This is a genomic window from Kribbella caucasensis (assembly GCF_004361855.1).
Lineage (GTDB): Bacteria > Actinomycetota > Actinomycetes > Propionibacteriales > Kribbellaceae > Kribbella > Kribbella caucasensis.
Genome location: NZ_SNWQ01000007.1, coordinates 346,030 through 393,030, shown reverse-complemented (window position 1 = coordinate 393,030; position 47,001 = coordinate 346,030). Strand labels below are relative to the sequence as shown.

Sequence of the window (47,001 nt, the reverse complement as noted above, 5' to 3'; positions counted from 1 at the left end):
GCGCAGCCTGCGGACACCAGGCGAACGCGGACGTGAACGCGGCAGTCAACATCGCGGCCGGACGGGCCGTCAGCGCACGCCGAGAGACGCCGCCACCGGTCTCGCCGAAGCGTGAACCTCAACACGCTACCTCCACGTAGTCGTTGGAATCCCCGTCCCTGACGACGGGGAGGACGTCAAGAGCCTCACCTTCTGTGTGCGCACCCCATAACGTCGGGGACTCCGGTCAGGTGAGGGGCGGAGACAACCGGAGAACCAGGGCGCGTGGTCATTCCTACCCAGGATTCTCCGGATCTATGTAAATTTTCTACCGAACCGCGTGGCGCAGGCCCGGGACGGAGGTGGCCGGCCTTGGATGACTTCGGTCAGAGCCAGGCGGGTAGGGCCGGGACCGCTGCTCCCGCGGTCGTACTGAGCTGCTCGGAACCACGGCCGGCGAGGTACGCCGCGACTCCGGCCAGCGGGCCGGTCACTGTCGTCGGATCGCCCTGACCGGCCACCGTCCAACTGTTGTCACCGGCCTGTACTACGAGCGCCGGGCCGTCGCCGGCCGCGGTCCGCTTGGCGGTGATGTCGTCGCAGAGTGCGATGAGGAAGTCGTCGGGCAGATCGTCGAAAGTCACCCCGGTGCCGAGGTCGACGGCATGGATCATCACCTCGCGGGCCCGGAGCCACGGGATCGTCGTGGCCGGGACCGGTCGGCCCTGGGCGGTGAGCACCTCGGTGTGCCACTGCTCGTCGGTGAGTTGATCCATCGCCGCCGTGAGGGTCGCCGCTGAGCGGCCGTACCAGTCGTACAGCTCGGCGGCCGACAGTCGGCTGCCAGTTTCGATGTCGGCTGCGCGCTGTTCGGGTGAGGCGTACATCAGCGTGCGCTCGCCGGTGGCGGCCCAGTGCACGAGGTTGCCCAGGGCAACGGCGTTCGCGCTGAGGTGGGCGAGGAGGTGCTTGCAGGTCCAGCCAGGCAACAGGCTCGGCCCGTCGTACTCCGGCTCTGTCAACCCACCGATGGTCTCATCGAGGAGCTTCGTGCCGGCCTCCAGCCAGCGCCGGGAGTCCACCAAGGTCATACAGTCACGCCCTCCTTGACCACGCGGTTCTCGAGCCGGCCCACACCGTCGATCTCGGTGACCACGGTCTCGCCGCCGACCAGGTACTGCGGGGGCTTGCGAGCGTGACCGACTCCACCGGGAGTACCGGTGGCGATGAGGTCGCCAGGGTTGAGCCGGACCATCGTCGACACATACTCCACCAGGGCGACGGGGTCGAACAACAGGTCGGCCGTGGTGTCCTCCTGCATGACCTTGCCGTCCACGAGCAGCCGTACGCCGACCTCGGGCCGGACGCCGCCGGGGAGCTCGTCCGGGGTGACCAGATACGGGCCGACCGGGGTGGTGGAGTCCCAGTTCTTGCCCTGCAACCATTCGCGGGTACGGAACTGCCAGTCGCGACAGGTGATGTCGTTGAACACGGTGAACCCGGCGATCGCGGCCTCGGCCTGGTCCGTCGTGGCGCGACGGACCTGCCGTCCGACCACGACCGCCAGTTCCACCTCCCAGTCGAACTCGTCGGTCTCGCCAGGACGCACGATGTCGTCGTAGGCGCCCACCAGGGTGTCGGCGAACTTCGAGAACAAGGTCGGGTACCGCGGCAGCTCGCGACCCATCTCCTGGATGTGGTTGCGGTAGTTCAGGCCGACGCAGACCACCTTCGACGGTTGCGGCACGAGCGGCGCGAAGTCGGCGGTAGCCGCGTCGTACGTCGGACCGTCGACTGATCCGGCCAGCTCCTGCCAATTGCCCAAGGCAAGGAATGCGCCGACGTCACTGGCGCCCAGATCGACCAGTCGGTCACCGTCGACCTTGACGGCGCGGGTGCCGACCGCGGTACGGATGGTGGCGAGTTTCATCGGTTTCCTCCCTCGACCTGGACCCGGTCGAGCCGCAGAGCCTCGAACACGGGGGCGTCGGAGAACCGGAACAGGTCCAGCGCACCCGAGTCCGAGTCGCTGCTGCCCGCCTCGGACCGGACCGAGAACGGCGCCCACGACGGCACCACGAACAGGTCGCCGCGGGTGACTGTCCACTGGTCAGTGCCGACCGTGACTGTGCCCGAGCCGTCGAACACCTGGTAGACCGACGAACCCGTCTCCTGACGCGGAGCGGTCTCGGCGCCGGAGCGGATCCGGTGGAATTCGGCCCGGATGGTCGGCAACACATCGGCGCCGGTCACCGGGTTCGTGAAGCGGATCGCCGCATGCCCCGGCTCGACCACACCCCGGAAGCCCTCCGCCTCAAGTTCCAGCTGGTCGGTGAGTGCCCGATCGGTGTGCTCCCAGCGGTACGCGAGCAGCGGACTGCCGGCTCCCGCCGCCTCGACGCCCAGCGGACGAACGCCGGGATGCCCCCACAACCGCTCGGCTCGGGACCGATCGGGAGTGATGCGCTCGGCCTCGCCGATTTCCTCCCGGCCGAACTCGAAGAACTGTGCCTCGGTGCCGTACTGGAACGGGATGTCGAGCCCGTCGATCCAGGCCATCGGCTGGTCGGTCGCGTTGTGGTGTGCGTGCCAGTTCCAGCCCGCTTGCGGCAGGAAGTCGCCGCGACGCATCGCCACCGGGTCGCGGCCGACCACGGTCCACACACCCTCGCCCTCGACGACGAAGCGGAACGCGTTCTGGGTATGCCGGTGCTCGGGCGCGTCCTCGCCGGGCATCAGGTACTGGATCGCGGCCCACAGCGTCGGAGTCGCGAACGGCCGGCCGCCCAGACTCGGATTGGCGAGCGCGATCGCCCGCCGTTCACCGCCACGGCCGACCGGGACGAGCTGTCCCGACCGCTCGGCCAGCGGAAGCAGTTCGTTCCACCGCCACAGATGCGGTGCCGCCTTGGACTGCGGGTGGAACGGCATCAGGTCGCCGATCTCGGTCCACAACGGAACCAGCAGCGCCTGCTCGAATCCCCGGTAGAGCTCCTCGAGCGCCGGACTCGGCTTCGGCTGCCCAGGCCCCGCGACCGCCTTCAGTTGAACAGGGTTCCCGATCAGCTCAGTCATACCGGGATCTTCCGCCGAATCCGGTCGGTAGAACAGTCGTGTTCTGGAGTGCAGAACTTTGGGGTCCAGAAGAGTAGGATTCCTCTGTGCGGGCCAGCGACTCGATGCGGAACGGCGACTACACAGTCGAGTCGGTGGACAACGCACTGCGCCTGCTGCTGATGTTGCAGTCCGAAGGGTCGGTGCGGTTGTCCGACGCGGCCGCCGAGCTCGGGGTGGCCCGGTCCACCGTGCACCGGCTGTTGAGCACCATGGTCGGCCGAGGCTTCGCAGTACAGGATGAGCGGCGCCGGTATGTGCCGGGGCCGGCCTTCCTCGCATCGTCCAGCCCCGCGGCCGACGCCCGGTGGCTTCGCTCGGTCGCTCGTCCGCATCTCACCAAGCTGAGCGAGCAGGTGCAGGAGACCACTCACCTGTTGGTCCGGGACGGATCGGCGGTGCGTTTTGTCGACAGCGTGGAGGGGTCGCAGGCGCTGCGGGTCGGCGGCCGGGTCGGCGTCACCTTGCCGGCCTACCTGACCTCCGGCGGCAAGGCACTGCTGGCCGAACTCGATCGCAAACAGCTCGACCAGCTGTACGCCGACGACCCGCTTGCCCCGGCGCCCTCGGCCCTGATCCGGACCCTCGCCGCCGTGCGCCGACGGGGATACGGCACGAACGTCGGCGAGACCGAGCGCGGCCTGTCGGCGGTCGGCGTCTGTGTGCGTACGCCGGACGGAGCAGCAGTAGCCGCCATGACGATCTCGGCCCCGTCCCTGCGGTTGACCAGGGCCCGGATGCCCGAAATGGCCACCGCGATCCGCGACGCGGTCCAGCGAGTGGAGCTGGACCTGAGCCGGCCCCGGCCGTGACCACAACCAGGAGAGGAACAGTCGTGAGACTTGCCAGTCGGATGGACCGCCTCGGCACCGAGTCGGCGTTCGAGGTGCTGGCCAAGGCCAAGGCGCTGGAGCGCAGCGGTCGCGAGATCGTGCACCTGGAGATCGGCGAGCCCGACTTCGGCACGCCGGCGCACATCGTCGCCGCTGCCCAGGCCGCCCTGGACAAGGGACACACCCATTACGTACCGGCTCCAGGCATTCCGGAGCTGCGCACCGCGGTGGCCGACTTCCTCGAGCGCACCGACCGGATGAGTACGACGCCCGACCGGGTCGTGGTGACACCCGGCGCCAAACCGATCATGTTCTTCACGATCATGGCGTTGTGCGAAGAGGGCGACGAGGTGCTGTACCCGGACCCCGGCTTCCCGATGTACGCCTCCATCGCCGCGTTCGCCGGTGCCACCCCGGTCCCGGTACCGCTGCGCGAGGAGAACGGCTTCGCCATCGATCCGGCCGAACTGGCGTCGCTCGTCACCGACCGCACCAAGCTGCTGATCCTCAACTCCCCGCACAACCCGTGCGGCGGCGTCTCGAAGCCGGAACAACTCGAAGCGATCGCCCGCATCGCCATCGAGCACGACCTGGTGGTGCTCACCGACGAGGTCTACTGGGCCCTCCAGTACGGCGGCACCCACCACAGCGTCCTCGACCTCGACGGTATGGCGGACCGGACCGTTCTCCTCGACGGCTGGTCGAAGACGTTCGCGATGACCGGCTGGCGACTGGGCTTCGGGGTCTTCCCACCAGCCCTGGTCGAGCCGATCAACCGACTGGTGATCAACTCGGTCTCCTGTACGTCGGCCTTCAGCCAGTACGCCGCGATCGCGGCACTGGAGGGACCGTGGGACGAGATTGACCGGATGGCCGCGGCCTTCACCGAACGACGCGACGTGATCGTCTCCGGCCTCGACGCCATCCCAGGCGTCTCCTGCATCCAGCCCGGCGGAGCCTTCTACGCCTTCCCCAACGTGAGCGACCTCGGCCTCTCCTCCGCGGCCTTGGCCGACCTCCTGCTGGAACGTGCCGGCGTGGCCTGCCTCCCAGGCACCGCGTTCGGCTCCCACGGCGAGGGCTACCTCCGCTTCTCCTACGCCAACTCCGTCGACAACATCCGAGCCGCCCTGTCGGCCTTCGAAAAACTCGTCAGCGAGCTGCCCGACAGCTGAGGGGGTTACTTCCAGTCGACGATGTCGTCCATCCGGGCCGGGTAGCGGAGCTCGCAGAAGTCCTGGTACGCGCGCATGTGTTCGCGCATCAGGCGTTCGGCCCGCTTCGCGTCATGTTTCTCGATGGCGCGGGTGATCTGCTCGTGCTGGACCGAGACCTGCTGCCGCTCCTGTGGCGGATAGAGCACGGCCGTGACCCGGACCGACCAGATCGCGTAGATCGATTCAGCGGCCAGCGCGATCACCGGGTTGCCAGACGCCAGGCCGACCGCCTGGTGGAAGCCGCTGGTGGCCTGGGCGTACTGCTGGTCCTCGGTCGACTGGTGCCCTTCCGCGTCCATCGCCTCGCGGACGGTCTGGCCGGCCAGGTCGCCTTCCTGCTCGGCGGCCTTGCGGGCCAGGATGACCTCGTACTCCACCCGGGCGTCGAGCAGCTGGCGGTAGTTCGCGCCGATGGACTGCAGGTGCAGGGTCGTCATCTGGCCGAAGTTCCGTGGGTCGTGAGCGGCGACGACCGGCCCGCCGCCCGGCCCGGGCTTCAGCGTGACCAGCCCGTTGACCTCCAGGATGCGCAGCGCCTCGCGCAGGGAGCCCCGCCCGATACCGAAGCGCTCGAGCATCGCGCCCTCCGGCGGCAGGGTCGCGCCGGCCGGAAGCCGCTTGTCCTTGATGTCCCGCAGAATCTGGCGCGCGACGGATTCCGCGATCTTCTCGGTACGCTGCGCCACTTGATGCCTCCTCGACCACCACGATGATGCCGGTCACCCACCGATGACCTGGACAGTCGCATAGTAGTCATCATTGTGGCCACTGGTCGCCAGGCGTGCCGTGCACCTCGGTGAACCTGGTCCGGGGCGATGTGTTCATGCGCGCTGGTCGAACTTGCGGCCGAGCAGCTCCGAGACGATCCGGACCTTCTGCATCGTCGGCGTGCCGCCCGCGATCGCCCATCCGTGCGCGTCCCGATGCAGCCGTTCGATGCCGTATTCCTCGCTGTACCCGTTTCCGCCGTGCAAGCCGATCGCCTTGTCCGAGGCGCTTTTGCCCGCCTCGTTCGCCGCCCGCTTCGCGATCGACACCTGGAGCGGATCGGGCAGACCGTGGCCGGCCTCGATCGCGGCCCGGTACACGAGCAGGCGGGCCGCCTCGACCTCGACGACCATGTCCGCGAGCTCGGTCTGCACCGCCTGGAACTCGATCAGCGGTTTGCCGAACTGCTCCCGGGTGGTGATGTAGTCGATCGTCCGATCCACCGCGGCCTGCGCGATCGACAGGCTGACGGTGGAGTTGCCGAGCCGCTCGATCGAGAACGCGTTGAACAGCTTGCGAAACCCGCCGGCGTCGACCAGCAGGTTCTCGGCCGGCACCATCACATCGTCGAAATAGATGTCGCGGGACGGGATGCCGCGGAACCCCATCAGCTTCTCCGGCGCCCCGAAGGACACGCCGTCGAAGTCCTTCTCGACGATCAACGCGCCGATCCCCCGGGCACCCGGTTCGTCGGTGAGCCGGACATAGAGCAGGTACAGATCCGCGTGCCCCGCGTTGGAGACCCAGCGCTTCATCCCGTTGACCCGGAAGTGCTCACCCTCGCGAACCGCCTTGGTGGTCATGTCCGTCGCGGCGGACCCGGCATCCGGTTCCGAGATCGCGACCGCCATCGACGAGTCGCCGCGGATGATCGCGGGGAGGTACTTCGCCTTCTGCCGCTCCGTCCCGAGCTGGGCGACCACCTGGGCCGGACCGGTGTTCGCCTCGAACACCTGGAAACCTGCCGGCCGGCAGACCTTCGCCAGTTCCTCGATCACGATCAGCGCGTCGAGGATGGGCGCACCACCACCGCCGTACTGCTCCGGCAGGGCGATGCCGAGGAAGCCGAGCTCACCGAGCCGGCGGCGATCGTCGAGCGGAAACGGGACCCGCCCTTCGTCCCACTCCAGGGCCCGGTGTTCGAACAGGTCGTGCGCCACCTTGTGCGCCAGCGTGCGGAGCTCGAGCTGGTCGTCGGAGAGGTCAAGGCCCGGCATGGAAGCTCCTTCGCATAGTTGCCTAATGATTAGCATGGTTTATCGGACAGAGGGTGTCAACGCGTTCCACTGCCAGGGGTGCTGACCCTTGACGCTATTGATGCATATTATTAGCATCTGAATGTGTCCACTTCCACCGATCGGGTCCAGGTCCGCGACCGCGAGGAATCGCGGTGGATCACGCTCGACAACCCCAGCGCCCGCAACGCCTATGACGAGCACATGGCGGCTGCGGTCGCGGAGGCGCTGGACTCCTGCAACGACGTCCGGTCGGTGGTCATCACCGGCGCCCCGGGCGCGTTCTGCGCCGGCGGCATGCTGGCCGGGATGAGTACGCCGACCACCCGCGGCATGCGTCATCTGTATCGCGCCTCGCTCCGGATGTTCGACGCGGTCAGGTCCTGTCCGCGCCCGGTCATCGCCGCTGTGAACGGGGCGGCGGCCGGCGGCGGCAACGAACTCGTGGTCGCCTGCGATCTCGCCGTCGCGGCGGCCTCGGCGACGTTCGGGCAGACCGGGCCGCGAGTCGGCTCCGCACCCGTCACCGGCGCGACCAACGTGATGGGCGTCCAGATCGGCGAGAAACGCGCCAAGGAGCTGGCGATGCTGTGCCGCCGGTACGACGCGGCCGCGGCCGAGCGGATCGGCCTGGTGAACCGGGTCGTCCCGGACGACCGGCTGGACGACGAGGTGATGGCGTGGTGCCGCGAACTCGCGAACCTCAGTCCGCGGTACCTGGAGATCACCAAGGTGAGCTCGAACATCTGGTGGAACGCGGCGCGGGACTCGTTCGCGAACGGCGTCGGCATGCTCGTCCAGGCGATCGGCAGCGACGACATGCGCGAGGGCGCGAACGCCTTCCTGGCCAAGCGACCGCCGAAGTTCGCCCTTGACGACGGGGAGTTCGCCGACGACGGGGACTTCGGACCCTGACCGGCGACCACCGCCGGCCGCAGCGAATCACAGAAACGGGAGTGAGCACGTGGACTTCAGCGCCAACCCTCTGCACGAGGACATCCGGTCCGCGGTCCGGGAGATGATGGAGCCGTTCGACGACCAGTACTGGATGGAGCGCGACGTCGCCAAGGAATTCCCGTGGGAGTTCTACAACGCCGTCGCCAAGGCCGGCTGGCTGGGCATCACCATCCCCGAGGCGTACGGCGGTGGGGGCCTGGGGGTGACCGAGGCGGCGATCGTGGAGCAGGAGATCTCCGCGTCCGGCGGTGGGATGAACGCGTGTAGCGCCGTGCACATCGGGATCTTCGGTTTCGACCCGATCATCCGGCACGGCACCGACGACCTGAAGCAGCGGTTCCTCCCCCGCGTCCCGACCGGCGACCTGCACATCTGCTTCGCGGTCACCGAACCGGACGCCGGCACGGACACCACCGGGATCACCACGTTCGCCACCAAGGTGCCGGGCGGCTTCCGGGTCAGCGGCAAGAAGGTCTGGATCACCAAGGCCCAGCAGGCCGAGCGGATGCTGCTGTTGTGCCGTACGACGAAGCGGTCGGAGGTCACCAAGAAGACGGACGGGATGACCCTGCTGTTCGCCGAGATGGACCCCGACCACGTGCAGATCCGGGAGATCCCGAAGCTGGGCCGGAACGCGGTCAACACCAACGAGCTGTTCATCGACAACCTCTTCGTCGCCGACGAGGACGTGGTCGGCGAGGTGGGCAAGGGCTTCAAGGCGATCCTGGCCGGGCTCAACGCAGAGCGCATCATCGCCTCCAACGCCGCCCTCGGGATCGGCCGGGCCGCCATCCGCCGGGCCACGGCGTACGCGAACGAGCGCGAGGTGTTCGGCCGCAAGATCGGCCAGAACCAGGGTGTCGCGTTCCCGATCGCCGAAGCGCTGATGCGTCTCGACGCCGCCGAGCTGATGGTGAACAAGGCGGCCTGGCTGCTCGACAACGGTCTGCCCTGCGGCCGGGAGGCGAACATGGGCAAGTTCCTCAGCGCCGACGCCGCGTTCAAGGCCGCCGACGTCGCTGTCCAGGTGCACGGCGGCTACGGCTACGGCAAGGAGTTCCACGTCGAGCGGTACTTCCGCGAGGCGCGGCTGAAGCGGATCGCGCCGATCAGCCAGGAGATGGTCCTCAACTACATCAGCGAGCACGTCCTCGGTCTCCCCCGCAGCTACTGATCCGGAGCAGCCTCACCATGAAGCCCTATCGCACCGTCCTGTTCGTCCCCGCGCACAAGACCTCGTGGTACGACAAGGCCGCGGAGTCCGGCGCCGACGCCGTCTGCTTCGATCTCGAGGACTCGGTGCCCGAACACCTCAAGGCGTCCGCCCGCAAGGAGGTCGCCGACGGAGTCGCCGAGCTGGCGCGGAGCCATCCGAGCATGGGGCTGTTCGTCCGGACCAACTCGCTGGCCACCCGGCTGACCGGGCTCGACCTGGAAGCCACGGTCGTCCCTGGCCTGACCGGGATCTTCGCACCCAAGGTCGACGAAGCCACCGACGTGATCCGGTACGACACCCTGCTGGATCACTTCGAGGCGCGGGCCGAGGTGACCGGGCTGGAGTACATCATTCCGGTCGAGACGATCCAGGGCATCCAGCACTGCGAGGAGATCGCCGCCGCCTCGCCCCGGGTCGGCGCGATGATCGGCCCGACCGCCGAGCACGCCGACATCGCCAAGGCCGTCGGCTACGAGTGGTCACCCGAGGGCCTCGAATCGCTGCACCATCGGACCCGGATCCTGCTGGCCACCCGGGCCGCGGACCGGCATCCGCTGACCGCGTTGTGGGAGCGGATCCGCGATCTCGACGGGCTGCGCGAGTTCGCCACCCAGGGCCGGAAGATGGGGTTCCGCGGTCAGGTGGTGCTGCACCCCACCCACGTCCCGGTCGTCAACGAGGTCTACACCCCCGACCGGGAGACGATCGAGTTCTACCACGGCCTGCAGGCGACGTACTCCGAAGCCGAGGCCCGGGGTGACGGCGCCGTCATGTACGGCGACATCCATGTCGACAAGGCGCACGCCGACAAGGCGGCGGAGTGGCTCGCCCGGGTCGACCGGCTCGCCGAGCTCAACGGCGGCATCTAGAGGAGCGGACCAACCATGGCAGGCTTGTACTTCGAGGACTTCGTGATCGGCAAGGAATACCGGCACGAGTGGTCCCGCACGGTCACCGAGACCGACACGATCCTCTACACGTCGATCACGATGAACCCGGCCCCGATCCACCTGGACGAGCACTACATGAAGACCACGATCCACGGCCAGAGGCTGGTGCCGAGTCTCTACACCGCCGGCCTGATCGGCGGGATGATCGTGCACGACCTCACGCTCGGGACGACGCTGGGCAATCTCGGCTACACCAAGTTCGACTTCCCTAAGCCGGTCTTCCACGGCGACACGCTGCGGGCCGAGTCGACCATCCTGGAAAAGCGCGAGTCGAAGAGCCGGACGGACTCCGGCATCGTGTTCTTCGAGCATCGCGGGATCAACCAGCGCGGCGAGATCGTGCACCTCGCGCACCGGGCCGGCCTGATGCTCAAGAGACCTGCCTGACAACGGCCTCACTGCCAGCTGATCAGCCGTTCCATGCTGGCCGGGAACTTCTTGTTGACGTAGGTGAGGTACTCGCCGATGTGGTCGCGCATCGCCGACTCGGCCAGCTCGCCGTCGCGCGCCTGGATCGCGTCGTAGATGCTGCGATGGGCCTTGAGCACCGCGAGCCGGCGACGTACCGGGTATTGGATCCCGTGCGCCGCGCCGCTGAGATCCATGCTGCCCACCATCACGTCGACGAGCAGGCCGAACAACGGGTTGTCACTGGCCCACGCGATCGTGTCGTGGAAGCGCTCGTTCGTGTCCAGGTAGACCTCGTCATCCTCGATCCCGGCCTCCATCTCGTCCAGGCTCTGCTCCAGTACGGCGAGCCGGTCGGCTGTGATCCGTTCGGCGGCCAGCCGGGCCATCACCGGCTCGAACGCGACCCGCGCCTCGGCGATCGACCGGTACCGCGCGTTCTCGAACTCGAGCAGCAACGCCAACGTCGCGGCGAGCGTGTCCGCACCGGGCTTCTCCACCACCGGTCCACCACCGGGACCAGGCTTGAACGACAGCACACCCTGCAGTTCCAGGAAGCGAAGGGATTCCCGCAACGTCCCGCGGCCGGCCTCGTACTCGGCCATCATCAGCCGCTCGGGCGGCAGCTTCTCACCTGGCGCCAACCCGCGCCGATGGATGTCCCGGACGATCCGCTGGGCCAGCAGCAACGCCGTCTTCTGGGGCCTGGGAGTTACCGCCATCGTGGTCTCCTCGTCGCCGTCATCGACCCGACCAGACCGGGTCGCGCCGTTCCTTGAAGGCTCTCGCCCCTTCCTTCGCGTCGGCCGAGGACCGCACCGGCTCGGTCAACGCGGCCTGGCGCCCGAAGAACTCGTCCGTCGGCCAGTCCCGTGCCTGTCGCAGGATCTGCTTGGTCGCACGCAGCGCGAGCGGCCCGTTCCTGCTGATACTCGCGGCCAGCTCGACCGCCACCTGCCGTGCCTGCCCCGGCTCGGTCAGCCGGTTGACCAGGCCCAGCTCAGCGCCCCGTACGGCGTCGATGCGGTCGCCGGTCAGAGCGAGCTCCATCGCAAGCTGGTAAGGAATTCGTTGCGGCAAGCGGAGCAGCCCACCACCGGCGGCGACCAGTCCGCGCTTCACCTCCGGCAGGCCGAACGACGCGGCCCGAGACGCAACCACCAGGTCGCACGCGAGCACGATCTCGAAGCCGCCTGCCACCGCGGCACCGTCGACGGCAGCGATCAGTGGTTTGTCCGAGGAACGCTCGACAAGTCCGGCGAAGCCTCGCCCCGGAACGGTTGGTCGCTCGCCCGCCAGGAACGCCTTCAGGTCCATCCCCGCGCAGAAGCTCGGACCGGCACCCGCCAGTACGCCGGCGCTGAGCGACTCGTCGGCGTCCAACCGGTCCAAGGCGGAACCGATGCCGTGGGCAACGGAAGTGTTGACGGCGTTTCGCACCGACGGCCGATTGATGGTGATCACCAGGACGCGGTCGAGGGTCTCGGTCAGGACGTCACCCACCTCGACGACGACCGGATCGGCGGTCATCGCGGCGGCATCCTGATCGCGCCGTCCAGCCGGATGACCTCGCCGTTCAGATACGGGTTCGCCACGATCGAGCCGACCAGGTGCGCGAACTCCGCCGGCCGGCCGAGCCGCCGAGGATGCGGGACCGCCGCCTCCAGCTCGGCCTTCACCTCCGGGTTGATCCGGTCCAGGATCGGGGTGTCGAACACGCCCGGCGCGATCGTGCAGACCCGGATCAGCTTGCCGGCCAGATCCCGCGCCGCGACCAGTGTCATCCCGGCGATACCTGCCTTCGCGCTGGCGTAGGGGATCTGGCCGATCTGCCCTTCCCACGCGGCGATGGACGAGGTCAGTACTGCGACCCCGCGCTCGCCGTCGATCACGTCGTTGCGGGCCATCCTGGCCGCGGCCAGGCGCAGTACGTTGAACGTGCCGACCAGGTTGAGGTGCACGACCTCTTGGAAGATCTCGAGCGATCCCGGCGAGCCGTCCTTGTCCACCACCCTGGTCCGAACGCCCTTACCCGCGCAGTGCACGAGAATCCGGAGCGGGCCGAGGGCCTCAGCCTGGTCCAGGGCTGCCTCCATCGCGACCGGATCGGTCACGTCGGCGGCCGCGAACACGACATCGTCGCCGAGTTCCTTGGCGACCAGCTCACCTGGTGATGTCGGCAGGTCGACGAGCACGACCTTGGCGCCGGCGTCGGCCAGCCCTTTCGCCGTCGCGCGGCCGAGCCCGGACGCACCGCCGGTGACGAGGGCGGTCACGTTGTCGATCAGCATCAGTGCTGCCCTCCTGTCAGCTGCCGGACCAACCGGCGGGACAGCTGGCCGGTCAGCACCTCGTTCCCGCCTTCGTAGATGCGCATCGGCCGGGCGTTGCGGTAGAGCCGCTCGATCTTCGACCCGGTCACCAACCCGAAACGGCCCATCACCTGTACGGACCGGTCCACCACTCGTCCTGCGGTCTCGGTCGCGGCGACCTTGGCCATCGACGACAGGTCCAGGTTCGCGAGCGGGTCCCGTCCGGCCCGATGGGCGGCCCGATAGGTCAGGGCCCGCGCGCTCTCGATCTCCGTCCAGGAAAGGCCGAGCAGGTGCGGGATCGGGCCGGTCTCGGCGAGCGGCCGGCCGAATTGCTTCCGGCCGCTGGTATGACGAACCGCCTCGTCCAGCGCGGCCTGGGCCAGACCGACAGCGGCGCCGGCGACCGAAACCCGGAAGGTCGCCAGCGTGGCCAGCACCAGCGAGAAGCCCTCCCCTGGCTCACCGATGCGGTGGTCCGCAGGGACCACCACGTCGTCGAAGCTGACCTCACCCATGATGTGCGGCGCGATCAGGTGAGGTCCGATCGTGACGGAGACGCCTGCGGTGGCGGCGGGGACGAAGATCAGCGAGTAGCCGTCGTCCTCTTTGCACAGCACGGTGTAGAAGGCCGCGGCACCCGCGTTCGTGATGAACGACTTGTTGCCCCGGACAACGAGATCGGAACCACGCGAGGTGACCGTCGTGGTGATCGCCTTGAGGTCTGAGCCGACTTCGGGCTCGGTCAGGGCGAGGGCCGCGATCGCTTCCAGCGCGGCGACCTCGGGCAGCCATTCCTTGCACAGACCGGGCGAGCCGGCTCGCGCGAGGGCGTAGCTTCCGACGCCCTGCATGCCGAACAGCCCGTCCAGGTGGGCCGATCCACCCATCAGAGCCTCGCGGACCACGGTGATGGCGAGCGGGTCGATCGAGTCGCTGCGACCGCCGTACTGGCTGGGGACGCACAACGCGGCGAGTCCCGACTGTTGGAGGCCGGCCCGCATCTGGGGGTGCACAGTGAGCATGCCGTCGGCCTCAGCGGCGTACGGCTCCAGCGAAGTGGCCAGTTCGCGAGCCGTCGCGGCGAGGGAGACGTAGTCGTCGTCGAGGTCGAACATCAGCCGACCGCCCCATCGTCACCGTCGTCGCCGAGGAACCGCTGGAAGTTGCCGCCCAGGATGCCCTCAACCGCGGCCCCGGTCAGCCCGAGGTTCTCGATCGCCCGGATCTCGGCGGCCGGGTCGGCCATCGGCCAGTCCGAGCCGAACACGATCCGGTCGCTGCCGTGCTTGTCGATGATCCGGCGAACGCGGGCCGGATCGACCTCGGCGAGCGTGGGCGGCCAGGACGTCTCCAGGTAGACGTCGAGGCCGAGCAACTCCTGCTCCGCATCGTCGAGCCGGTGGTATCCGCCGAAATGGCAGGCGGCCAGCCGCAGCTGCGGGAAGGTGGTGACGATTTCGCGGATCATCGCCGGCGTCCCCCGGGAGTTCGCGACAGCATCACCACCGTCACCGGCATGGGCGATGACGGCGATCTCCGAGCCGAACGCCTCGTACAGCTCCATCATCCGCGGATCGGTGTAGGCGAACCCCTGGAAGAGCGAGTGCAGCTTCACCCCGCGGACGCCGGTCTCGCGCAGGATGCGCAGGTTCTCCTCCACGTCGAGGTCCGCGTGCACCGTGCCGAAGCCCAGGAACCCCTCGGCCTTCCGGGCGGCGACGAACCGGTTGACGCCCCCGACCTGCCGTGCCTCGTCGGCGATCCCGAGGACGACGGCCTGATCGACCCCGGCCTTGGCCATCGCCTCCCGGAGTCCGCCGATCGTGCCGTCACCTCGGCGCGGCAACTGGGTCGACCGGCCCTCGAGCGCCCGCCGGGCGATCGCGTCGGGCCAGGCATGGCAGTGGACGTCGATGATCACCAGCACCTCCCGAAATTCAGTCCTATGATTAGGATAGTCTCACGCCAAGAGGCAGCACACCACCTCTGCTCGACAGGAGGCGATATGTTCGAGCTCACCGATCGGGTCGCACTGGTGACCGGCGGCAGCCGCGGCCTCGGCCGGGCGATGGTGCAGGCCTTCGCCGAGGCCGGCGCCGACGTCGTGATCGCCAGCCGCAACCTCGCCGCCTGCGAGACCGCGGCGCTGGAGGTGGAGAAATCCACTGGCCGGCGAGCCCTGCCGCTCGCCTTCCACGCCGGCCACTGGGACGAGGCGGATCCGCTGGTCGACCGCGTGCTGGCTGAGTTCGGACGGCTCGACATCCTGGTGAACAACGCCGGTATGTCCCCGCTGTACGACTCCCTCGACACCGTCACGGAAGCCCTCTGGGACAAGGTCTTCGCGGTCAACCTCAAGGGCCCGTTCCGGCTCGCCGCCGTGGCCGCCACCCGGATGCTCGCGGCCGGCGGCGGCTCGATCATCAACATCAGCAGCATGGCGTCGGTCCGGCCGAGACCGCACACCCTCCCGTACGCCGCGGCCAAGAGCGCCCTCAACACGATGACGATCGCGATGGCCCATGCCTACGGACCGACCGTGCGGGTGAACGCGATCATGGCCGGCACCTTCATGACCGATGTGAGCAAGCACTGGGACGCCGACGCGTTCGCCCAGCGCGCCGAGACCTTCGCGCTGCGCCGTGGCGGGCAGCCGACGGAGATCACCGGCGCCGCCCTCTACCTCGCCGGCGACCTGAGCACCTACACCACCGGCACCATCCTGACCGTCGACGGAGGACAACCTTGAGTACGCCGAACGCCGTGATCGTCGACGCCATCCGCAGCCCGATGGGCAAGGGGAAACCGGGCGGCGCGCTGGCGGAGGTCCATCCGGTCGACCTGCTCGCTCAGACCCTGTCGGCGTTGCTAGAGCGGACCGGGGTCGATCCGGCGCTGGTGGATGACGTTCTCGTCGGCTGCGTCGGGCAGAACGGCGAGCAGTCTGCCAACGTCGGGCGCCAGGCCTGGTTGGGCGCAGGATTTCCGACCCATGTCCCGGCGACCACCATCGAGCGGAAATGCGGATCGGGCCAGCAAGCGGTCGACTTCGCCGTTCAGGGAGTCCGGGCCGGCGCCTACGACATCGTCGTCGCGGCCGGGGTGGAATCGATGAGCCGGGTGCCGATGGGATCCGGACGCCAGAGTGCCGACGTGTTCGGGCCGCGGGTGCGGGAGCGGTTCCCGGTCCTGGCGCCCCAAGGCGTTTCGGCCGAGTTGGTCGCCCACAAATGGGGCTTCACCCGGGAGCAGCTGGACCAGTTCTCCGTCGACTCCCATGCCCGCGCCGCGCAGGCCGCGTCGTCCGGAGGCTTCAAGGGCGAACTCGTGCCGATCGACCTCCCGGACGGGCGGACGGTGGCGGTCGACGAGACCATCCGCCCGGGGACAACCCTCGAACGGCTGGCCGGCTTGCAACCGGTCTTCGGCACCGAGCTCCATCGTTCCCAGTTTCCCGAGGTCGAGTGGAAGGTCACCGCCGGCAACTCCTCGCAGTTGACCGATGGTGCGGCCGCGCTGCTGATCATGAGCGAGGAGACCGCCGAGCGTCTGTCGCTGACGCCACGCGCGCGGGTGGTCGGCTCGGCGGTCGTCGGCGACGACCCGCTGCTGATGCTCACCGGGCCCATTCCGGCCACCCAAAAGCTGCTGGACCGGACCAGGACGACACTGGACGACCTGGACGTCATCGAGGTCAACGAAGCCTTCGCCCCGGTTCCACTCGCCTGGCTGGCCGAGTTCCCGGTCGACCCGGCACTGCTCAATCCCCGCGGCGGTGCGATCGCCTTGGGCCACCCACTCGGCGCCTCCGGGACGCGGATCATGACGACGATGATCAACCACCTCGAGCAGACCGGCGGCCGGTACGGTCTGCAAACGATGTGCGAGGCGGGCGGCATGGCGAACGCCACCCTGATCGAGGTCGTCCGCTGATCAGTACGTCCGGTAGACCCGCTCAGCGTTGGCGAGCAGAATCGCGTGCCGCTCCTGGTCGGACAGTTGCCGCAGGTTGGTCAGTACGGCGTCGAGCGTCCGTGGATAGTCGGCTGCTCGCAAACTGTTCGGCCAGTCGGAGCCGAACAGCAACCTGGACGGGCCGAACGTCTCCAGCAAGTGGTCGACCGCCGGCGTGAGATCGCCGGGTACCCAGCTGTCCAGCCTGGCCATCGTCGTGAGCCCGGACAGCTTGCAAACCACGTTGCCGAGCCCGGCCAACCGCGTGATCGACGCGGCCCACCGTCGACACGCCTCCGACTCCCAGCCCTGGACCAATGGAGGTTTCCCGGCATGGTTGAGAACGAACTGCGTGTCGGGACAGCGCACGACGACCTGCTCGGTGGCATCCAGCTGGTGTGCCGCCATCATCAGCTCAGCGACGAGTCCGCGCCCACCGAGCACCCGGAATCCGCGAGTGACCTCAGGCCGGCTGATCCAGGCCACGGGATCCGGCTCCGCCTGGGCCTGGTGCCGGATTCCGAGAAGGTCTCCCCCTAAGGAGTCGAGCCGCGATGCGAGGTCGGAGGAGGCAAGATCGACCCAGCCCACGACACCCGCGACAAGTGGCGTGGACGCCGCGATCTTGAGGTAGTCCTCGGTTTCGTCCTCCTGGTTGAGCACCTGGACCAGCACCACTCGTTCGACCGGCAGACCGTCAATCGTCGATCGCAGGTCCTCGACGGTGAAGTCGCGATTGATCCGTACCATCGTCTCCGGATTGATCCACGGCTGCGGCCGGTCCGCAAGACGCCACAGATGTACGTGGGAATCGACGATCACCGGTCGTACCTCAACCGATGCCGAACAGCGAGCGCGAACAGTACGACGGTCGTCGACACCACCGTCAACGTGACACCGAGCGCCGCGATGGTCGGATAGCTGCCGCTGCTCCACTGGTCGAGCATCACGAAACCGACCACCGGTGTCCGGGTGCTGGCCAGCATCGCCGACGCCGTGATGTCGCCCGACATCAGCACGAAGATCAACGCCCACGCGGCGATCAACGCCGGCGTCATCAACGGCAGCAGCACCCGGCGCAGCGTCGTACCGTCGCCGACCCCCGAGACGGTCGATGCCTCGGTCAACGGTCTGCCGACCTGCTGGACCGCCGCCGTCGCGTACATCGCGGCCTGCGGGAAGTACATCACGATGTACGCCGTCACCAGGATCAGCGCGGTGCCGTTCCAGCCGAACGGCGCACCGCCGAACGCCGCGATCAGCGCCAGGGCGAAGACGATGTGCGGCAGCGCGGCCGGAGCCTTCAGCACCGAGTCGAACGTCTGGGCCGCACGCTCGCGGCGTACCTCCACGAGGTGCGTGACCAGGACCGCGAACACCACCACGACCGTCGCGCATACAGCGGCGAGCACGAGGCTGTTGCGGAGCCCTTCGCGCAGGGTCTGCCGCTCGAACATCTCCCCGTAGCCCGCAAAGCTCAGCGACGACCAGTCCACCTCGGCCTGCCAGAAGCGTTGTACGGATACGAGGACGAGGCCGAGGAACGGGATCACCGCCGCCAGTGCGACGTACCCGGCCATCAGCAGCCGCGCGGGCCACCGAAGCCGGCCAAGTCGCACCACACCGCTTCGACCGGCCCGGCCGCCGATCGTCGCGAACGCCGCCGTCTTCGAGGCGCCGACCAGGCGTCGCTGGATCAGCCCGGCCAGCAGGACGATGGCGAGCAGGATCAGGCTGCGCGACAGGGCCGATACTTCGTCGACGGGATAGGCCTGCGTGACGTCCTCGACGATCAACACCGGGAGTACGTCGATCTCTGCCCGGGTGCCGATGATGACAGGGATCGAGAACAGCGCCATCCCCATCACGATCACGAGCATCACCGCGCCCCCGAGCGCGGGCTTCAGACTCGGCAGCGTCACCGTCAGCAGCGTCTTCACCGGACCGGCGCCGGACAGTCCGGCGGCCTCCTCCAACGCCGGGTCCATCGAGCGCAGCCCATTGACGATCGCCAGATACGCGAACGGCACCAGGAACACGCCGTAGCACCAGATCAGGCCGTACCAGGTGAACAGATCGAGTGGCCCCCGGGACAGCTCCACCCCGACCAGACCCGCGAGCTCGCGAAGTAGCGCGTTGAGCAGACCGATCTCGGGATCGAGCAGGAACACCCAGCCGATCGCGGCCGCCAGCGACGGCACGAACATGGACACCAGCGGCAGGATCTCGGCCAGCCAGCCGACCCGGGCATCGGTCCGTTCGTTGATCCAGGCCAGCCCGGCCGCCACCACGACAGCGAACGCGCCGCCCGCCACGACGAGGATCGCCGTGTTGAGCAGCGCCCGCAGCGTCTCAACGCTGGTCACCACCTCCCACGGCGAATCAGCGCCGGTCGCCTCGGTCACGCCGAGCAGTCCCAGTAGCGCCTGGGCGAGCGGGAACACGATGAAGAAACCGAGGATGAGCGCGACCAGCCAGCTCGCCGCCCGCAACCCACCGAAACGCCGGCGATCCGGCCGCAGCCCCACCCGTCGGCCGACGACGAGGTCAGCCATCGTCCCTCACCACCACGCAGTTCTCGGGCGAGACTCCAACCCACGCGACCGCCCCTTCGCGGAGATCCCGCGGCGAGCTCGCATGATCGTCCCAGATCCGCAACGACACCGATCCAACCCGTACGACGAACTCCGTGTACCAGCCCAGGTACGCCGAGCTCACCACTTCCCCGCGCCAGCAGTTCGGCGCCGACTCCGGTTCCGCGGCGCGGATCCACCAGGAATGCGCCCGGCTCGCGACCACCAATCGGTCATCGCCGTCGGCCTGGACCTTGGACACCGCCAACGGACCGAGCTCGGTCCCGAAGAGCGGCAACTGTGCCTCGTCGACGGGTAGCCGTTTCGCCGCCAGGAGGTTCGACGTACCGACGAAGTCCGCGACGTAGCGGGTGGCCGGTTCGGAGTAGATCTCGTCGGACCGGCCGAGCTGGACGATCCTGCCGTCCCGGATCACGGCGATCCGGTCGGCGAGCTCGAGTGCTTCGGTCTGGTCGTGTGTCACGTAGACCGCGGTGAACCCGAGCCGGCGCTGCATGGTCCGTAGTTCCAGCCGGAGCGCCTCCCTGACCTTCGCGTCGATGTTGGACAGCGGCTCGTCGAAGAGCACGACGTCGCTGCCCGAGGCCATCGCCCGAGCCAGCGCGACTCGTTGCTGCTGGCCACCACTCAGCTGGGACGGTTTGCGGGTCGCCTGTCCCGCCAACCGGGTCAGCGTCAGCAGCTCCTGAATTCTTTGCCGAATCTCCGTCTTGCCGAGACGCTCGGAGCGGGGTGCGTTGCGGAGTGGGTAGCCGACGTTCTCCTCGACCGTCATATGCGGCCACAGCGCGTAGTTCTGGAAGACCATGCCGACCTGCCGGCGCTGACCGGTCCGGCCGGCCAGCCGGATCGTGCCCGCGTCGGGCGTCTCCAACCCGGCCAGGCAGCGCAGCAGAGTCGTCTTGCCACAACCACTCGGCCCCAGCAGAACCAGGAACTCCCCCGCCGGCACCCGCAGCGAGACGTTGTCGACGGCAACGACCTGTACGCCGCGGTCGTCCCGGAAGCGCTTGGTCAGACCGGTGATCTCGATACCGTCGGCGGGCTCGGTCTCCACCGCCGATGGCGTTCCGCTGTCCTGCACGACCCGACCTGGCCGGATCATCCGAGCCCCAGGCCGGACACGATCTCCGCCTTCGCCGCGAGGGCTGCCTCGACGTCTGGGGAGACGTAGCCGTCCGGGAGTGGAACGGTTCCCTCCAGGTTGCCGAGCGGTGAGGATCCGGTGCCCTTGTTCAGGATCTTCTGGGCCTCCTCGGTCAGCAGGAAGTTCAGGAACAACCGGGCCGCGTTGGGGTGGGGCGCCGCGGACGACACCGCGGCGAACTGCTCGACACCGGTCGTCGGCGAGGGGAACACCGTCTCGACACTGGCTCCCTTGGCCGACAGTGGCCTGCTCACGGAGAGCAGGCTCGGATACACCAACGTGCCCGAGCCGGCGGCGACCTGCTGGACACCGGGCACCGAACTGTCGACCAGCTTGGGGCTCTGCGCCGCCAGCTTGGCGAGGAACCCGTCCCCGTACGTCTTCCGCAGCAGGTTCATGTGTGCGAGCCAGGACGGCACGTTGGCCGGGTTGACCAGGTAGACCTGACCCTTCAGCGATGGGGCGAGCAGTCCTTCCCACGAGCCGAAGTCGGCGGCCTTGGCCTTCTTGGTGTCGATCGTCACCCCGATGGGCTGGATGTTCACCAGCGCGTACGAGTTCTCCCGGAGGGCCGTGTCCGGCCAGGTCTCCAGGGCCGGTTCGTCGGCGGGATCGAGGCCGCCGACCCACTGCTTGGCCACGGCGTCCTTGAAGAAGACCGGATCGGCCAACGTGACGACGTCCGCGGCCGACTTGCCCGAGCTCATCTCCGAGGAGTAGCGGGTGGCCAGCAGGCCGGAGGTCAGTACGGTCATCTCGACGCCGATGCCGTACTTGCCGCTGAACGCGTCGGCCACACCCTTGGCGACCGCTTCCGGAATGGACACGTACCAGGTGACCGCGCCCTCGCTGGTCGCCCCGGACGAGATGGACTCGAACCCCGCGGCCGCCTCCGCCGCGCCTTCACCTGAGCTGAGACAGCCGGACAGAACAGCGGCGAGTACCACCGCGACGACTCCTGGAACACACCTGCGACGACCCGTTGACAGCACCCTCACGACGACTCCCGCGGTTGGTCTCTTCGGATTCCAGCAGGCTAATCATTAGCCTAGTTTTGTCAAGAATGAGCACGACGCCTGGTCAGGATCTGCCTCGAACGTTACTATTCATATGCATCATTTATGTTCGCGGCGAAGGGACCGACCACCGTGCCGAACTCAGGGCCGACCCCCGGGGCGCCACTCGCGGGCGTGCGCGTCATCGAGCTCGGCTCCATGTACGCCGCTCCCACCGCCGGGCGGATGTTGCGCGACTTCGGCGCCGACGTGGTCAAGGTCGAGGATCCGCGCCAGGGTGACTTCGCCCGGCAGTGGGAGCCGATCCACAACGGCCTGGCGATCGGTTTCGCCCGGCTGAACTCGGGCAAGCGGTCGGTCGGGGTCGACCTGCGGGAGGCCGACGGCCGCGAGCTGGTCCGCCGCCTGATCCGCGGCGCGGACGTGGTGATCGAGAGCTTCCGCCCCGGCCGGATGGAGGCCTGGGGGATGGACTACAAGACGCTGTCCGACACCAATGCGGGCCTGGTGATGACCCGGGTGAGCGGCTTCGGCCAGACCGGGCCCTATCGCGAGCGCCCCGGCTTCGGCACCGTCGCGGAGACCGCGAGCGGCTACGCGTTCCTCAACGGCTGGCCGCAGACCCCGCCGACATCTCCCCCGTTCGGTTTCGCCGACTCCATCGCGGGCATCTCCGCGGCGTTCGGTACGGCGATGGCGCTCTACCGGCGCCAGGTCAGCGGCACCGGCTCGGAAGTGGACGTCGCGCTGTACGAACCGTTGATGTTCATCCTCGGCGACGCGGTCCTCAACTACACCTCGTCCGGCCGGATCACCCAGCGCCAGGGGAACACGTCGGGCGCCGCGTCGCCACGGGGGATCTATCAGGCGGCCGATGGTGGCTGGCTCTCGATCGCCGCGTCCAACCAGACCATCGCCCTGCGGCTCTTCGACGCGATGGGGCGCCCCGATCTGAAGACCGACGAGCGGTACGCGACGAACGCCGCCCGGATGGCCAACAACGAAGCGCTCCAGGTGCTGGTGATCGCCTGGGTCGCGAGCCGGCGGCGGGACGAAGTGCTCGCAGTCCTCGACGCGCACGAGGTGGTCTCGGCGCCGGTCAACGACGCCAAGGACGTCAGCGAGGACCCGCACTTCACCGAGCGAACCCTGGTCGAACTCGCGAACACGGTCCTCGGCCCGGCGATGATGCCCGGCCCGGTGCTCCACCTGCACGACTACCCCGGTCCGACGTACGACGGAGTGCCCGGGGTTGGCGAACACACCGGCGAGGTGCTCGCGGAAGTTGGTGTCGACGGCAACGAACTCGCCGCACTCCGGGACCGGGGAGTCGTCGGCGGTGCCTGAGGTCGCAGCCGTCGAGGTGGTCTCGGAGTCCCGGGACCGGCTCGGCGAGGCGCCGTACTGGGACAAGTCGACTGGTGAGCTGTTCCGGGTCGACCTGCTCGACGGGATAGTCCGCGCGGGAGATCGGACCGTCCTGACGACGGGGCAACGCACGAGCTTCGCCGTACCGGCTGTCGACGGATCGCTTGTGTTCGCGCAGGAGAACCGGATCGTGCACGGGGTGACGATCCTCGCGGAGTTGCCTGATCTCGGTGGTCGCCGGCGCCTCAACGACGGCAAGTGCGACCCGCTGGGCCGGCTCTGGGTGACCTCCTACTCCCCCACCGGCGACAGGTGCGCCGGCGTCCACCTGCTCGAGCCCGACGGATCGTTGCGGGAGCAGCTCGACGAACTGGTCGCGGGCAACGGCATCGCCTGGGACGAGTCCGGCACCATCCTGTACGTCGCGGACACCGCCGACGGCCACATCAATCGATACGCTTGGCACCCGGACACCGGACTCAGCGACGGCGAGATCTTCGCCCGCATCGACCCGGCGGACGGGCAACCCGACGGCCTCGCAGCAGATGCGGCCGGCGGACTCTGGGTCGCTCTCATCGGCGGTGAAGCCATCCGTAGGTACGACAGGTCCGGCGCCGTCGACCTACACGTCACCCTCCCTGTGTCGCATCCGACGAGCGTCTGCTTCGGTGGCGAGCACCTGCGGGAGCTGTTCATCACCACCTCGCGCCACCGGCTTCCAGAGGACGACGACGTACAGCCCTGGGCCGGGAGGCTGTTGAGGCTGCGGGCACCCCATCCAGGTGTCGCCGTCCGTCGGTTCGGAGAACGGTCATGACCGCCTACCCACACCTGTTCAGCCCGATCGAGGTCGGCACGATGCGGTTGCGCAACCGCGTGATGATGCCGCCGCACGCCTCGGCCATCGGCAACATCTGGGGCACCGAGGACGAGGCCCGGCGCAACATCGCGTACTTCGAACGTCGCTGCAAAGACGACGGGGTGGCTTGGGTCGGCAGCCTCTCCACCCACCTCCGCAACAAGGTCGTGCCCGGCTTCGACCCGACCGGCGTCGGCGCGGCGACCGTCGGACATTTCCGGCTGCCCTACTTCGTCGAGCGGGTCCAGCAGTTCTGCGATGCCCTGCACGACCTGGGTACGGCGGTCACCGTGCAGATGGTGCACCAGGGCGGGATGCCGCATGCGCCCTCGGCCGTGATGAGCGCGCCGACGATCAACCTGGTGCCGCACGTGATGACCGAAGCCGAGATCGCGTGGTTCGTCCGCGAGTACGCCGAATCGGCGCGGCTTGCCCAGCTCGGAAGGGCCGACGGGGTCGAACTGCATCTCAACCACGAGGATCTGCACGAGTGGTTCCTCTCGCCGTACACGAATCAGCGCACCGACTCGTACGGCGGCTCGCTCGAGAACCGGGCGAGGTTCGCGGTCGAGTGCCTGCGCGCGATCCGCGAGACCGTCGGCGCCTCGATGACGCTCGGGATCCGGCTCAACCTCCGCGAGGAACTGCCCGAGGGGTACGACCTGAGCGACGGTGTCGAGCTGGCGCAGTACTTCGAATCGACCGGACTCGTCGACTACGTGCACGGCGTGATCGGCAGCCCATGGGGCAACCCGAGCTACATCCAGCCGACCCAATTCGAGCCCGGCGCGTTCGCCCCGTACGCCGGGGAGCTGAAGCGGGCCTTGTCCGTGCCGGTGGTCCACACGGGCAGGATCACTGATCCCGCCGTTGCCGAATCGGTCCTTGCCGCGGGCTACGCCGACATCGTCGGGATGGCCCGGGCCCACATCGCCGACGGTGACCTGCTCGCGAAGGCGCGGGAGGGACGGACCGACGAGATCCGCCCGTGCGTGGGCGGCAACGACTGCATCAGCCGGCGGTACGTGGAAGGGCTCTCGTTCGCCTGCGCCGTCAATCCCGGTACCAGTCATGAGGTCGAAGGCCCATGGTTGCAAGGCGCAACGAAGCGGCGGCTGCTCGTGGTCGGCGGCGGACCCGCGGGCCTGGAGCTGGCCGCCCTCGCCAAGGAGAACGGGCTCGACGTCACGCTGTGGGAGGCGGAGACGGAGCTCGGCGGGCAACTTCGGTACGTCGCCCAAGTCCCCCGGCACGAGGGATTCGCCCAGTACCTGGAATGGCAGATCGGTCGGCTGAAACGGCTCGGTGTTGACCTGGCGACCAGCACAAACGCGACGCCGGATCAGGTGCGCGCCTTCGGAGCGGACGTCACAGCGATCGCGACCGGCGCCCACAGCCGCGTACCGGCGATTCCGGGGGTGGACGCGCCGCACGTCGTCGACAGCAGGGACGTGTTGGCCGGTCGCGTGTCTCTCGGCCACCGCGTGCTGGTGATTGCCGAGGACGACCACGTTCCGCCGCTGTCTGTGGCCGACTACCTCGCCGAGGCAGGCCACGAGGTCACACTCGTCCACCCCACGAATCAGCCGGCACCACTGGTCGGGCGGTACAGCATCGGCGCGATCCTCGGCCGCCTCGACGCCGCGGGCGTGACGTTGCGGTCGATGGAGCAGGTGGTCGCGATCGAGCGGCACACCGTGCTGACCAGGAACGTCTACTCCTGGCGGACCCGGGTGCTCGGCGACTTCGACTCCGTCGTACTGGCCTGCGGCAGTGTTTCGGAGTCATCGTTGTACGACGCACTCCGCGACGAACTCCGGGACATCCATGTTCTGGGAGACGCCTACGCCCCGCGGCGGCTCGTGTTCGCCACCCAGCAGGCGTACGCACTCGCCAAGCAGTTGGTCACGGCCAACCGACGATAGGGAGATCCCATGCTGCTCAAGGACAAGGTCGCTCTGATCACCGCCGGCGCCTCCGGGATGGGCCGGGCCGCGGCCGTGCTGTTCGCCCGGGAGGGGGCGCACGTCATCGTTGTCGACGTCAACGACCAGGCGGCCAAGGACGTGGTCACCGAGATCGAAGCGGCCGGTGGCAAGGCCGAGGCCGCGATCGTCGACGTCCGTGATCTCGGTGCGCTCAAGGGCCTGGCCGACCACGTTCGGTCCGAGCACGGCGTACTGCACGTGCTCTACAACAACGTCGGCATCCCGGGCGCGGCCGGACTCGAACTCAGCGCCGAGGAGTGGGACCTCGGGATCGAGGTCAACGCGCGGGCGAGCTTCTTCCTCAGCGGGTACCTCACCGACCAACTGAAGGCGGCCGGCGGCGCGTCGGTGATCTTCACCAGCTCGACCTCCGGGCTGATCGGATCGCCGTACAGCCCGCTCTACTCGTTCACCAAGGGCGGCATCATCGCGCTGGTCCGGTCGATGGCGCTCGCCTTCGCCGCCGACCGGATCCGGGTGAACGCGATCGCGCCGGGATCGGTCGAGACGCCGGGGTTGCCGGCCTTCTTCCGGATCGACGACCCGGAGGAGATCGAGCGCCGGAAGGCCGCGTTCTTCGCGACCATCCCGATGGGGCGCGCGTCGCAGCCGGAGGAGATCGCGAACGTCGCCCTGTTCCTGGCCAGCGACCTGTCGTCGTACGTCACCGGCGTGACCATCCCGGTCGACGGCGGCATCACCGCCAAGTGAGGGTCACACCCGCCACTGGATGTGCTTGACCTCCAGGTATTCGTGCATGCCCCACTCCCCCAGTTCGCGCCCGACGCCCGAGCGGCCGTAACCGCCGAACGGCGCGTCGGGCCGCATCGCGCCGCCGCCGTTGATCCACACCGTGCCGGCCCGGATCCGCAGCGCGATCCTCCGCGCCTCCGCCGGATCGTCGCACCAGACGTTCGCGGCCAGCCCGTACGCCGTGTCGTTGGCCAGCCGGATCGCCTCGTCGGTGTCCTTGAACGGCAGGATCACCGCGACCGGCCCGAAGATCTCCTGCTGCACCGCCCGGGCATCGGGAGCCAGATCGCCGAGCAGCACCGGATTGACGAAATACCCCTTGTCCGGAAGGGGTTTCGTCACCTCGAGCAGCTTCGTCCCACCGGCCGCCAGCGAGCCGTCGATGAAGCCGAGCACCCGCTCCCGGTGGTCGGCCCGGATCATCGGCCCGATGTTCGTGGCCGGGTCCCACGGATCGCCCACGATCATCTGGTCGAACGCGGCCGCGCCAGCCGCCAGGAACTCGTCGTACTTGCTCTCGTGGACGAGCAACCGGGCCAGCGCCGCGCAGCCCTGACCGCCGTTCCGCGACCAGCGCAGGTGCATCTCGACCGCGATCTTCGACACGTCGACGTCGGGCATCACCAGGCTCGGGGACTTGCCGCCGAGTTCGAGGGTCACGCCGGTCAGATTCTGGGCCGCTTGCGCCATGATGTGCGCGCCGACCGCGTCGGAGCCGGTGAACGACACGCGGTCCACGCCTCGGTGGGAAGACAACTGCCGACCGACCTCGGCGCCGCCGATGACGACGTTCATGACGCCTGGTGGAAGACCCGCTTCCGCAACCAGCGAGCCGAGGAACAGCGTGGTCAGGGGCGTACGCGGGGAGGGCAGGAGTACGACGGTGCACCCGGCCGCGAGCGCGGCGCCGAACTTGAAGACGGCCAGGTTGAGCGGATAGTTGTAGCCGGTGATCGCGGCGACGACGCCGACCGGTTCGTGGACCACGTCGCTCATCGTGGGATGCGGCTTGTCGTACCCGCCGAGGTGCATCGTCCGATCGGTCTTCGCGGCCTCGGCGGCCCAGCGCAGATGTTCCTGCACGGCCATCCTGACCTGGAGATACTCCGCCAGCGACACCGGCGTACCGACCTCGTTGACGATCGAAGGCAACAGCCGGTCGGCCGCGCTCTCCAGCACGTCGGCGAGCCGGTGGATGTACTGCGACCGCTGTTCCCCGCTGAGCGCCGCCCAGCCGGGGAACGCTGCCCGGGCCGCCGCCACCGCCTGGTCGACCTGGTCCGCCGACGCACCCGTCACCGCGGCCAACTCGTCCTCTGTCGCGGGGTTGAGGACGCTCCACGTCTCGCCTTGCCCGGCCACCATCTCGCCGCCGACCAGCAGCGTGCGGGTCGCGGGGATCCAGTCCCGCTGGACCACCGTCGTGGTCATCAAATCCCTCCGTCCATGGGAATGTCCGACCTCGGGGTGATCGCGTTGATGGCCGGCACGACCTCCTTGCCGAACCGGTTGATCGCCGCGATCGTCTCGTCGCAGTCCATCGTCGGCCACTGCGGCCGCACCAGCAACGGATCGACCGGCAGAGTGGAGACCAGGTCGGTCAACTGCGCGACCACCTCATCAGGGCTGCCGACCACGGCATGTCCGGACACGACCTTCTCGAACTCGTTCTGCAGTTCGGCCGCGTCCATCACGTCCAGGCCGCGGGCGGCGTACGTCAGGTAGCGGCCCTGGGCGACCCGGGCGTACTCGACCATCGCCTCCTCCCGGGAGTCGGCGATCAGGCAGTTCCGGCGCAGCGGCTGCGGGCCGAACTCTTTGCCCCGGGCAACGAATTCGTCGCGGACGATCGCGTACCGGCGGGCGGCCTCGTCCTTCGGGGTCTCGGGTGGACAGGCGTACGCGTCGCCGTACTTCCCGCAGCGCCGGACGCCCGCCTCGGCGTGCGCGCCGATCCAGATCGGTGGATGCGGCCGCTGCACCGGGAAGATGTGCGGCTGCACGTTGTCCAGTTGCCAGTACTTGCCGTGGTGGTCGACGGTCTCCTGCGTCCAGAGCTTCTTCATCAGCTCCAGCGACTCGTCGAAACGGCCCGCGCGCTGCTTGAACGGGACGCCCAGGTAGTCGAACTCCTCGGCGCGGTAGCCGAGACCGGCGCCGAAGATCAGCCGCCCCTCGGTAACGATGTCGAGGGTCGCGATCTCCTCGGCCAGCATCACCGGGTGGTAGAGCGGCGCGATCATGATCTGGGTGACCAGCCGGATGTGCGGGTCGACATCCGCGGCCAGCCGGGCCAGCAGCGGTACCGGCTGGAGCCAGCGCAGGTCGCCGTACAGGAAGTGCTGACCGATCGCGATGTAGGTGAAACCATTGCGCTGGGCCGCCTCGACGATCCGGCGCACGTCGGCGAACTGCTGCGCCGGCGTGACCGATCGCGGCGAGTCGCTCAGCAGCAGACCGACCTGGACCATGTGATCGCCTCTCTTCTCAAGACTGTGTTCAATACCTTCCCCACCCCACCGCCCCGGTCGCCGGCAGTCCGCCGCCGGCCCAGCCGCCGTCGACCGGCAGCACCACTCCGCTGACATAACTCGCCTGGGGCGACGCGAGGTAGAACACCGCGTCGGCGACCTCTTCAGGCCTGCCGACCCGCTTCATCGGGATGCGGTCGAGGTACCGCTCCATCGACGCTCGCCCGCTTGCCACCACGGCCTGCTGGAGCGGCGTAGTGACGGTACCGGGAGCGACCGCGTTCACCCGGATGCCGTCCGGACCCCACTCGGTCGCGAGTGAACGGACCAGCCCTTCGATCCCGGCCTTCGACGCGCAGTACGACGCGCGGGCGCCGAACCCCTGGACCGCGCAGATCGAGGACAACATGACCACGCTCGAGCCTTCGCGCAGCAGCGGGCGAGCCGTCTTCGCACCGACGAACGCCCCGCGCAGGTTGACGTCAAGCACCCGGTCCCACTCCTCCAACGGGTAGTCGGCCGTCTCGCCGGGCGACGCGATACCGGCGTTGGCCACGAAGGCCGCGAGGCCGGAACCCAGTGCCTCCGCCCGCTTGCACGCGAGACCGATCACGTCGGGATCCCCGGCATCCCCCGACACGTAGTCATGACCGTCCTGCTCCAGCAGCGGGAGGACCTCGCCGGACAGATCGACGCCGACGACATGCCAGCCGGCCGCCGCGAACCGTTCGGCGATCGCGGCGCCGATTCCTTGCGCGGCACCGGTGACCACGACGCCGGTGGACTGTGGGGTTTCGGTCACGACTCTCCCTTCTCGGGCTTCTCTGGTGAAGACACCTGGGTGTACTGCGGACCGACCGAGGCCGGTAGATGCAGGATCCGTTCGACGGTGATGACCTTGTGGGCGATCAGCAGTTCGCCGTCCTGCTCGACGTGTACGTCGTCGTAGCAGCCGAAGATCATCCGGGTGCCGGACTCTTCGAACATCGTCGCCTGGAAGTAGGCGTGGGTCTGGATCACGTCATCCCGGCGGTCCGCCTGGATGTTGGTGACGACGTGCTTGCAGACTGGGATGTTCAGCGCGTTGTGCGCCCGGTAGATGTCGAGGAAGGCTTCCACCCCGACCAGGGGCGGCTGCGATCCGCGAGTGACCTTGACGTCCTTGGTCACGATCGATCGCAGGGTCTCCAGATCCCCTTCGTCCACGGCGCGCGCGTACACGTAGTACAGGCGTTCACTGTCGATCATCCGGCCTCCTCGCCTGGTAGTCCACGACCGTTGCCTGGGATCTTGCGCTGATCGTGGCTCACGGCAACGGTCACCGGACGGACCTCGATCACGACCCGATTCGGGCTGTGCAGGAGTCGCCGCCACGAGACCGGGTCTTCGGGTTGCAGGCGGCTGGTGAACTCGCCGAGGAACCAGGACAGCGTGCCGTCGTCGCGGTGCACGGTCGCGTCCCCTCGGACCGACAGCATGCGCCGGCCAGGAAGACCCGATCCGGCGCTCGACACCACGATCGAAACCCGCGGATCGGCGGCCAGCGCGCGGACCTGCGGCCGACCCTCGACCGACGTGAGCCAGAAGTGCCCGTCCGCGACGATGTAGCTCATCACCACGCCACTCGGCCAGCCGTCCTCGCCGGTGAAGACGAAGCCGCACTCGGTCTGCCGCCTCAGCAACTCCTGCTGGTCCACCTTGCCGAGATGCGTGCCCCGCAACGCCTCGAGGTCGTCGATGCCCAGTCGTCCCATCGCACCCACCCGCTACGACGACCGGTCGGCCAGCGCCGCCTCGCCGAGGAAGGCGCGCAGCACCGACGCCTGGTTGCGGGCATCGCCGGACTCGCCGGTGTAGACCACCTCGCCCCGGGCGATCGCGACCACCCGGTCGGCGATGTCCAGCCCGGCCTGGGCGTTCTGCTCGACCATCAGGATCCCGATCCCGGCCTGAGCCATCTCGGCCACCTTGGCGAGGATCGCGTCGATCACGACCGGTGCGAGCCCCATCGACGGCTCGTCCAGCAGCATCACCTCCGGCTGGGACATCAGCGCCCGCCCGAAGGCGAGCATCTGCTGCTCCCCTCCGCTGAGCAGACCGGCGGGACTACTCCGGCGATCCGCCAGGATCGGGAACATGTCGTAGACCTTGGCCAGGGTGTCCGCGAACGCCGACTTGTCGGCCGCGTACCCACCCAGTCGCAGGTTCTCGGCGACGCTGATCGGCGCGAAGACCCGCCGGCCCTCGGGCACCAACGCGACGCCCTGCCGCACGATCCGGTGCGGCGCTTGCCCGGTGATGTCCCGGCCGTCGAGCCGAACCGTCCCCGCGTGCGGCTTCTGCAATCCGGCGATGGCCTTCAGGGTCGTGCTCTTACCGGCACCGTTGGCGCCGAGGACCAGGGTGACCCGCTCCGGCTCGACGGTCAGGCCGACGCCGCGAACTGCCTCGATGTTGCCATAACTGACGTGCAGGTCGGTGACCTCAAGCATGCTGCCGCCCCTTCCGGCCGAGGTAGGCCTCCTGCACCAACGGATTCTGTACGACGTCCGCCGGGGTCCCCTCGGCGATCAGCTCACCGAAGTTCATCGCGAACACGTAGTCGCAGGTGTCCAGCATCATCTGGACGTCGTGTTCGACCAGCAGCTGGCACAGCCCCTCGTCGCGCAGGTCGCGGAGCAGCCGGGAGATCTCGGCCCGCTCGGACTGGTTCATCCCGGCGGTGGGCTCGTCCAGGAGCAGCAGCCGCGGATTCATCGAGATCGCTCGGGCGATCTCGACCCGACGCTGGGTGCCGTAGGACAGCTCGGACGGGTAGTAGTCCTCCCACCCCTCCAGGCCGGTCCGGCGAATCGCGTCAGCCACCGCGGGCGAGACCGATGGACGAAGGCGCTGATACCAGCCAGGGCGCGGACGGGTCTTGGCGGAGGCCTCCGCATCGGCGCCGAGCTGGATGTTGTCGCGGACGTTCAGGTCCGGCAGCAGCCTGACGGTCTGGAACGTGCGGGCCACCCCGAGCCCGGCCATCGCCGACGGCCGGATGCCCTGGTAGGGCTCACCGTCGAAGAGCAACTGTCCGCGGGTCAGCGGGGTCAGTCGGGTGATGGCTCCGATCAGCGTGCTCTTGCCCGAACCGTTCGGCCCGATGATGCCGTGGATCAGCCCAGGTTCGAGCCGCAGCGTCACGCCTTCGACCGCCCGCACCCCGCCGAAGTGCACGGACACCTCGCGCGCTTCCAGAACAGGCGTCGTCGAGACCACCGAACGATCCCCAATCGACGCAGCCATCACGACACCTCCGACTGGGCTGCCATCCGGGCCACTTCCCCACCCTGTTCGCGGGACAGCGTGTTGTCCAACTCCACCCGCTCCGGCTCGACCGACTCCGGCGCGTCCACGGGTTGCTCTGCCCCACCGGTTCTGCGTTTGCGGCGGATCCGGCCCAGCCACTTGGTCAGGTCGACGATCACGCCGTACAGGCCACGCGGCAGGAAGACCGCGGCGACCGCCACGATCACGCCGTACACCAGCTCCTGCCACTCCCCGATGACGGCCAGCACATCCGGCAGCCAGGTGAAGATCACCGCGCCGATGACGGCGCCCTTCCACGACCGCGAACCGCCGACCACGATCATCGTCAGCGCCAGCACGATCAGGCCGAAACCGATGTCTAGCGGCCCGATCGCGGTCCGGACCATCACGTTCATCCCACCGGCCAGACCGCCCAGGGCGCCGCTGACGACGAACGCGACCAGCCGGTACCGCCGGACGTTGATCCCCAGCGAGGCGGCCAGCTCCGGATCGTCGCGAACGGCGTCGACCCGCCGTCGCATCCGGCCCCGCTCGCTCAACGCCACCAACCCCACGACGAGCACGGTGAGGGCGAACATCTGACCGGTGGTGAAGTCCGTCAGCACGCCGTACAGGCCGGTCGACGCACCGGTCAGATCGCCACCGTTGATCGCGATCACACTGATGATCAGGTCGAACGCGACCGTCGCCATGGCGAGATACAGCCCGTTGAGCTTGAAGATCAGCAACCCAAGCAGCAGACCGATGACCGCCGCGACCAGTACGGCGACCGCGATCGCCACCGGCCCCGGCATGCCCTGGCGCAGCACCAGGATCGCGGAGAGATACGCGCCGATGCCGTACGAGCCGGCGCCGGCGAACGAGAAGACGCCCATCCGCAACGGCACCTGGATGGCTAGTGCGAGGACCAGGCCGGACAGCGTCGCCTGGATCAGCACCAGGTTCGTGTCGTAGAACGCGATCATGTCCGCCGCACCTCCTTACGGCCGAACACCCCGGCCGGCCGGAGCAGCAGCACCAGGAAGATCAGTCCGAAGCTCACGGCCTCGACCCACGAGCCACTCGTCTGGGTGAGCACCACGGTCTCGGCTGCCGCCAGGAAATAGGCGCCGAAGGCAACGCCCAGCATGCTGCCGACCCCACCGAGGATGATGCAGGCGAACGCCTTCACCAGCAGCGTGTCACCGCTCTCCGGTGTGATCGCGCCGAGCGAGTACGTGAACAGCACCCCGGACAGACCCGCCATCCCGCCGGACGCGGCCATCGTGACCAGGGCCAGCCGCCTGCGATCGATCCCCATCAGCGCCGCCGTCTCGGCGTCCACCCCGATGGCGCGCAGGGCGAGACCGTGCCGGGACCGCTTCAGCCAGATCGCCGTCGCGGCCCAGAGCAGGACCGCGACCACCACGGTGAGGGCCGCGATGCTGGTGATCCGGATGTCACCGATCACCCACGTGCCCACCTGGTACGACGACTCGGACAGGCCGAACGGGTTGCTCTTGGTCTGGTGCTGCGCGATCGCGAGCGGGATGATCGCCACCCCGATCCCACCGATCAGGATCTGCATCTCCGCGGTGCGTTTGTCCTTGGCTCTCTTCAGGATCTGTTCGAACGCGACCACCTGGATCAGCAGCGACATCGCCGCACCTACCAGCACGCCGATCAGTACGACGGGCAGCAGCGGCAGGGACGTCTCCGCGAGCACCAGGTACGCGCTGAAGGTGGAGAACATGAAGATCGAGCCGTGGCCGAAGTTCAGGATGTCGATCGTGCCCCAGGTGATGCTCATCCCCAACGCGAAGAGCAGGTAGATGGAGCCAAGCGTCACCACGTTCACCAGGTCTTGCACGGTATCTCCGTCTCTGTCTCGGTACCGTCTCCCGGCCGGACAGCCGCGTTCCTACTGTGCACCCGCCTCGTACAGGAGTTTCTCGCCGTTGCCGGTCCACTCCACCACCACACCGGGTACCACGATGGTCTGGTCCTTCCACGTCAGTCCCTCACCGAGCGCACCGGTGCTGGACTTGGCCGCCTCCTTGGCCATCGCGTCCTTGATCGCCTTGCGGTCGGTGGACCCCGCGGCGGCGATCGACCGGGCCAGGAACCAGGCCGCGTCGTACGCCTCCGCCGAGTAGTTAAGCGGGTCCTCGCCGTACTCGGCCTTGAACGCCTTGACGAACTTCTGGCTCGACGAGCTCGCCTGCTGGTAGTTGAAGTCGACCGGCCAGACCATGCCGGCGCCGTCGGCCCCGGCCGGTTTGAGGTTGCCCGCGCTGGCGCCGGAGTTGCCCAGCACCGGGCCGTCGTACCCGGCCTGCCGGAGTTGCTTCATCGCGGTCGGGTTGGAGGCGCCGACCTGGAGGATCGCGACCACATCGGGCTTACCGCCCAGGATCTGCGCGATCGGGGCCTGGAAGTCCTGGGTGGTGGCCGGGGTGGCGATACTGCCGGTCACCGTCATGCCGAGTTCCTTGGCCAGGTCCGGCAACGTCTTGCTGCCGATCTCCTGCAGGGTGGGGGTCAGCTGGGTGTAGATGATGCCGACCGACTTCCAGCCCTGCTGCTGCAGGTACTTCTTCAGGATCGGGTAGTAGGTGCTCATCAGCGGTGTCGCCCGGTAGGTGAAGTCACCGACCACGACCCCGCTGCTGCCGGCCTGCGTGTAGACGATCGGCAGGCCTTGTTTCTGCGCGATCGGCGACATCGCCACCGCCTCGGTACTCGACACGGAGCCGAACACGGCCGCGACCTTCTTGTCGGCGACCGCCGAGCTCACCTCGCTGGCCGCCGTCTGGGCCTCGCTCTTGGTGTCGCTGAGTTCCAGCTCGAGCTTGCTGCCGCCGAGCAGGTTCGACGCGTTGATCTCCTTGACCGCCAACTGGTAGCCCTTGTTGGCCCCGGCACCCGCGAAGGCGACGATGCCGGTGGTCGGGTTGATCGAGACGATCTTGATCGTTTCCGGCAGTCCACCGTCGGCCGAGCCGCCGGAAGCACTGCCACCGCAGGCCGTCGCAGTCACCAGGGTTGCGAGGGCCACCATCACGACGGGGGCGGACCTGCGACGGGAACGCCCGAACGCCAGCCAGTTCATCCGTTCCTCCAGGGGATCAGTATTCCATGCACATGATTAGCATGTAACTGGCACCATATTCCGAGGACGGGGTGCTGTAAAGAGCGTCCGGTCAGTCCACCCGGATGGCCAGCTCGGGACAGCTGTCCGCGGCCAGCTGGGCGTCCGCCTCGCGATCGGCGGGGACCGCCTCGCCCTCGACGTAGGCATGCCCGTCCTCCTCGCGAGCGAAGAACAGGCCGGGTGCGCTGAGCCGGCAGAGTCCGTGTCCCTGGCAGCGGCTGTCGTCGATCTTGATGTGCATGAGCATCTCCTGTTTCGCACAGTGAGTGCGCGGGTGCCCTGGGTACGACGGGCACGAGGGCACCGTTGACACGAACGCTAATCAGTATAACCATGAGCCTGGTATTGACCAGCGACGAAAGGCGCCGCCCATGGCCGCTGAGGGCAGACACCCGATCGCCGACTTCGACCACAACTCCGAGCGCCACTCCGCCGATCCGGTCGGTTCGTACCGGGCCCTGCGCGACGTCGGCCCGGTCGCCTGGTCCGAGCATCACGGCGGCTACTGGATCCTTTCCGACTACCGCTCGGTGTTCGAGGCGGCCCGTGACGACGAGACGTTCTCCTCGGCCCGCACCGGCGACGGCGGCGAAGGGTTGTCGGTGGTGATCCCGAAGACCCCGATGCATTTCCACATCCCGATCGAGATCGATCCGCCGGAGTTCCGCAAGTGGCGCAAGATCCTCAACCCGATCACGGCGCCGGCGGCGATCGAGCGGCTGGAACGAATGGTCCGGTACTACGTGACCTGGTTCATCGACGACATCATCGAGCGGGGCGAATGCGACCTGGCGAACGTGATCGGCGTCCCCTCGATCGTCACGGTCGACTGGCTCGGTCTCGACGTGGCCGACTGGAAGCGGTACGCGTCGGCGCACCACGCAGTACTGGCCGCTGTTCGTGGCAGCGCCGAGTGGGAACAGGCGGTCACCGTGGATCTGCCTTATCTGGAAGGCAGGACGCGCGAGGTGATCGCCGCGCGCCGGGCCGAACCCGCCGACGACATCATCAGCTATCTCGTGCAGTGCGAGGTCGACGGCCGGACGATCACCGACGACGAGGTCTACTCGATGGTCGACCTGCTGCTCGCGGGTGGCGTCGGCACCACCGCGTCGCTGGTGAGCAACACCGTCGTCTGGCTCTACCAGCACCAGGACGTCCGCCGCCGGTTGATCGACGACCCCGGACTGATCGACAAGGCGATCGAGGAATTCCTCAGGTACTTCTCCCCCACCCAGGGCCTTGCTCGTACGGTCAGCCAGGACACGGACTTCCAGGGCTGCCCGATGAAGAAGGGCGACCGGGTGCTGCTGGCCTGGGCATCGGCGAACCGGGACCCCGAGCAGTTCGACGAACCCGACCAGGTGGACATCGAGCGCTGGCCGAACCGGCACACCGCCTTCGGTATCGGGGTGCATCGCTGCGCCGGCTCGCATCTCGGCCGCGCGATGGCCAAGGAGTTGCTGACCCAGATCCTGCACCGGATGGGCGACTACGTCGTCGACCTGGAGGCCCTCGAGCCGTATCCGCACCAGGGCACGAACACCGGCTGGCAACGCATCCCGGCGACCTTCACACCTGGTCCCCGGTTGCTGGAGGACACCCCGAGGTGACGCGGCGGATCCTCGTCGCCGGCGCGGGACTCTCGGCGCTACGAACGGTCGAGCAGTTGCGCACCGCCGGCTGGTCCGAGTCGATCACTGTCGTAGGGGCCGAGCCGCATCCGCCGTACAACCGGCCGCCGCTCACCAAGGAAGCACTCCGCGGCGGGATCGACCCGGACGCCCTGCGGTTCCCACACCGCTCCTCGATCAGCGATGTCGAGTGGCGGCTGGGTCGCCGGGTCGATGGCGTTGACCTCCGGTCCCGCCGAGCGACTCTGGACGACGGGGAGATGCTGACGTACGACGGCCTCGTGGTCGCGACCGGCGTTCGGTCCCGGACCCTTCGGCTGGACGGGCCTCCGCGGCACCGGATCAGGACTGTGGACGACGCCCAGCGGCTTCGGCGGGAGCTGATTCCTGGCGCTCGGGTGACGGTGATCGGTGCCGGGTTCATCGGTTGCGAGGTCGCCGCAACCGCTGCCGGACTGGGATGCGTGGTCACGGTCGTGGAGCCGCTCGAGACACCGCTTCGAGTTGCGGTGGGCCGATTGGTGGGTGACGAGTTGCGTCGTCGGCATGAGCAGCAGGGAGTTCGGTCCCGGCTCGGGCGCAGCGTCGTACGGCTGGACGGGGATGTGGTGCTGGACGACGGCAGCCGTGTGGGGACCGATGTGGTTGTCGAGGCGGTCGGGTCCGTGCCGAACGTCGAGTGGCTCGATGGCAACGGTCTCGACCTGTCGGATGGCGTCCTCTGCTCGTCGGATCTGCATCCGGTCACAGCGTCAGGGCCAGTGACCGAGGTCGTCGCTGTCGGGGATGTCGTGCGGTTCCCCAACCCTCGGTTCGGGGCGACGTCGCTTCGTATCGAGCACTGGACGATGTGTGGCGACACCGCGCGCCATGCGGCCGTCAGCCTGGTTGCGGGTCTCAATGGCGGCTCGTCCGAGCGGCCCGAATTCGCACCGTTGCCGACGTTCTGGAGCGAGCAGTTCGGGACTCGGCTCCAGTCCTTCGGTGTGCCGGGGCTGGGTCTCGACGACGTTCGGGTGCTGGAGGGCGATCTTCGGGACGAGTGTGCGGTCGGTTATCACCGTGACGGCGTCTTGGTCGGTGTGGTTCTGCTGGGGCTGCGGACGCGGATGATGCAGTTCCGGCAACTACTGGTCGACGCGACGCAGCTCGCCGGTCAGCGGTAGTCCTTCAGGAAGGCGTTGCCGTTCTCGGAGTACAGCACCTCGGGCCAGTCGGACGGCCGGTGGTCGCCGTACGCGCGGACGCTGTCGCGATCACCGAGTCCGGCGCCCAGCTCGTCGAACGGCAGGTAGTACATGTACGACATCAGCCGGTCGGCGAACCTCCAACGGCCCGCTTCGCGACGGTAGACGTCCTTGTACCGCAGAGCGACCTGCATGGCGACGCCGTTGCGGGAGACCTCGGCGTGCGAGGCGAGCAGGCCGGTGGCCCGGTCCGGGTCCGTCGGGTCGAACCGGATCAGGTGCCCGTGCGAGAAGTGGTTCGTCGGGCCGAGCGCGGCGAAGCGGCCCAGGTACGTGGTGACGATCTCCTCGATCCCCGACGCGGCGAACACCCCGTCCTGGGAGCGCAGGGTCGCGTCCGCGCAGAAGATCTCCCGGATCCCGTCCTCGTCGCGCTCGTCCATCACGAACCCGTAGAGCACGCCGAGCTCCTGGATTGCGGCCCGGTCCTCGAGCCGAGTGCCCGACCACCAGGACGCGTGGTCCGCCGGCAGCTCCGACCCTTGGAAGGCCGGATCGCGGTTCTCCTGGAAGGCCGTCACGCCCTCCTTGCCGTCGCCGATCGAGGTGGCGAACATCGCGAGCGACTCGACCAGGTGCGCCTCGCGCGGATGCGGTTGCGCGGCGTCGCGGTACATCATCTGCCGGGTCAGAGCCGTCGCCTCCGGCGATCGGTTGGCGGTGAACCTCCGCGCGAGGGCATAGGCGTCGGACAGCAGCTTGCCGGGATCGTGCACCGAACGGACCAGACCTGCGTCGTACGCCTCGGCGGCGGTCAGGATCTCGGCGGAGTAGGCCAGCTCCAGAGCCCGGCTGAGGCCGACGATCCGGGGCAGGAACCACGTCGAGCAAGCCTCCGGAACGATCCCCAGCTTGCCGAACACGAACCCGATCCGCGCCTGCGACGACGCGAGCCGGACGTCCATCGCAAGCGTCATGGTCGCGCCGATGCCGACCGCGGGACCGTTGATCGCGGCAACCACCGGTTTGGTGCAGTCGTAGATCGCCAGCGCCACCCGGCCACCGGTGTCCCGGACCCCGTACTCCGGGTCGTCGTACCGCCGGCGCAGCTCGGTCATCGTCGGCCGCCGGTTCTCGTCCAGGCCGAAGACGTTGCCGTCCACGGACAGGTCCATCCCGGCGCAGAAGGCCCGGCCCGCACCGGTGACGACGATCGCCGCGACCGAATCGTCGGCGCTCGCCCGGTGGAACGCGTCCACCAGTTCGCCGGCCATCGTGACCGTGAACGCGTTCAGCTGGTCCGGCCGGTTCAGGGTCAGCGTCAGGATCCGGTCATCGACCGCGTAGTCCAGGGTCTGGTAGGACATGGCTCTCCCTTGTGACGGCCGGTCGCACCTTGGGTCACGGCTCTCTGTCATGAGTGTCGGCTGTGACGCCGTTGTCTCGGAGCACGGATTTGCGTACCTTCTGCGACGGCGTCTTCGGTAGCGAGTCGACGATCCGCAGGTAGCGCGGGATCGCGAAGGCCGGGATGCGTCCCGCACAGAACTGCCACAGTTCGTCCGCGGTCACCGGCTCGGCCGCCACGATCACCGCGAGCACCTCGTCCTCCCCCGCCTCCACGTCGGCCGGTACGCCGATCACGGCGCACTCCGTCACCGCCGGGTGGCCGAGGATTGCCTGCTCGACCTCGTACGAGCTGATGTTCTCGCCCCGCCGGCGCAACGCGTCCTTGTAGCGATCGATGAAGTAGAACCAGCCGTCCTCGTCCTTGCGCAACGCGTCACCGGTGTGGAACCACAGGTTGCGCCAGGTCTCGACCGTCTTCTCGGGCATGTTGTAGTAGCCGTTGCTGCAGATCCCCGGGACGAGCGGCCGGACCACCAGCTCCCCGACCTCGCCGACCGGCACCTCGCGATCGGTCTCGGGGTCGACCAGCTTGATGTCGAACCAGTCGGCCGCCTGCAACCCCGCCGCGCCCGCCGGCCTATCCACCCCGTACGGCGACAGGATCGGCGCGCACGTCTCGGTCAGGCCGAACGCGTCCACGAACGCCTCGATCCCGAATCGCTCCTTGAATTGCGGAAGGATCGTGACCGCCGTCGGCGCGGCGTACACGCAGCGCAGTCTGTTGTCGCGATCGTCCGGCCGGGGTGGTTGCTTCCAGGCGAAGTCCATCATCACGCCGACGAAGTTCGTCACGGTGACGCCGGAGTCGCGGACGTGGTCGATCCAGCGGCTGGCGCTGAACTTCGGTCGCACCACCGCGCGTCCACCGGCGACGATCGCGGGGTACACAGCCATGAACTGCGCGTTGCCGTGGAACAGCGGCGTCGTGGTGAGGTAGACGTCCTCGGATGTCAGCCGGGTCAGCGAGACCACGACCTGGGCGAAGAAGTAGAGCTGGGAGTTGGGCATCGCCACGCCCTTGGACGGGCCGGTGGTGCCCGAGGTGTAGAAGATCGCGCCCAGGTCCTGCGGTTTTGGTGTCGGCAGGTCCGACTTCGGGCCGTGTTCGAGCTCCTCCCAGGGCGAGGCCTGCCAGCCGTTGTCCTGCAGCAGGCGGATGGCCTTGTCCCGGGTACCGGTGTCGATCACCCAGAACTTCTCGATCCCACGGGCGTGCTCGGCGATGGCGATCCACCGCTCGGCGAAGGTGTCGTCGATGACGGCGAACCTTGCCTTGGCGATGGCGAGCTGATGCCGGAGGAACTCGCCCTCGTAGTTGGTGTTGATCGGCACCTCGACGAGCCCGCCGACCGCGGTACCCCACCAACTGCGCACCAGCTCGGACGAGTTGGCCGCCATGATGACCACCCGGTCGCCCTGCCCGGCACCGGCGCCGTACAGCGTCGACGCGACCCGCTCCGCCGAGTCGAGCGCTTCGGCGTAGGTCAGCGTCAGGCCCTGGTCGGGATGGTCGAGGCAGATCGCGGCCGGCCTCGCGGAAGCGTGGTGACGTAGCACGTGGGCGAACGTCCAGGTGTCCGGATCGGGGAAGGCCGGCACCAGGTCGCGGTACACCATCGGGTTCGCAGCAGCCATGTGTCGCCCTCCCTGTCTGGTCTATAACTATTTATCATATGCATGGATTATCCGTCACGGCTTCGGTCAACCCGCCACCGGAGCGCCCGGATAGCCAGGAGTCCGGTCAGCTCCTGTTGAGCGTGAACATAGTCGGCGTTTGGATTTAGTCGGCGTATGCAAGTATTGTCGACGCCGGTAACCGTCGCCCTCATCAGGAGGAACCTCATGCCGCTCGCTCTCCTCGCGCTTGCCATCGGCGCGTTCGGGATCGGCACCACGGAGTTCGTCATCGCCGGTCTGCTCCCCGAGGTCGCCACCGAGTTCGGCGTCTCCATCCCCGCCGCAGGCTGGCTCATCACCGGCTACGCGCTCGGCGTCGCGGCCGGTGCCCTACCGATGACCGCACTAGGCAACCGCATGCGCCGCAAGCACCTGTTGATGCTGTTGATGGTCGTCTTCATCGCCGGCAACCTGCTGTCCGCGATAGCGCCGACCTACACCATGATGATGCTCAGCCGGATCGTCGCCGCCCTCTGCCACGGCGCCTTCTTCGGAGTCGGTTCAGTAGCCGCCGCGGACCTGGTCAAACCGGAGAAGAAGGCCAGCGCGATCGCCCTGATGTTCACCGGCCTGACCGTCGCCAACGTGCTCGGCGTCCCGATGGGCACGTTCATCGGCCAGGACCTCGGCTGGCGCGCCACCTTCTGGGTAGTCGCCGCACTCGGCGTCATCGGCCTGGCCGGGATCGCGATCCTGGTCCCCAATACGCCGAGGGCGGCCACCGCCCGGCTCGCGGCGGAGTTCGCCGTCTTCCGCAGCATCCGGGTCTGGCTCGCGATCGCCATGACCGTGCTCGGTTTCGGCGGCGTCTTCGCCTCCTTCACCTACATCGCCCCGATGATGACCGAGGACGCCGGCCTGCCGGCGAACGCAGTCAGCTGGCTGCTGGTCGTCTTCGGCGCCGGCCTGATCCTCGGCAACCTGCTCGGCGGCCGATTCACCGACCGCGCGCTGATGCCGACCCTCTATACCGTCCTCGCGGCCCTCGTCGTAGTACTGGCAGTCTTCGGCTTCACCGCCCACAAGCCCGTACCGGCGATCATCACCCTCTTCCTGCTAGGCGGATTCGGCTTCGCCACCGTCCCGCCCCTCCAGCTGCGGACCCTCGCGAGCGCCGAGTCCGCCCCCACCGTCGCCTCGGCCGTCAACATCGGCGCCTTCAACCTCGGCAACGCCCTCGCCGCCTGGCTCGGCGGTGTCGTCATCGCCGCCGGCCACGACTACGCCGCCACCAACTGGGCCGGCGCCGCCATGGCCTTCGCCGCCCTCCTCCTGGCCGTGCTCTCCGGTGCCTTGGACCGCCGCCGCTCCCCAGCTCCAGCACCAACCCTGGAGCTCACCCCGACCCACTGAGCTCAGCCGGTTCGGGTACCGGCGAGTCTTCGGTACAGACGGAATCGGACTTCTGCCCGGATGATGAGCGATATGACGGAAGATCCAGTCAGGGCCGGCATCGCGGTCCGGGCACAGATCCTCGCCACAGAGCACTGGAGCCTGCTGGCGACGCGGAGCCAGACCTGGGCGGAGGTGATGGGCAGGATCACCGCCCAGTTCACCTTCGCCTCGGCCTCGCTCGTCGTCCTCGCCCTGACTCTCCAGGTGGTGGGACTGAACGACTCGTTCCGTCTGCTGGCGGTGTGGCTGGGACTCTCCGTGCTCGTCACCGGCACACTCACGGCGCTCCGCGTGCGCAACGCCAGCCAGCAGGACCTGATGCTCGTCGTCGGGATGAACCGGCTTCGCGCGGCGTACGTCGAGATCGATCCCGGGGTCAAGGACCACCTGGTGACAGGCTGGACGGATGACGCGGCCGGGATCCAACGCACCTACGACATGGGCGTCAGGAGAAGCGGGCTCTCCCACTTCCTCGCCAGTGCCTTCGTCTTCACCGGCGCCGTCAACGTGATCATCGCCGCCGGACTCGGCGCGGTGCTCGCGGACACCGCCGGAACCGGCGGAACCGCCACGGCCCTGATCGGCGCCGCGGCGGCTCTGTTGTACGCCGGCCTCGTGGTGTTCCCCGCGCACCGGGGATATCGCCGGGTCCGTGGCAGGTCGAGGCCGGACCCCAATGACGACGCGGCCGGCTGAGTTCCGGATCAGCACGAACGCGGTGCCCCCGCGGGCCTACAACCTGATCGACTTCTTGTTCATGAACTCCTCGATGCCGGCGGGGCCTAGTTCGCGGCCGAGGCCGGAGCGTTTGATGCCGCCGAATGGGAGGTCGGCCTGGGAGCCGCCGGCGGTGTTGAGGTAGACCATGCCGGCCTCGATCTGGCGGGCCACCCGGGTGTTGCGCGCAGGATCCGTACCGAAGACGCTGGCCCCCAACCCGAACGGCGAGTCGTTGGCGATCCGGATCGCGTCCTCCTCGGTCTCGGCGCGGAACACGAGCACGACCGGACCGAAGATCTCCTCCGCATAGGCGTCCATCTCCGGCGTCACGTCGGTGAGCACGGTCGCCTCGAGGTACGCCCCCGGCCCGATCCGGCGACCACCGGTACGAAGGGTCGCGCCCTGCGAGACCGCCTTCGCGACCTGTCCCGCCACCTCGTCCGCCGCCGCGATCGAGGCGAGCGGAGGCAGCGTGGTCTTCGGGTCCGAGGGGTTGCCGGCGATGTAGTACGAGGCGACCCGCTTGGTCAGCCGGTCGACGAACTCGTCGTAGATGTCGGCCAGCACGATCATCCGCTTCGGCGCGTTGCAGGACTGGCCACAGTTCCGCATCCGGGCGGTCGCGGTGGCCTTGACGGTCTCGTTCATGTCGGCGGTGTCGAGCACGATGAGCGGATCGGAGCCGCCGAGTTCGAGGACCGACTTCTTCAGGTTCTTACCGGCCTCGGCGGCGACCGAGATTCCGGCCTGCTCACTTCCGGTCAGGGAGACCCCGGCGATCCGCGGATCCGCCAGCATCCAGGGGATCTGCCGGCTGGACGCGAACACGTTGACATAGGCGTTATCCGGTACGCCGGCGTCCCGCAGTACGGCCTCGATCGCCACCGCCGAGCGCGGGCAGATCGAGGCGTGCTTGAGCAGAATCGTGTTGCCGAGCACCAGATTCGGCGCGACGAACCGGGCCACCTGGTAGCACGGGAAGTTCCACGGCATCACGCCCAACAGCGCGCCGATCGGTTCCTTGGTGATGACGGCCCGGCCGCCCTTGATCGTCAACGGCTCGTCGGCCAGCAGGGCCGGGCCGTGCTCGGCGTAGTACCGGAAGATGTCGACCACGACGCCGATCTCGCCGCGGCCCTCGTTGATCCGTTTGCCCATCTCCTGCGTCATGATCGCGGCCAGCTCGTCCGTCCGCTCGGCGAACAACTCCGCCGCCCGGGCCACGATCGCCGTACGCTCCTCGACCGTCCGGCGACGCCAACCGGCGTACCCCCGGTGCACCCGCTCGATCGCGGCTCGCACCTGGTCGTCGGTCGCGTTCTCGATCTCCTCGATCAGTTCACCCGTCGCCGGGTCTGTGACTGCGTACATGGGGAACGAGTCCTCCGTTCTCTACGTCAGTGCGCAAGCCCAAAGGCTAACCGCTCAAGTACATACTGTATACACGGATCTCGCTGACGGCGCTCCTTCCCACTGGGAGTGGGCACCCGGTCAACCGCATCGGTGCGGTCGAGGGCGGGTGGGTTCAGGCGAGGTGAGGTGCCGTGGGGTGGGGCGACGGGCGGCGGGCGAGGTGGCGGAGGGGCTGGTTGGTGAGGGCGCGGGCCGCGAGGACCGAGCCGGCGCCGCGCATCGTCCAGCGGACCGTTGCCGGGAGGCGGCTGGAGAGGGGCCACGACGCGATCACGCCGGCCGCGGTCAGCAGGCGCGCGGTGGGTGACCAGTTCTCCTGGCGAAGCCCGGACTGCGGTTTGCCGGGACGGGCACGACCCTGGAGAGTCGGGACGTCCCCCGGTTCGTCGTACACGCGCCACTGAGTCTCGACGTCTCTCACGCCGGGGATCCGGTTGATCGCGCGAATGGCCTGGTCGGCCTCGGCAGCCAGGACGTCACCGGTCAGGGTCACTGTCCGGTCGTCGACCTCGACCTGAATGGCGTGCGGGTGGCTGACCTGGCGACCGAGTTCGGCGCGGACCCGATCGTGCAGGACGGCGTCGTCGGTCATCCGCCCGACCACGCGATACCGGGCGCCCGCGGCGACGCCTCGGCCGCGGTTCGAGAGGTCCCGGGACAGACCTTCGAGGCCCTCGTTGACCTCATGTGCCGCGTGGGCGGTCTTGTCGCGGAGCCGTGCGCGGCGAGAGTGTCCGCGCTCCGGATCCAGCAGGTACTCCGTGACAGCTCCGGCACTCGCGCTCACGGCGGTCAGGCCGGCCGCCTTGAGCAACTGCTCGCGGCGGGACGCTTGCGGCGCGGGCCGGCTGATTCGGTGAACGGCGAGTCGCATCAGATGTCATCCTCTCCGGTTCTGGCTCGGCCATGCAGTACCCAGTCGCGACCGCGAGCATGCGCCTCGGCACTGTCCGGCCGGCCGAACGAGGTCAGCTCGACGCCGTACCGGCCGCCTGAATCCTCCATCCAGAAAGGCCGCCGCCCCGCAAGGTCAGCACCCCGAGGACGTCAGCCGCTATCTGAAGGGTGACGTCTACCGCCTGTCCGCCACGATCGACGGCCGCGGCTGGACTGTCAACCTGCCCAACGCGCTCACCACCGCCCAGGCCGGCGAACGCGTCACCGTCGGAGTCCAGGCCAAGTACGCCGCGAGTTCCGCGACCCTGGGCCGGATCACCCTCACCGCCACCTCCGAAAGCGACCCCACCAAGAAGTCCACCGCCACCTGCCTGGCCGTCGCCCGGTAATCGGCACAGCCAACCTCCACAAGTAAAGAATCTTTGACATCCCCCAGGATCTGACCTACCTTCGGGGTGTCAAAGATTTTTTACATGGAGGGTGGAGCGGCATGGCGTTCGAGGAGAAGCGGGCGTGGATCATGCTCGTGGTGTCAGCGATCGGCTATGCCGTGTACGTCGCGCTCGTGCTGGCCCGGGCCGACGGTGCCGGGCTCGCGGACACGCCGTACGCCGGGGTGATGCTGGCCATCATCGGTGCGGCGATCGTCGCCGCGATGGTGGTGCAGGCGGTGGTCGTGGGTGTGTCGCCGAAGGAGGCGAACCAGAAGGACCAGCGCGACCAGCAGATCGCCCGGTTCGGTGATCACATCGGGCAGTCGTTCGTGGTGATCGGCGGCGTCGCGGCGATGTTGCTGGCGATCGCCGAGGTGGACCACTTCTGGATCGCGAACGCGGTCTATCTCGCCTTCGTGTTGTCCGCGTTGCTCGGGTCGGTGGCGAAGATCTTCGCCTACCGCCGGGGGTTCCAGCCGTGGTGAAGCCGACCCGGGTGACCAACTCGATCCGGGCGCTGCGGTACACCCGGGACGAGATGACCCAGGCCGAACTGGCGAAACGGATCGGCGTCACCCGGCAGACCGTGATCGCGATCGAGCAGGGCCGCTACTCCCCCTCGCTCGAGCTCGCGTTCCAGATCGCCC

General features: G+C 68.4%; 48 protein-coding genes (1 of these 48 only partly in view). 19 read left to right on the top strand and 29 right to left on the bottom strand.

Translation table 11 applies throughout. From position 1 onward, the window contains the following. Positions 1–365 precede the first annotated feature (365 nt). From EV643_RS17445 to EV643_RS17435, 3 genes are read right to left on the bottom strand one after another with little or no spacing between them, the layout of a single operon-like run. Positions 366–1,070, bottom strand: a complete 705-nt coding sequence (locus EV643_RS17445; protein ID WP_133801120.1) for a maleylpyruvate isomerase family mycothiol-dependent enzyme — start codon at positions 1,068–1,070, stop codon at positions 366–368. Further along, a complete protein-coding gene (locus tag EV643_RS17440; RefSeq protein ID WP_133801119.1) occupies positions 1,067–1,909 on the bottom strand; it encodes a fumarylacetoacetate hydrolase family protein in 843 nt (280 codons plus the stop codon). The genes EV643_RS17445 and EV643_RS17440 overlap by 4 nt, the downstream gene beginning before the upstream one ends. Beyond that, positions 1,906–3,054, bottom strand: a complete 1,149-nt coding sequence (locus EV643_RS17435; RefSeq protein WP_133801118.1) for a cupin domain-containing protein — start codon at positions 3,052–3,054, stop codon at positions 1,906–1,908. The genes EV643_RS17440 and EV643_RS17435 overlap by 4 nt, the downstream gene beginning before the upstream one ends. An 86-nt stretch (positions 3,055–3,140) precedes the next feature. Between EV643_RS17435 and EV643_RS17430 the strand changes: the two genes are divergently transcribed. Together EV643_RS17430 and EV643_RS17425 are read left to right on the top strand one after the other, a co-directional pair. Next, a complete protein-coding gene (locus EV643_RS17430) occupies positions 3,141–3,905 on the top strand; it encodes an IclR family transcriptional regulator (protein ID WP_202869588.1) in 765 nt (254 codons plus the stop codon). A 23-nt stretch (positions 3,906–3,928) separates the two neighbouring features. Further along, positions 3,929–5,101 carry a pyridoxal phosphate-dependent aminotransferase gene (locus tag EV643_RS17425; protein ID WP_202869587.1) on the top strand — a complete coding sequence of 391 codons (1,173 nt, stop codon included), beginning with the start codon at positions 3,929–3,931 and terminating at the stop codon, positions 5,099–5,101. Positions 5,102–5,106: 5 nt separating this feature from the next. Here EV643_RS17425 and EV643_RS17420 read toward each other — a convergent pair whose 3' ends face one another. Both EV643_RS17420 and EV643_RS17415 read right to left on the bottom strand, forming a co-directional pair. Beyond that, a complete protein-coding gene (locus tag EV643_RS17420) occupies positions 5,107–5,829 on the bottom strand; it encodes a FadR/GntR family transcriptional regulator (RefSeq protein ID WP_133801117.1) in 723 nt (240 codons plus the stop codon). A gap of 135 nt (positions 5,830–5,964) precedes the next feature. After that, complete coding sequence (locus tag EV643_RS17415; protein ID WP_133801116.1) at positions 5,965–7,128, bottom strand: acyl-CoA dehydrogenase family protein; 1,164 nt, start codon at positions 7,126–7,128, stop codon at positions 5,965–5,967. A gap of 123 nt (positions 7,129–7,251) precedes the next feature. Here EV643_RS17415 and EV643_RS17410 point away from each other — a divergent pair, with 123 nt between their 5' ends. Genes EV643_RS17410 through EV643_RS17395 form a run of 4 tightly spaced genes read left to right on the top strand, consistent with a single transcriptional unit; the run spans position 7,252 to position 10,656 of the window. Further along, positions 7,252–8,061 (top strand): enoyl-CoA hydratase/isomerase family protein, encoded by an 810-nt coding sequence (locus EV643_RS17410; RefSeq protein WP_133801115.1) that lies wholly within the window; start codon positions 7,252–7,254, stop codon positions 8,059–8,061. A gap of 49 nt (positions 8,062–8,110) precedes the next feature. Next, a complete protein-coding gene (locus EV643_RS17405) occupies positions 8,111–9,277 on the top strand; it encodes an acyl-CoA dehydrogenase family protein (protein ID WP_133801114.1) in 1,167 nt (388 codons plus the stop codon). Positions 9,278–9,294: 17 nt separating this feature from the next. Then, the gene (locus tag EV643_RS17400) at positions 9,295–10,188 is read left to right on the top strand and encodes an HpcH/HpaI aldolase/citrate lyase family protein (protein WP_133801113.1); all 894 of its coding nucleotides are present in this window, start codon (positions 9,295–9,297) and stop codon (positions 10,186–10,188) included. Between the two features lie 15 nt (positions 10,189–10,203). Further along, complete coding sequence (locus EV643_RS17395; RefSeq protein ID WP_133801112.1) at positions 10,204–10,656, top strand: MaoC family dehydratase; 453 nt, start codon at positions 10,204–10,206, stop codon at positions 10,654–10,656. An 8-nt stretch (positions 10,657–10,664) separates the two neighbouring features. On the opposite strand, the gene EV643_RS17390 is transcribed toward EV643_RS17395, so the two are convergent. The 5 genes from EV643_RS17390 to EV643_RS17370 are packed head-to-tail and all read right to left on the bottom strand — an operon-like array spanning position 10,665 to position 14,913. Further along, positions 10,665–11,399: a FadR/GntR family transcriptional regulator gene (locus EV643_RS17390; RefSeq protein WP_133801111.1), complete on the bottom strand. Its 735-nt coding sequence runs from the start codon at positions 11,397–11,399 to the stop codon at positions 10,665–10,667. A gap of 19 nt (positions 11,400–11,418) precedes the next feature. After that, on the bottom strand, positions 11,419–12,207 hold the full coding sequence (locus EV643_RS17385) for a crotonase/enoyl-CoA hydratase family protein (protein ID WP_133801110.1): 789 nt from the start codon (positions 12,205–12,207) through the stop codon (positions 11,419–11,421). Beyond that, positions 12,204–12,968 (bottom strand): SDR family NAD(P)-dependent oxidoreductase, encoded by a 765-nt coding sequence (locus EV643_RS17380; RefSeq protein ID WP_133801109.1) that lies wholly within the window; start codon positions 12,966–12,968, stop codon positions 12,204–12,206. Before EV643_RS17380 ends, EV643_RS17385 begins: the two co-directional genes overlap by 4 nt. After that, positions 12,968–14,107: an acyl-CoA dehydrogenase family protein gene (locus EV643_RS17375; RefSeq protein WP_133801108.1), complete on the bottom strand. Its 1,140-nt coding sequence runs from the start codon at positions 14,105–14,107 to the stop codon at positions 12,968–12,970. Before EV643_RS17375 ends, EV643_RS17380 begins: the two co-directional genes overlap by 1 nt. Beyond that, entirely contained in the window at positions 14,107–14,913 is an 807-nt protein-coding gene (locus tag EV643_RS17370) for an amidohydrolase family protein (protein ID WP_133801107.1), read from the bottom strand. The genes EV643_RS17375 and EV643_RS17370 overlap by 1 nt, the downstream gene beginning before the upstream one ends. 84 nt (positions 14,914–14,997) lie before the next feature. On the opposite strand from EV643_RS17370, the gene EV643_RS17365 reads away from it, so the two are divergent. Both EV643_RS17365 and EV643_RS17360 read left to right on the top strand, forming a co-directional pair. Further along, the gene (locus tag EV643_RS17365; RefSeq protein ID WP_133801106.1) at positions 14,998–15,741 is read left to right on the top strand and encodes an SDR family NAD(P)-dependent oxidoreductase; all 744 of its coding nucleotides are present in this window, start codon (positions 14,998–15,000) and stop codon (positions 15,739–15,741) included. Further along, positions 15,738–16,925, top strand: a complete 1,188-nt coding sequence (locus EV643_RS17360; RefSeq protein ID WP_202869586.1) for a thiolase family protein — start codon at positions 15,738–15,740, stop codon at positions 16,923–16,925. The genes EV643_RS17365 and EV643_RS17360 overlap by 4 nt, the downstream gene beginning before the upstream one ends. On the opposite strand, the gene EV643_RS17355 is transcribed toward EV643_RS17360, so the two are convergent. From EV643_RS17355 to EV643_RS17340, 4 genes are read right to left on the bottom strand one after another with little or no spacing between them, the layout of a single operon-like run. Next, positions 16,926–17,768, bottom strand: a complete 843-nt coding sequence (locus tag EV643_RS17355; RefSeq protein ID WP_166665467.1) for an amidohydrolase family protein — start codon at positions 17,766–17,768, stop codon at positions 16,926–16,928. Continuing rightward, the gene (locus EV643_RS17350; RefSeq protein ID WP_133801104.1) at positions 17,765–19,501 is read right to left on the bottom strand and encodes an ABC transporter permease; all 1,737 of its coding nucleotides are present in this window, start codon (positions 19,499–19,501) and stop codon (positions 17,765–17,767) included. Before EV643_RS17350 ends, EV643_RS17355 begins: the two co-directional genes overlap by 4 nt. Continuing rightward, complete coding sequence (locus EV643_RS17345) at positions 19,494–20,645, bottom strand: ABC transporter ATP-binding protein (RefSeq protein WP_133801103.1); 1,152 nt, start codon at positions 20,643–20,645, stop codon at positions 19,494–19,496. Before EV643_RS17345 ends, EV643_RS17350 begins: the two co-directional genes overlap by 8 nt. Then, on the bottom strand, positions 20,642–21,634 hold the full coding sequence (locus EV643_RS17340; RefSeq protein ID WP_166665466.1) for an ABC transporter substrate-binding protein: 993 nt from the start codon (positions 21,632–21,634) through the stop codon (positions 20,642–20,644). Before EV643_RS17340 ends, EV643_RS17345 begins: the two co-directional genes overlap by 4 nt. Before the next feature lie 174 nt (positions 21,635–21,808). Here EV643_RS17340 and EV643_RS17335 point away from each other — a divergent pair, with 174 nt between their 5' ends. The 4 genes from EV643_RS17335 to EV643_RS17320 are packed head-to-tail and all read left to right on the top strand — an operon-like array spanning position 21,809 to position 26,629. After that, positions 21,809–23,050, top strand: coding sequence for a CaiB/BaiF CoA transferase family protein (locus tag EV643_RS17335; protein ID WP_133801101.1), 1,242 nt, complete (start codon positions 21,809–21,811; stop codon positions 23,048–23,050). Further along, complete coding sequence (locus tag EV643_RS17330; protein WP_166665465.1) at positions 23,043–23,888, top strand: SMP-30/gluconolactonase/LRE family protein; 846 nt, start codon at positions 23,043–23,045, stop codon at positions 23,886–23,888. The genes EV643_RS17335 and EV643_RS17330 overlap by 8 nt, the downstream gene beginning before the upstream one ends. Further along, positions 23,885–25,855, top strand: coding sequence for an oxidoreductase (locus tag EV643_RS17325; protein ID WP_133801099.1), 1,971 nt, complete (start codon positions 23,885–23,887; stop codon positions 25,853–25,855). Before EV643_RS17330 ends, EV643_RS17325 begins: the two co-directional genes overlap by 4 nt. A gap of 9 nt (positions 25,856–25,864) precedes the next feature. Next, positions 25,865–26,629, top strand: a complete 765-nt coding sequence (locus EV643_RS17320) for an SDR family NAD(P)-dependent oxidoreductase (RefSeq protein ID WP_133801098.1) — start codon at positions 25,865–25,867, stop codon at positions 26,627–26,629. A gap of 3 nt (positions 26,630–26,632) precedes the next feature. Here EV643_RS17320 and EV643_RS17315 read toward each other — a convergent pair whose 3' ends face one another. From EV643_RS17315 to EV643_RS17265, 11 genes are all read right to left on the bottom strand, one after another. Beyond that, positions 26,633–28,102 (bottom strand): aldehyde dehydrogenase family protein, encoded by a 1,470-nt coding sequence (locus EV643_RS17315; protein WP_133801097.1) that lies wholly within the window; start codon positions 28,100–28,102, stop codon positions 26,633–26,635. Beyond that, entirely contained in the window at positions 28,102–29,142 is a 1,041-nt protein-coding gene (locus EV643_RS17310) for an LLM class flavin-dependent oxidoreductase (protein WP_133801096.1), read from the bottom strand. The genes EV643_RS17315 and EV643_RS17310 overlap by 1 nt, the downstream gene beginning before the upstream one ends. Before the next feature lie 28 nt (positions 29,143–29,170). After that, positions 29,171–29,944 (bottom strand): SDR family NAD(P)-dependent oxidoreductase, encoded by a 774-nt coding sequence (locus EV643_RS17305; protein WP_166665464.1) that lies wholly within the window; start codon positions 29,942–29,944, stop codon positions 29,171–29,173. Further along, positions 29,941–30,390, bottom strand: a complete 450-nt coding sequence (locus EV643_RS17300) for a nuclear transport factor 2 family protein (protein ID WP_133801094.1) — start codon at positions 30,388–30,390, stop codon at positions 29,941–29,943. Before EV643_RS17300 ends, EV643_RS17305 begins: the two co-directional genes overlap by 4 nt. Beyond that, on the bottom strand, positions 30,387–30,896 hold the full coding sequence (locus EV643_RS17295; RefSeq protein WP_133801093.1) for a pyridoxamine 5'-phosphate oxidase family protein: 510 nt from the start codon (positions 30,894–30,896) through the stop codon (positions 30,387–30,389). The genes EV643_RS17300 and EV643_RS17295 overlap by 4 nt, the downstream gene beginning before the upstream one ends. Positions 30,897–30,908: 12 nt before the next feature. After that, the gene (locus tag EV643_RS17290; RefSeq protein ID WP_133801092.1) at positions 30,909–31,634 is read right to left on the bottom strand and encodes an ABC transporter ATP-binding protein; all 726 of its coding nucleotides are present in this window, start codon (positions 31,632–31,634) and stop codon (positions 30,909–30,911) included. Continuing rightward, complete coding sequence (locus EV643_RS17285; protein ID WP_133801091.1) at positions 31,627–32,430, bottom strand: ABC transporter ATP-binding protein; 804 nt, start codon at positions 32,428–32,430, stop codon at positions 31,627–31,629. Before EV643_RS17285 ends, EV643_RS17290 begins: the two co-directional genes overlap by 8 nt. Beyond that, positions 32,430–33,419: a branched-chain amino acid ABC transporter permease gene (locus EV643_RS17280; protein WP_133801090.1), complete on the bottom strand. Its 990-nt coding sequence runs from the start codon at positions 33,417–33,419 to the stop codon at positions 32,430–32,432. The genes EV643_RS17285 and EV643_RS17280 overlap by 1 nt, the downstream gene beginning before the upstream one ends. Continuing rightward, the gene (locus EV643_RS17275; protein ID WP_133801089.1) at positions 33,416–34,303 is read right to left on the bottom strand and encodes a branched-chain amino acid ABC transporter permease; all 888 of its coding nucleotides are present in this window, start codon (positions 34,301–34,303) and stop codon (positions 33,416–33,418) included. Before EV643_RS17275 ends, EV643_RS17280 begins: the two co-directional genes overlap by 4 nt. 51 nt (positions 34,304–34,354) lie before the next feature. Beyond that, positions 34,355–35,545 (bottom strand): ABC transporter substrate-binding protein, encoded by a 1,191-nt coding sequence (locus EV643_RS17270; RefSeq protein ID WP_133801088.1) that lies wholly within the window; start codon positions 35,543–35,545, stop codon positions 34,355–34,357. 91 nt (positions 35,546–35,636) lie between these two features. Further along, positions 35,637–35,828, bottom strand: coding sequence for a ferredoxin (locus EV643_RS17265; protein ID WP_133801087.1), 192 nt, complete (start codon positions 35,826–35,828; stop codon positions 35,637–35,639). Positions 35,829–35,958: 130 nt separating this feature from the next. Between EV643_RS17265 and EV643_RS17260 the strand changes: the two genes are divergently transcribed. Next, positions 35,959–37,200 (top strand): cytochrome P450, encoded by a 1,242-nt coding sequence (locus tag EV643_RS17260; protein WP_133801086.1) that lies wholly within the window; start codon positions 35,959–35,961, stop codon positions 37,198–37,200. After that, positions 37,197–38,387 (top strand): NAD(P)/FAD-dependent oxidoreductase, encoded by a 1,191-nt coding sequence (locus EV643_RS17255; RefSeq protein ID WP_133801085.1) that lies wholly within the window; start codon positions 37,197–37,199, stop codon positions 38,385–38,387. Before EV643_RS17260 ends, EV643_RS17255 begins: the two co-directional genes overlap by 4 nt. On the opposite strand, the gene EV643_RS44865 is transcribed toward EV643_RS17255, so the two are convergent. Together EV643_RS44865 and EV643_RS17245 are read right to left on the bottom strand one after the other, a co-directional pair. Next, positions 38,378–39,775 carry an enoyl-CoA hydratase-related protein gene (locus EV643_RS44865; protein ID WP_202869585.1) on the bottom strand — a complete coding sequence of 466 codons (1,398 nt, stop codon included), beginning with the start codon at positions 39,773–39,775 and terminating at the stop codon, positions 38,378–38,380. The two genes, EV643_RS17255 and EV643_RS44865, sit on opposite strands and share 10 nt — an antisense overlap. 34 nt (positions 39,776–39,809) lie before the next feature. After that, positions 39,810–41,453 carry an AMP-binding protein gene (locus EV643_RS17245; RefSeq protein WP_202869584.1) on the bottom strand — a complete coding sequence of 548 codons (1,644 nt, stop codon included), beginning with the start codon at positions 41,451–41,453 and terminating at the stop codon, positions 39,810–39,812. A gap of 207 nt (positions 41,454–41,660) precedes the next feature. Between EV643_RS17245 and EV643_RS17240 the strand changes: the two genes are divergently transcribed. Beyond that, on the top strand, positions 41,661–42,848 hold the full coding sequence (locus EV643_RS17240) for an MFS transporter (protein ID WP_133801084.1): 1,188 nt from the start codon (positions 41,661–41,663) through the stop codon (positions 42,846–42,848). Between the two features lie 72 nt (positions 42,849–42,920). Further along, on the top strand, positions 42,921–43,586 hold the full coding sequence (locus tag EV643_RS17235; protein WP_133801083.1) for a hypothetical protein: 666 nt from the start codon (positions 42,921–42,923) through the stop codon (positions 43,584–43,586). 36 nt (positions 43,587–43,622) lie between these two features. Here the strand turns inward: EV643_RS17235 and EV643_RS17230 are convergent, their stop codons facing one another. Together EV643_RS17230 and EV643_RS17225 are read right to left on the bottom strand one after the other, a co-directional pair. After that, positions 43,623–44,981, bottom strand: coding sequence for an NAD-dependent succinate-semialdehyde dehydrogenase (locus EV643_RS17230; protein ID WP_133801082.1), 1,359 nt, complete (start codon positions 44,979–44,981; stop codon positions 43,623–43,625). Positions 44,982–45,135: 154 nt separating this feature from the next. Then, on the bottom strand, positions 45,136–45,897 hold the full coding sequence (locus tag EV643_RS17225; RefSeq protein WP_133801081.1) for a BON domain-containing protein: 762 nt from the start codon (positions 45,895–45,897) through the stop codon (positions 45,136–45,138). Between the two features lie 118 nt (positions 45,898–46,015). Here EV643_RS17225 and EV643_RS47215 point away from each other — a divergent pair, with 118 nt between their 5' ends. The 3 genes from EV643_RS47215 to EV643_RS17210 all read left to right on the top strand — a co-directional run. After that, positions 46,016–46,309 carry a hypothetical protein gene (locus tag EV643_RS47215; RefSeq protein ID WP_502255083.1) on the top strand — a complete coding sequence of 98 codons (294 nt, stop codon included), beginning with the start codon at positions 46,016–46,018 and terminating at the stop codon, positions 46,307–46,309. A gap of 101 nt (positions 46,310–46,410) precedes the next feature. Beyond that, complete coding sequence (locus tag EV643_RS17215; protein WP_133801080.1) at positions 46,411–46,839, top strand: hypothetical protein; 429 nt, start codon at positions 46,411–46,413, stop codon at positions 46,837–46,839. Further along, positions 46,833–47,001: the 5' portion of a helix-turn-helix transcriptional regulator gene (locus tag EV643_RS17210; protein ID WP_133801079.1), read on the top strand. 56 nt of this gene lie beyond the right edge of the window; 169 of the gene's 225 nt are visible here — the first part of the coding sequence; the start codon lies at positions 46,833–46,835; its stop codon lies beyond the right edge, outside the window. Before EV643_RS17215 ends, EV643_RS17210 begins: the two co-directional genes overlap by 7 nt.

Bases quoted from the DNA above. Each gene is read 5' to 3' on its own strand.
- EV643_RS17325 (WP_133801099.1), top strand. From the start codon at position 23,885: ATGACCGCCTACCCACACCTGTTCAGCCCGATCGAGGTCGGCACGATG.
- EV643_RS17350 (WP_133801104.1), bottom strand. From the start codon at position 19,501: ATGGCTGACCTCGTCGTCGGCCGACGGGTGGGGCTGCGGCCGGATCGC.
- EV643_RS17245 (WP_202869584.1), bottom strand. From the start codon at position 41,453: ATGGCTGCTGCGAACCCGATGGTGTACCGCGACCTGGTGCCGGCCTTC.
- EV643_RS17290 (WP_133801092.1), bottom strand. From the start codon at position 31,634: ATGCTTGAGGTCACCGACCTGCACGTCAGTTATGGCAACATCGAGGCA.
- EV643_RS17265 (WP_133801087.1), bottom strand. From the start codon at position 35,828: ATGCACATCAAGATCGACGACAGCCGCTGCCAGGGACACGGACTCTGC.
- EV643_RS17295 (WP_133801093.1), bottom strand. From the start codon at position 30,896: ATGGGACGACTGGGCATCGACGACCTCGAGGCGTTGCGGGGCACGCAT.
- EV643_RS17345 (WP_133801103.1), bottom strand. From the start codon at position 20,645: ATGATCCGGCCAGGTCGGGTCGTGCAGGACAGCGGAACGCCATCGGCG.
- EV643_RS17390 (WP_133801111.1), bottom strand. From the start codon at position 11,399: ATGGCGGTAACTCCCAGGCCCCAGAAGACGGCGTTGCTGCTGGCCCAG.
- EV643_RS17310 (WP_133801096.1), bottom strand. From the start codon at position 29,142: ATGGTCCAGGTCGGTCTGCTGCTGAGCGACTCGCCGCGATCGGTCACG.
- EV643_RS17225 (WP_133801081.1), bottom strand. From the start codon at position 45,897: ATGCGACTCGCCGTTCACCGAATCAGCCGGCCCGCGCCGCAAGCGTCC.
- EV643_RS17270 (WP_133801088.1), bottom strand. From the start codon at position 35,545: ATGAACTGGCTGGCGTTCGGGCGTTCCCGTCGCAGGTCCGCCCCCGTC.
- EV643_RS17445 (WP_133801120.1), bottom strand. From the start codon at position 1,070: ATGACCTTGGTGGACTCCCGGCGCTGGCTGGAGGCCGGCACGAAGCTC.
- EV643_RS17435 (WP_133801118.1), bottom strand. From the start codon at position 3,054: ATGACTGAGCTGATCGGGAACCCTGTTCAACTGAAGGCGGTCGCGGGG.
- EV643_RS17375 (WP_133801108.1), bottom strand. From the start codon at position 14,107: ATGTTCGACCTCGACGACGACTACGTCTCCCTCGCCGCGACGGCTCGC.
- EV643_RS17395 (WP_133801112.1), top strand. From the start codon at position 10,204: ATGGCAGGCTTGTACTTCGAGGACTTCGTGATCGGCAAGGAATACCGG.
- EV643_RS17315 (WP_133801097.1), bottom strand. From the start codon at position 28,102: ATGACCACGACGGTGGTCCAGCGGGACTGGATCCCCGCGACCCGCACG.
- EV643_RS17335 (WP_133801101.1), top strand. From the start codon at position 21,809: ATGTTCGCGGCGAAGGGACCGACCACCGTGCCGAACTCAGGGCCGACC.
- EV643_RS17285 (WP_133801091.1), bottom strand. From the start codon at position 32,430: ATGGCTGCGTCGATTGGGGATCGTTCGGTGGTCTCGACGACGCCTGTT.
- EV643_RS17320 (WP_133801098.1), top strand. From the start codon at position 25,865: ATGCTGCTCAAGGACAAGGTCGCTCTGATCACCGCCGGCGCCTCCGGG.
- EV643_RS17280 (WP_133801090.1), bottom strand. From the start codon at position 33,419: ATGATCGCGTTCTACGACACGAACCTGGTGCTGATCCAGGCGACGCTG.
- EV643_RS17380 (WP_133801109.1), bottom strand. From the start codon at position 12,968: ATGCTGATCGACAACGTGACCGCCCTCGTCACCGGCGGTGCGTCCGGG.
- EV643_RS17300 (WP_133801094.1), bottom strand. From the start codon at position 30,390: ATGATCGACAGTGAACGCCTGTACTACGTGTACGCGCGCGCCGTGGAC.
- EV643_RS17400 (WP_133801113.1), top strand. From the start codon at position 9,295: ATGAAGCCCTATCGCACCGTCCTGTTCGTCCCCGCGCACAAGACCTCG.
- EV643_RS17235 (WP_133801083.1), top strand. From the start codon at position 42,921: ATGACGGAAGATCCAGTCAGGGCCGGCATCGCGGTCCGGGCACAGATC.
- EV643_RS17385 (WP_133801110.1), bottom strand. From the start codon at position 12,207: ATGACCGCCGATCCGGTCGTCGTCGAGGTGGGTGACGTCCTGACCGAG.
- EV643_RS17230 (WP_133801082.1), bottom strand. From the start codon at position 44,981: ATGTACGCAGTCACAGACCCGGCGACGGGTGAACTGATCGAGGAGATC.
- EV643_RS17440 (WP_133801119.1), bottom strand. From the start codon at position 1,909: ATGAAACTCGCCACCATCCGTACCGCGGTCGGCACCCGCGCCGTCAAG.
- EV643_RS17215 (WP_133801080.1), top strand. From the start codon at position 46,411: ATGGCGTTCGAGGAGAAGCGGGCGTGGATCATGCTCGTGGTGTCAGCG.
- EV643_RS17365 (WP_133801106.1), top strand. From the start codon at position 14,998: ATGTTCGAGCTCACCGATCGGGTCGCACTGGTGACCGGCGGCAGCCGC.
- EV643_RS17415 (WP_133801116.1), bottom strand. From the start codon at position 7,128: ATGCCGGGCCTTGACCTCTCCGACGACCAGCTCGAGCTCCGCACGCTG.
- EV643_RS44865 (WP_202869585.1), bottom strand. From the start codon at position 39,775: ATGTCCTACCAGACCCTGGACTACGCGGTCGATGACCGGATCCTGACG.
- EV643_RS17240 (WP_133801084.1), top strand. From the start codon at position 41,661: ATGCCGCTCGCTCTCCTCGCGCTTGCCATCGGCGCGTTCGGGATCGGC.
- EV643_RS17260 (WP_133801086.1), top strand. From the start codon at position 35,959: ATGGCCGCTGAGGGCAGACACCCGATCGCCGACTTCGACCACAACTCC.